General features: G+C 61.9%; 38 protein-coding genes, 1 tRNA gene and 1 pseudogene. 20 read left to right on the top strand and 20 right to left on the bottom strand.

Features of this window, described 5'->3' with window-relative positions; all coding sequences use genetic code 11:
- Window positions 1-140 precede the first annotated feature (140 nt).
- The 6 genes from ACFE8X_RS17245 (at window position 141) to ureG (ending at window position 3,244) form a co-directional block, all read left to right on the top strand.
- On the top strand, window positions 141-596 hold the full coding sequence (locus ACFE8X_RS17245; RefSeq protein WP_375452732.1) for a DUF4126 family protein: 456 nt from the start codon (window positions 141-143) through the stop codon (window positions 594-596).
- A gap of 72 nt (window positions 597-668) precedes the next feature.
- Window positions 669-1,052, top strand: a complete 384-nt coding sequence (locus ACFE8X_RS17240) for an MliC family protein (RefSeq protein ID WP_375452731.1) — start codon at window positions 669-671, stop codon at window positions 1,050-1,052.
- A gap of 11 nt (window positions 1,053-1,063) precedes the next feature.
- Window positions 1,064-1,528 (top strand): urease accessory protein UreE, encoded by a 465-nt coding sequence (locus ACFE8X_RS17235; protein WP_375452730.1) that lies wholly within the window; start codon window positions 1,064-1,066, stop codon window positions 1,526-1,528.
- Entirely contained in the window at window positions 1,525-2,187 is a 663-nt protein-coding gene (locus ACFE8X_RS17230) for an urease accessory protein UreF (protein ID WP_375452729.1), read from the top strand. The genes ACFE8X_RS17235 and ACFE8X_RS17230 overlap by 4 nt, the downstream gene beginning before the upstream one ends.
- Window positions 2,184-2,615 carry a DUF3995 domain-containing protein gene (locus ACFE8X_RS17225; RefSeq protein ID WP_375452728.1) on the top strand — a complete coding sequence of 144 codons (432 nt, stop codon included), beginning with the start codon at window positions 2,184-2,186 and terminating at the stop codon, window positions 2,613-2,615. Before ACFE8X_RS17230 ends, ACFE8X_RS17225 begins: the two co-directional genes overlap by 4 nt.
- A complete protein-coding gene (ureG, locus tag ACFE8X_RS17220; RefSeq protein ID WP_375452727.1) occupies window positions 2,612-3,244 on the top strand; it encodes an urease accessory protein UreG in 633 nt (210 codons plus the stop codon). Before ACFE8X_RS17225 ends, ureG begins: the two co-directional genes overlap by 4 nt.
- 12 nt (window positions 3,245-3,256) lie before the next feature.
- On the opposite strand, the gene glgX is transcribed toward ureG, so the two are convergent.
- The 7 genes from glgX to ACFE8X_RS17185 all read right to left on the bottom strand — a co-directional run bounded on the left by glgX (window position 3,257) and on the right by ACFE8X_RS17185 (window position 16,358).
- Window positions 3,257-5,266 (bottom strand): glycogen debranching protein GlgX, encoded by a 2,010-nt coding sequence (gene glgX / locus ACFE8X_RS17215; RefSeq protein WP_375452726.1) that lies wholly within the window; start codon window positions 5,264-5,266, stop codon window positions 3,257-3,259.
- Window positions 5,267-5,269: 3 nt separating this feature from the next.
- A complete protein-coding gene (locus tag ACFE8X_RS17210) occupies window positions 5,270-6,901 on the bottom strand; it encodes an alpha-D-glucose phosphate-specific phosphoglucomutase (protein ID WP_375452725.1) in 1,632 nt (543 codons plus the stop codon).
- Window positions 6,882-8,342, bottom strand: a complete 1,461-nt coding sequence (gene glgA / locus ACFE8X_RS17205) for a glycogen synthase GlgA (protein WP_375452734.1) — start codon at window positions 8,340-8,342, stop codon at window positions 6,882-6,884. Before glgA ends, ACFE8X_RS17210 begins: the two co-directional genes overlap by 20 nt.
- On the bottom strand, window positions 8,342-9,613 hold the full coding sequence (gene glgC / locus ACFE8X_RS17200) for a glucose-1-phosphate adenylyltransferase (protein WP_375452724.1): 1,272 nt from the start codon (window positions 9,611-9,613) through the stop codon (window positions 8,342-8,344). The genes glgA and glgC overlap by 1 nt, the downstream gene beginning before the upstream one ends.
- Window positions 9,614-9,667: 54 nt before the next feature.
- A complete protein-coding gene (gene glgB, locus ACFE8X_RS17195) occupies window positions 9,668-11,863 on the bottom strand; it encodes a 1,4-alpha-glucan branching protein GlgB (protein ID WP_375452723.1) in 2,196 nt (731 codons plus the stop codon).
- A gap of 52 nt (window positions 11,864-11,915) precedes the next feature.
- A complete protein-coding gene (locus ACFE8X_RS17190; RefSeq protein ID WP_375452722.1) occupies window positions 11,916-14,393 on the bottom strand; it encodes a glycogen/starch/alpha-glucan phosphorylase in 2,478 nt (825 codons plus the stop codon).
- A gap of 99 nt (window positions 14,394-14,492) precedes the next feature.
- Complete coding sequence (locus tag ACFE8X_RS17185; protein WP_375452721.1) at window positions 14,493-16,358, bottom strand: monovalent cation:proton antiporter-2 (CPA2) family protein; 1,866 nt, start codon at window positions 16,356-16,358, stop codon at window positions 14,493-14,495.
- 190 nt (window positions 16,359-16,548) lie between these two features.
- Here ACFE8X_RS17185 and ACFE8X_RS17180 point away from each other — a divergent pair, with 190 nt between their 5' ends.
- Together ACFE8X_RS17180 and ACFE8X_RS17175 are read left to right on the top strand one after the other, a co-directional pair.
- Entirely contained in the window at window positions 16,549-17,496 is a 948-nt protein-coding gene (locus ACFE8X_RS17180; RefSeq protein WP_375452733.1) for a nucleoside hydrolase, read from the top strand.
- A 56-nt stretch (window positions 17,497-17,552) separates the two neighbouring features.
- The gene (locus ACFE8X_RS17175) at window positions 17,553-18,164 is read left to right on the top strand and encodes a LysE family translocator (RefSeq protein ID WP_375452720.1); all 612 of its coding nucleotides are present in this window, start codon (window positions 17,553-17,555) and stop codon (window positions 18,162-18,164) included.
- Here ACFE8X_RS17175 and ACFE8X_RS17170 read toward each other — a convergent pair.
- The 6 genes from ACFE8X_RS17170 to ACFE8X_RS17145 form a co-directional block, all read right to left on the bottom strand.
- A complete protein-coding gene (locus tag ACFE8X_RS17170) occupies window positions 18,161-19,231 on the bottom strand; it encodes an ABC transporter ATP-binding protein (RefSeq protein ID WP_375452719.1) in 1,071 nt (356 codons plus the stop codon). The genes ACFE8X_RS17175 and ACFE8X_RS17170 overlap by 4 nt on opposite strands.
- A 43-nt stretch (window positions 19,232-19,274) precedes the next feature.
- Window positions 19,275-20,162: a carbohydrate ABC transporter permease gene (locus ACFE8X_RS17165; RefSeq protein ID WP_375452718.1), complete on the bottom strand. Its 888-nt coding sequence runs from the start codon at window positions 20,160-20,162 to the stop codon at window positions 19,275-19,277.
- 3 nt (window positions 20,163-20,165) lie between these two features.
- The gene (locus tag ACFE8X_RS17160; protein WP_375452717.1) at window positions 20,166-21,074 is read right to left on the bottom strand and encodes a carbohydrate ABC transporter permease; all 909 of its coding nucleotides are present in this window, start codon (window positions 21,072-21,074) and stop codon (window positions 20,166-20,168) included.
- A gap of 65 nt (window positions 21,075-21,139) precedes the next feature.
- Window positions 21,140-22,399, bottom strand: a complete 1,260-nt coding sequence (locus tag ACFE8X_RS17155; RefSeq protein ID WP_375452716.1) for an ABC transporter substrate-binding protein — start codon at window positions 22,397-22,399, stop codon at window positions 21,140-21,142.
- Window positions 22,400-22,489: 90 nt separating this feature from the next.
- Entirely contained in the window at window positions 22,490-23,383 is an 894-nt protein-coding gene (locus ACFE8X_RS17150; RefSeq protein WP_375452715.1) for a sugar phosphate isomerase/epimerase family protein, read from the bottom strand.
- 10 nt (window positions 23,384-23,393) lie between these two features.
- Entirely contained in the window at window positions 23,394-24,428 is a 1,035-nt protein-coding gene (locus ACFE8X_RS17145) for a Gfo/Idh/MocA family protein (RefSeq protein ID WP_375452714.1), read from the bottom strand.
- Window positions 24,429-24,585: 157 nt separating this feature from the next.
- Here ACFE8X_RS17145 and ACFE8X_RS17140 point away from each other — a divergent pair, with 157 nt between their 5' ends.
- From ACFE8X_RS17140 to ACFE8X_RS17120, 5 genes are all read left to right on the top strand, one after another.
- Window positions 24,586-25,617: a LacI family DNA-binding transcriptional regulator gene (locus ACFE8X_RS17140; RefSeq protein ID WP_375452713.1), complete on the top strand. Its 1,032-nt coding sequence runs from the start codon at window positions 24,586-24,588 to the stop codon at window positions 25,615-25,617.
- Window positions 25,618-25,695: 78 nt separating this feature from the next.
- Window positions 25,696-25,771 (top strand) — tRNA-Ile (locus tag ACFE8X_RS17135).
- 344 nt (window positions 25,772-26,115) lie between these two features.
- A complete protein-coding gene (locus ACFE8X_RS17130; protein WP_375452712.1) occupies window positions 26,116-27,174 on the top strand; it encodes an amino acid ABC transporter substrate-binding protein in 1,059 nt (352 codons plus the stop codon).
- A 66-nt stretch (window positions 27,175-27,240) separates the two neighbouring features.
- Complete coding sequence (locus ACFE8X_RS17125) at window positions 27,241-28,383, top strand: amino acid ABC transporter permease (protein ID WP_375452711.1); 1,143 nt, start codon at window positions 27,241-27,243, stop codon at window positions 28,381-28,383.
- Window positions 28,380-29,462, top strand: coding sequence for an amino acid ABC transporter permease (locus ACFE8X_RS17120; RefSeq protein ID WP_375452710.1), 1,083 nt, complete (start codon window positions 28,380-28,382; stop codon window positions 29,460-29,462). The genes ACFE8X_RS17125 and ACFE8X_RS17120 overlap by 4 nt, the downstream gene beginning before the upstream one ends.
- 7 nt (window positions 29,463-29,469) lie before the next feature.
- On the opposite strand, the pseudogene ACFE8X_RS17115 reads toward ACFE8X_RS17120, so the two are convergent.
- Both ACFE8X_RS17115 and ACFE8X_RS17110 read right to left on the bottom strand, forming a co-directional pair.
- Window positions 29,470-30,010 (bottom strand): annotated as a pseudogene (locus ACFE8X_RS17115) (SDR family oxidoreductase); the annotation flags it as partial.
- A gap of 13 nt (window positions 30,011-30,023) precedes the next feature.
- Window positions 30,024-30,692: an arylesterase gene (locus ACFE8X_RS17110; protein WP_375452709.1), complete on the bottom strand. Its 669-nt coding sequence runs from the start codon at window positions 30,690-30,692 to the stop codon at window positions 30,024-30,026.
- Window positions 30,693-30,739: 47 nt separating this feature from the next.
- On the opposite strand from ACFE8X_RS17110, the gene ACFE8X_RS17105 reads away from it, so the two are divergent.
- The 5 genes from ACFE8X_RS17105 (at window position 30,740) to ACFE8X_RS17085 (ending at window position 37,826) form a co-directional block, all read left to right on the top strand.
- Window positions 30,740-31,441: an ABC transporter ATP-binding protein gene (locus tag ACFE8X_RS17105; protein WP_375452708.1), complete on the top strand. Its 702-nt coding sequence runs from the start codon at window positions 30,740-30,742 to the stop codon at window positions 31,439-31,441.
- Complete coding sequence (locus ACFE8X_RS17100) at window positions 31,438-33,987, top strand: ABC transporter permease (protein WP_375452707.1); 2,550 nt, start codon at window positions 31,438-31,440, stop codon at window positions 33,985-33,987. Before ACFE8X_RS17105 ends, ACFE8X_RS17100 begins: the two co-directional genes overlap by 4 nt.
- Window positions 33,988-34,074: 87 nt before the next feature.
- On the top strand, window positions 34,075-35,100 hold the full coding sequence (locus ACFE8X_RS17095) for an aldo/keto reductase (protein WP_375452706.1): 1,026 nt from the start codon (window positions 34,075-34,077) through the stop codon (window positions 35,098-35,100).
- A gap of 184 nt (window positions 35,101-35,284) precedes the next feature.
- Window positions 35,285-36,214 (top strand): ArsR/SmtB family transcription factor, encoded by a 930-nt coding sequence (locus tag ACFE8X_RS17090; protein WP_375452705.1) that lies wholly within the window; start codon window positions 35,285-35,287, stop codon window positions 36,212-36,214.
- 100 nt (window positions 36,215-36,314) lie between these two features.
- Entirely contained in the window at window positions 36,315-37,826 is a 1,512-nt protein-coding gene (locus ACFE8X_RS17085) for an alpha-N-arabinofuranosidase (protein ID WP_375452704.1), read from the top strand.
- Between the two features lie 128 nt (window positions 37,827-37,954).
- On the opposite strand, the gene ACFE8X_RS17080 is transcribed toward ACFE8X_RS17085, so the two are convergent.
- The 5 genes from ACFE8X_RS17080 to ACFE8X_RS17060 form a co-directional block, all read right to left on the bottom strand.
- Window positions 37,955-38,803 (bottom strand): ABC transporter ATP-binding protein, encoded by an 849-nt coding sequence (locus tag ACFE8X_RS17080; RefSeq protein ID WP_375452703.1) that lies wholly within the window; start codon window positions 38,801-38,803, stop codon window positions 37,955-37,957.
- Window positions 38,800-39,813: an ABC transporter ATP-binding protein gene (locus tag ACFE8X_RS17075; protein WP_375452702.1), complete on the bottom strand. Its 1,014-nt coding sequence runs from the start codon at window positions 39,811-39,813 to the stop codon at window positions 38,800-38,802. The genes ACFE8X_RS17080 and ACFE8X_RS17075 overlap by 4 nt, the downstream gene beginning before the upstream one ends.
- A gap of 14 nt (window positions 39,814-39,827) precedes the next feature.
- Window positions 39,828-40,685: an ABC transporter permease gene (locus ACFE8X_RS17070; protein ID WP_375452701.1), complete on the bottom strand. Its 858-nt coding sequence runs from the start codon at window positions 40,683-40,685 to the stop codon at window positions 39,828-39,830.
- 4 nt (window positions 40,686-40,689) lie between these two features.
- Window positions 40,690-41,694 carry an ABC transporter permease gene (locus ACFE8X_RS17065; protein WP_375452700.1) on the bottom strand — a complete coding sequence of 335 codons (1,005 nt, stop codon included), beginning with the start codon at window positions 41,692-41,694 and terminating at the stop codon, window positions 40,690-40,692.
- 232 nt (window positions 41,695-41,926) lie between these two features.
- Window positions 41,927-43,831 carry an ABC transporter substrate-binding protein gene (locus tag ACFE8X_RS17060; RefSeq protein ID WP_375452699.1) on the bottom strand — a complete coding sequence of 635 codons (1,905 nt, stop codon included), beginning with the start codon at window positions 43,829-43,831 and terminating at the stop codon, window positions 41,927-41,929.
- A gap of 297 nt (window positions 43,832-44,128) precedes the next feature.
- Here ACFE8X_RS17060 and ACFE8X_RS17055 point away from each other — a divergent pair, with 297 nt between their 5' ends.
- Together ACFE8X_RS17055 and ACFE8X_RS17050 are read left to right on the top strand one after the other, a co-directional pair.
- The gene (locus ACFE8X_RS17055; protein WP_375452698.1) at window positions 44,129-45,733 is read left to right on the top strand and encodes a beta-xylosidase; all 1,605 of its coding nucleotides are present in this window, start codon (window positions 44,129-44,131) and stop codon (window positions 45,731-45,733) included.
- 97 nt (window positions 45,734-45,830) lie between these two features.
- On the top strand, window positions 45,831-46,085 hold the full coding sequence (locus tag ACFE8X_RS17050) for a CopG family ribbon-helix-helix protein (protein WP_375452697.1): 255 nt from the start codon (window positions 45,831-45,833) through the stop codon (window positions 46,083-46,085).
- Window positions 46,086-46,228 lie beyond the last annotated feature (143 nt).

Below are 46,228 nucleotides of genomic sequence, written 5' to 3'. Positions count from 1 at the left end.
CTCGCCGCATGCCGTTTGACTGTCATCCAACCGCCCGGTGACCCCGCGCGGCGCGTCGGCATGCGCCCCCAATATCGCCCGATACAGCCGGCCGATTCCACGCTAGGCTGGGGTGCGTCACACTGCCTTGGGGGCTCGTCATGATCTACCTGCTCGTTCTGTTGCTCGGCGTCGTTGCCGGCCTGCGCGCCGCCACGCCCATTGCGGCCATCAGCCTCGCCGCCTATCTGGGCTGGCTCGATTTCACCGTAACCTGGTACAGCTTCCTGGGCTCACTTCCCACCGTCATCATCCTCGTCATCCTGGCCATCGTCGAACTGGTCGGCGACCAACTACCGGCAACGCCCAGCCGCAAAGTGCCGACGCAATTTGGCACCCGCGTCATCATGGGCGCCATCGCCGGCGCCCTGCTGTTGCAGGGCAACTGGATCGTTGGCGCCATCATCGGGGCCATCGGCGCGGTTCTGGGCACGCTCGGTGGCGCCGAAGTCCGCACCCGCCTCGCCCGGGCCTTCGGCCGCGACCTGCCCGCCGGTCTGCTCGAAGATGCCATTGCCGTGGTCGCGGCCCTGTTGATCGTCTATTACGCCGTCTGATCGACGAGAGCCAAACTTCCGCCCTGCGCATCGCCTATCGAGGACTGCGCCGGGGGCGCCATGGAGTTCAAAATGACCGTTCGCATTGACCGCCTTGCGCTATCCGTCCTCTTGCTCGCCATCCCGGCGGCGCCGAGCCTGGCCCAGTCCGTCCAATCCACCGTGACGCTCAGCCTGGACGGCGATGCCGAACAGAAAACCGTTCAGTACGACTGCGGCGAGTTTGGCCCGCTCGGCGTCGTCTACATCAATGCCGGCTCCAATTTCCTGGCCCTCGTCCCCGTTGAGGGCGAAACGCTGATCTTCACCACCGTGCTGAGCGCCTCTGGTGCCCGCTACCTCTCGGGCACGCATGAATGGGCGACCAAGGGACCTGAGGCCACCCTTCTCGATGCCACCGCTGCCCAGGATGCGCCGCCGCTGGCCTCCTGCTCCGAAATCATCAACACGCCTTGAGATCGAACGACATGCTGCGTGCCGTATCCCATCTTCCCGCCGATCATGGCCAGGGCGTTCCATTCGAGCGGATCGTTCTCGAACACGACGAGCGCCGCCTCCGCCGCAAGTTGCTGCGCTTGCAGGGTGGCGCTGAAATCATGCTCGACTTTCCCCAGACCATAACCCTCGACCACAGAGGCGCCCTCCAGCTCGACGATGGCCGCCTGGTCGAGATCGTCGCCGCGCCCGAACTGCTGTACGAAATCCGCGCTCGCGACACCGACCATCTGGTCCGGCTCGCCTGGCATATCGGCAACCGTCACACCGCCGCCCAGCTCGAAGCCAACCGCATCCTGATCAAGCGCGACCACGTACTCAAGGCCATGCTCGAAGGCCTTGGCGCCGTGATCACTGACGTCGCGGAACCCTTCTTTGCCGAGCACGGCGCCTATCACAGCCATGCCGAGACCGGCCACGCTCTGCTCAATCGATGACCGCGACCACCGACTTGCAAAAACTGCTGACCTGGCTGTCCCCGGCATTCCCCGTGGGTGCCTTTGCCTGGTCGGCCGGCCTTGAAACCGCCATCCTCGACCGCCGCGTCCACGACCGCGCCACCACCAGCGCCTGGATCGAGGCCAACCTGGCCCATGGCGGCCTGCGCACCGATGCCATCCTGCTCGCCCATGCCCATCGCTGCGCCACCGATGCCGCCGCTTTGGCCGAGCTGGCCGATCTCTGCCTCGCCCTGACGCCGGCCCGCGAACGCCATGACGAAACCACCATCACCGGCGATGCCTTTGCCATGGCCGCCCAAGCCTGGCCCTCCCCGGTTCAGGCCCACCTGCCCCAGCCCTGCCCCTATCCTATTGCCGTCGGTGCCATTGCCGCCGCCCACGGCATCGATCTCGGTTCGACCCTGACCGCCTTCCTGACTGCGACAGTGCATGCCCAGGTCTCGGTCGCCGTCCGTCTCGTTCCGATCGGCCAGTCCGATGGACTGGTGATCATGGCATCGCTGGAACCGCTTATCCTCGCCCATTCGCAACTGTGCCAAGGTGCCGCACTGGACGATATCGGCGCTATCGCCTACGCCGCTGACATCGCCCAGATGCGCCACGAAACCCTTGCGACGAGAATATTTCGCTCATGAGCATGCTGATCGCTTCTTTCATGTTCGTCGCCTTGCTGGCGGTCAGCTTCGCCCATTTCCTGTGGTCGATCGGCCGCACCTGGCCGATCCGCGAAGAGAAACTGCTGGCCCAGACCGTGGTCGGAACGGCCGGCATCGAGCACATGCCGCCACGCCTTGGCTCCTTTGCCGTGGCCCTTGTGACCCTGGCCGCCGCGCTTGTCGCCGCAGCCCTTGCCGATCACGACAGCGGCGGCGCCCCGCTCACCCTCCTCGCCATCCCCTTCGCCGCCATGTTCCTGGCGCGTGGCGGCGTGGGCTATACTCAACGCTTTGTCGAAAAAACCCCGCACCCCATTTTCCGGCTCAACGATCGGCGCGTATATTCCCCGCTCTGCCTGGTTCTCGGTGCCGGCTTCCTGGTTCTCATGCTGATGAGGCTCATATGAAATCGCTGAACGGTCCTCTGCGCATTGGCATCGGCGGCCCGGTCGGCTCGGGCAAGACCACGCTCTGCGAAATGCTGCTCAAGGCCATGCGCGATCGCTATTCCATGGCTGTGGTCACCAACGACATCTATACCCAGGAAGACGCGCTGATCCTGGCGCGCGCCCAGGCCATTGCCGAGGACCGCATCGTCGGCGTCGAAACCGGCGGCTGCCCGCATACGGCAATCCGCGAGGATGCCTCGCTCAATCTGGCCGCCATCGCTGCACTCAACCGCAAATTCCCCGATCTCGACATCATCCTGATCGAAAGCGGCGGCGACAACCTGGCCGCGACCTTCTCCCCCGACCTGGCCGATCTGACGATCTACGTCATCTCCGTAGCGCAGGGCGAAAAAATCCCCCGCAAGGGTGGCCCCGCCATCTCACGTTCGGATTTGCTGGTCATCACCCACACCGATCTCGCCCCCTACGTCGGCGCCAGTCTCGATGTGATGGACGCCGATACGCAAAAGGTGCGCGAAGGCCGCCCCTATATCTTCACCGACCTGCTGCGCCGCGAGGCGCTTGACGACATCATCGCCTATATCGAGCGCGCCGGTGGCCTTCTGGAGTCCGTCGCCGCGCAGTGAACCAGCCCTCGTTCAGGCCGGATCGGGACGCACCAGCACCGCTACAGATCGCGGCAGCAGCGTCGCGGTGCCTTCCGAAATCGCGACGTCGCCGCTGATATCCGACTGCAGCCCCACGGCCCAATGCCCTTCAGGCAATCGGGCCACCACCGGTTCCACCCGCCGGTTGAACCACACCAGCACCTCGTCGTCCTTGCTCCGAAGCTGCATGCCCAGCACCGAAGCGCCCGACCATTGCCAATCGCCTTCGTTCATTTCACGCCCGTCTGGATGCAGCCAGGCCACATCGCGAATGCCCGCCTTGTCAATCGCGCCGGTCAGGAAATGCTCATGCGTCAGCGCCGGATGCGCCTTGCGGAATTTCTGCAATGCCGCAACGAAATCAACGAGATCGCCGTCGTTATTCTCCCAGTCGACCCAGGTGATATCATTGTCCTGCGCATAGGCGTTATTGTTGCCGCCTTGCGTGCGATACATTTCATCACCCTGCTGGATCAGCGGGGTACCACGCGACAGGAACAGGGTGGCCAGCAGGGCACGCACATCGCGCCTGCGCGCTCCATTGATGGCGTCGTCGTCGGTTTCCCCTTCGGCCCCGCAATTCCAGGACGAATTGTGGCTGTGCCCGTCACGATTGCCCTCGCCATTGGCCGCGTTGCGCTTGTCGTTATAGCTGACCAGGTCGCGCAGGGTGAATCCGTCATGCACCGCCAGAAGGTTAACCCCATGGGTCGGCTTGCGCCCGGCAAAATTGAAGATCTCCGCCGATCCGGCAACCTTTCCGGCCAGCGCGCCGATCTTGCCGTCATCACCCCGCCAGAAGCTGCGCACCCCATCGCGATAGGTATCGTTCCACTCACGAAACTCGCGACCGAACTGGCCCAGCTGATATCCGCCGGGACCCGGATCCCACGGCTCCGCCACGAGAATCGCCTTGCTCAATACCGGATCGGCCTTGATCTTTTGCAACATGACCGCGTTGGGATTGAACCCCGGCTCGCGCCCCAGCACCGGCGCCAGGTCGAACCGGAAACCCGAAACCCCCATCTCCTCGATCCAGTAACGCAGGCTCTCGGTCACCAGCCGCTGCACTGCCGGATGATCGCAGCGCAGCGTATTGCCGGTCCCTGTATCGTTGACCAGTTGCTGTTCGCCGTTGACCTCAACGAAGCGATAATAGGTCTTGGCGTCCAGCCCCATCAGGCTGAGCATCGGCCCGTTTTCGTCTCCTTCCCCCGTGTGGTTGTAAACCACGTCGAGGATCACCGAGATGCCGTTCTTGCGATAAAGGTCGGTCATGTTCCGCAATTCCTGCGGACCGCGCGGCATCAGCCGCGGATCAGGCGCAAAATAGCTGACCGGATTGTAACCCCAGGCATTGGTCAGCCCCAGGCTGGGCAGGTGCCCGTCATCGATCCAGGCCGCGATCGGCATCAACTCGATCGTATCGACACCCAGATACTTGAAATGATCGATCACCCGCTTGGTCGTCAGCCCCGCCACAGTGCCGCGCAGCGGGCCCTGCACGCTGGGATGCCGCATGGTAAAACCGCGCACGTTCAGCTCATACATCAATTGCGGCGCGCGCTTGCGCGGCATCACCGCTTCGTTGCCGTCGCCAACCACGATGGCTTTGGGGATCAGCGGCGCCGTGTCCTCCGCTTCGTCCCGGTGCAGCCGCAAGCGCGGCGAGCGCACGAACACCCGGTCCAGCCGTCGCGCATAAGGATCGACCAACAGCTTGGCCGGATCAAAAAAATAGCCCTGCGACGGATTGTACTCGCCATCCGCGCGCAAGCCATAGCGCGTCCCCGCCCCCAGCCCTGCCACCAGTCCGGCCCGGATATTGTCCTCGTGAACGTCCAGTTCGAACCGGTCGGTCTCCTCATCCTGCTCGTCATAGACGGAAACCCAGATCGCGCTGGCCGTCTCAGAATAAACTGCAAAATTGACGCCACCGTCGACAATAGTCGCCCCAAGCGCCCCGATCCGCCCCGCTCCGGGGACAATGCTGGGCTTCATCGCTTAGGTGATGACGCTGGGCTGCTGGCGCCCCGTCCGCTGCTTCAGCCCGCACAGCACATCGGCGAGCCTGATCAGCGGCTCGAGGGCAGCTTGAGTTTCAAGATCATGCCGCCCGTCGGCAGCCTCGTAGCGCTCCAGATAGAGCCGCAAGGTCGCCCCGACTGTGCCGGTGCCGCTCAGCCGCACCACGATCCGCGATCCATCGGTAAACCCGATACGGATGCCCTGCTTGGTGCTGATCGATCCGTCGACCGGGTCGTGATAAGTGAAATCGTCGGCATAAGCCACTTGCAGATCATCGAAATTCTGCCCCGGCAATCCTGCCAGCCTGGCCCGCAGATCATCCACCACCCCATTGGCTATGCCCGCATCGACCTCTTCATAATCGTGCCGCGTGTAATAATTTCGGCCATAGGTCGCCCAGTGCTCGCGCACGATCTGATCCACGCTCTGCTTGCGCACGGCAACGATGTTGAGCCACAACAGCACCGCCCACAGCCCGTCCTTTTCCCGGACGTGGTTGGAGCCGGTGCCCGCGCTCTCCTCGCCGCAGATCGTCACCCTTCCGGCATCCAGCAGATTGCCGAAGAACTTCCAGCCGGTCGGGGTCTCGTGCATCTCGATACCGAGCTTGTCCGCCACCCGATCCGCCGCCGCACTGGTCGGCATCGAGCGGGCAATCCCCGCGATTCCCTTGGCATAGCCGGGCGCCAGAGCGGCATTGGCCGCCAGGATCGCCAGCGAATCCGATGGCGTCACGAACCGGTTCTTGCCGATGATCAGGTTGCGATCGCCATCACCATCCGAAGCCGCCCCGAAATCCGGCCCGGCTGGCGTCATCAGCAGGTCGTGCATGTCCTTGCAATACACCAGATTGGGATCGGGATGTCCCCCGCCGAAATCCGGCAGCGGCTTGCCGTTGATCACCGTGCCTGCCGATGCCCCCAATTGTTCCTCAAGGATCGCATGCGCGTAAGGCCCGGTGATGGCATGCATCGCGTCGAACACCATGCTGAACCCGGAAGCGAACAAGGCCCTGATGGCATTGAAATCGAACAGCGTCTGCATCAACGCCGCGTAATCGGCAACCGGATCGATCACCTCGACGATCATGCCGCCGCAATTCTGGATTCCCAGAATGGCCAGTTGCACATCGCGATCATTGGCGATTTTGTAGCTGTCGATGACCTTGGTCCGCGCGTAGACCGCATCGGTGATCTTCTCGGGTGCGGGCCCGCCATTGCCGATATTGTACTTGATACCGAAATCGCCGTCCGGCCCGCCCGGATTATGGCTGGCCGACAGGACCAGTCCACCAAACGCCTGGTGATGACGGATGATATGGCTGGCGGCCGGCGTCGACAGCAATCCATCCTGCCCGACCAGAACCCGGCCAAAGCCGTTGGCCGCCGCGATGCGGATCGCCGTCTGGATCGCAACATCATTGAAAAAACGCCCGTCCCCGCCGATCACCAGCGTCTGGCCTTCGAAGCCCTCGAGGCTGTCGAAGATCGCCTGGATATAGTTCTCGACATAGTTGGGCTGTCGATAAACGCTGACCCGCTTGCGCAGGCCCGACGTGCCCGGCTTCTGGTCGGGGTAAGGCGTGGTGTTAATCGTTTGGTTCGTCATTTATCGTCAGCCCCGTCAGTGTGGCGTAAAGCTCGGCATACCGGCCCGCGCTCGTCTCCCACGAGACATCGGACTTCATCCCCCGCCGTTGAATTTTCTTCCAGGTCTTGTCCTCGCCATAAAGCCTTACCGTCCGGCGGATTGCTTCATAGAGGGCATGCGCACTATTGGCGTCGAACATTATCCCGGTCGCCACCCCCGCATCCAGCGCCGCCGGATTGGCATCGATCACCGTATCCGCCAACCCGCCGATACGGCTTACCACCGGCACGCAGCCATAGCGCAGTCCGTAAAGCTGGGTCAGTCCGCACGGCTCGAAGCGCGACGGGATGATGATCGCATCCGCTCCGCCCTGCATCAGGTGCGACAGTTCCTCATTGTAGCCGGTGATGATGCTCACCTTGCCCGGATGGATCATGCTTGCATGCCGGAACCCGTCTTCCAGATAGCCCTCGCCCGACCCCAGGACGATCAGCCGTCCGCCAAGGCCGACCAGGCCCTCCAGCGCCTGCAGCAACAGGTCCATGCCCTTCTGGTCGGTCAATCGGCTGATGACGCAGAACAGCGGCCCGTCCTCGCCGTCCAGTCCGAATTTTTCCACCAGTGCCGCCTTGTTGACGCGCCGCAGATGCACCGTATTGCCCGAATATTTCTGCGGCAGCGCCGGATCTACCGCCGCGTTCCACGATCCCGTGTCGATGCCGTTGAGAATGCCGATCACCGTCTCGGCCCGCCCGTTCAGCAGCCCTTCCAGGCCCATGCCGAACTGCGGCGTGCGGATTTCGTCCGCATAGTTCGGGCTAACGGTCGTGACGTAGTCGGCACATTCCATGCCCGATTTCAGATACGAAATCCCGCCGTAATATTCGACGCCACCCACTTCGAAAGCCTGCGGCGGCAACCGCAGCTGCCCGAAAATTTCCCGCCCGAAAAAGCCTTTGAAGGCCATGTTGTGAACGGTCATCACGGTCTTGATGCCGTCTGCCGTTCCGTACTTCACATAGGCCGGAACCAGCCCGGCCTGCCAGTCATGGCAATGAATGACGCTGGGCCGGTATCCCTCGACCAATCCCCACGCCAGTTCCGCCCCCACCCAGCTCAAGGCTGCGAACCGCTTCCAATTGTCCGGCCAGTCCCAGCCATCCGGCGCGACATACGGATTGCCCGGCCGATCATAAAGGTGCGGCGCGTCGATGATTATCAGGTCGAGCCCGGAAAACCGGCCGGCGATCAACCTGCCCGGCGCACCAAACAGATCGCCGATTTCGGCCACGACACGCCCGCCTTGGCTTTTGGCCATGACGGACGGATATCCCGGCAAAAGCGTGCGCATGCTCACGCCCTTGTCGCTTAGAGCCAGCGGCAGGGCGCCGGCCACATCGGCCAGCCCCCCGGTCTTGATCAGTGGATGCACTTCCGCCGCAACGGACAGGACTTCGATCATCGGCTCGCCAGATACTTGTCTATCATCGCTTGGGTGACCAGCGTCACCCCTTCCTCGCTACGCCGAAACCATTTGGCATCGAACTCGGGATCTTCCCCAACCACAAGGCCTTCTGGAATATTCACCCCGCGGTCGATCACCACTTTCTTCAGCCGCGCATTGCGCCCGATATCGCAATACGGCAGCACCACCGCCTCGTTGAGCTCGGAATAGGAATGCACCCGCGAACCCGTCGACAGCAGCGTCTTTTGCAGATAGCCGCCCGAAATGATGCAGTCGCCCGAGACCAGCGAATTGACCGCCGTACCCCGCCGTCCGTCGAAATCATGCACGAACTTGGCCGGCGGCGTGATTTCCGCATAGGTCCAGATTGGCCAATCCCGATCATAAAGATCAAGCTGCGGCTGGATATCGGTCAGATCGATCGAGGCCTTCCAATAGGCATCGATGGTGCCAACGTCCCGCCAGTACGACACGTCCTCCTTGGAGGAACGGACGCAGGAGCGGTTGAACCGGTGTGCCCAGGCTGTGCCGTTCTTGACGATATAGGGGATGATGTCCTTGCCGAAATCCCGATTGGAGCCTTCCGTCGCCGCGTCGCGCCGCAATTGCTCCATCAGGAACCGCGTCTCGAACACATAGATGCCCATCGAAGCAAGGGCCATGTTTGGATTGTCGGGAATGCCCGGCGGGTCCTTCGGCTTTTCGACGAAATCCACGACCCGGTCGCGCCCGTCGACAGCCATCACGCCAAAGCCCGTCGCCTCCATGCGTGGCACCTCGAGGCACCCGATAGTCACGTCGGCGCCCGTGTCTACATGCTGGCGCAGCATGATTTCGTAGTCCATCTTGTAGATGTGGTCGCCCGCCAGGATGACGATATAGCGCGCGCCGTAGTCCTCGATGATGTCCATGTTCTGGAACACGGCGTCGGCGGTGCCAGCATACCACATGTCCTCGGCCACGCGCTGGCTGGCCGGCAACACGTCGAAGCTCTCGTTCCGCTCCGGCCGCAGGAAGTTCCAGCCACGCCCCAGATGCCGGATCAGGCTATGCGCCTGATATTGCGTCGCCACCGAAATGCGGCGAATGCCCGAATTGATCGCGTTCGACAGCGCGAAATCGATGATGCGCGATTTGCCGCCGAAATAGACGGCCGGCTTGGCGCGGCGGTCCGTCAGTTCCATCAACCTGGTTCCGCGACCACCGGCGAGCACATAGGCCATTGCTTCACGCGCAAGCGGCGACGGAACTCGATAATCTGCCATTTCTGCCCTCCTTCATGCCCGGGTTTTTCCGAGACGTATCCTAATGCCCCCGGCTCAATCCGGTTCGAACTTCAAAAAAAGTGTAGACAACGGAGGCAGATAGATCACGGCCTCGGCCGGCCAGTATTGCCCCTCGACGGCCGTGGCGTTAACCGCGCCATGGTTGCCTGTATTGCTTCCCGAGTACCAGCCAGCATCAGTGTTGATCCGCTCCACCCACTTGCCGGCGATCGGCATTGGAATGCGGTAATTCTCGCGCGGCACGGGGGTGAAGTTGGATATCACCAATACTGGATCAGCGCCCGGTGCCTTGCGCAACCAGGCAAACACCGAATTGGCATGGTCATTGCCGATAATCCATTCAAACCCATCCGGCTCACAATCGCGTTCATACAGCGCCGGCAATTGCCGATAGGCGGTGTTAAGGTCTGTCACCAGCCGCCGCATGCCCTCATGCATGCCGGCATCCAGCAGCCACCAGTCCAGCGACTTGGCTTCCGCCCATTCCTCGCGCTGCGCGAATTCCTGGCCCATGAACAACAACTTCTTGCCCGGATGACCCCACATGAAAGCGTAGTACGCCCGCAGATTGGCAAATTGCTGCCAATCGTCGCCCGGCATCTTCTCGATCAGCGAGCCCTTGCCATGCACCACTTCATCATGGCTCAGCGGCAGCACGAAGTTCTCTGAAAAGGCATAGACCATGCCGAAAGTCATATCGTTATGGTGGTACTTGCGATGCACGGCCTCTCGACTCATGAACCGCAGCGTGTCGTTCATGAAGCCCATGTTCCACTTGAATCCGAAGCCCAAACCGCCAGTATAGGCAGGATGGCTGACGCCGGGCCACGACGTGGACTCCTCGGCGATCATGAACGTGCCGGGATGCAGCCGATACGCCTCGCTGTTGACCTTGCGGATGAACTCAACGGCTTCGAGGTTTTCGTTGCCGCCCAGCTTGTTGGGCACCCACTGCCCGGCCTGGCGCGAGTAGTCCAGGTATAGCATCGAGGCCACCGCATCGACACGCAGCCCATCAATATGGAATTTCTCCAGCCAGTACAGCGCGTTGTTGACGAGGAACGACACCACTTCCCGGCGCCCGAAATTGAAGATCGCCGTATTCCAGTCCGGATGAAAACCCTGCCGCGGATCGGCATGCTCATAGAGCGCCGTACCATCGAAATGGGCCAGTCCGAACTCGTCGGTCGGAAAGTGCGCCGGGACCCAGTCGAGGATGATCCCCAACCCGGCTTCATGCGCTGCATCGACAAATCGGGCAAAGGCCGCAGGATCGCCAAATCGCGCCGTCGGCGCATAAAGCCCCGTCGGCTGATACCCCCAGCTCGGATCGAACGGGTGCTCGGTGATCGGCATCAGCTCGATATGGGTGTAGCCCATATCCGCCGCGTACGGCACCAGCTGCTCGGCCAGCTGATCATAACTCAAAAACCCCCCATCGGGCCGTCGGCGCCACGAACCCAGATGCACCTCGTAGATCGACATCGGGGTCCGACGCCAATCGCGTGTCGCCCGTTCTTCGATATATTTCTGGTCGGTCCACACGAACGGCGTCGGATCGGGCACCACCGAAGCCGTCTTGGGTCGCAATTCCGACTGCCGGGCAAAGGGATCCGCCTTGAGCGGCAACACCACCCCGTCCGGCCCGACGATTTCGAACTTATACAGTGTCCCCGTCCCCAGCACCGGGATGAACACTTCCCAAATCCCGGTTTCGAACCGATTGCGCATCGGATGACGCCGCCCATCCCACTCGTTGAATGGCCCGACGACGCTCACACGTCGGGCATTGGGCGCCCACACGGCAAAGTGCGTCCCGTGAATGCCCTCGAATGCCATTTCATGGGCGCCCAGCTTGTCGAACAACCGCAAATGGCTGCCCTCGCCGATGTAGTAATCATCCATCGGCCCCAGCACCGGCCCGAAGCTATAAGGATCATGGACATCCCACTCGCCTCCGGCATTGCTGGCGCGGTAGCGGATCGGCTGGCGCTGGCTGACCTTGACCAGTCCCTCGAAAAACCCTGCCGGATGCCGCGGCACCAGATGACCCAGTTCGACCCCATCGAGCGTGAATGCCGTCACCATTTCCGCATGAGGAATAAACGCACGCAAGACCCAGCCATCGCCAACCTGCTGCAGTCCAAGAAAGCCGAACGGGTTGGCATGCCGCCCACCAACGACCGCTTCGACCTCCGTCGAATCTGCCTGCCAGGTTTCCTTGCTCAAGCCCTCGTCTCCCGATGGTCGGTTTCGGCGCTGAACTGCGTCGCGCAATGCATCATTGTTCCATTGCCTTCACGCCCCAGATTTCGGCGGCATATTGCCGGATCGTCCGGTCTGACGAAAAGAACCCGACACTGGCAGTATTGCGGATCGCCATGGCGTTCCACCTGCGCTTGTCGGCCCAGATCGCATCAACCTCGGCCTGAGCCGCCACATACGCGTCGAAGTCACGGGCCACCATGAACCAGTCATGATCGTAAAGCGCACCGATCAGGTCGCGATACCGATGCGGATCGTCGGGCGAGAACACGCCCGACGCAATCGATTCCAGCGCCTCCTTGAGCCGCTGCGATCCGTCGATCGCCGTGCGCGGCACGTCGCTCTTGGCGCGCTTTTCGTTGACCTCCTCGGTGCTGAGCCCGAAGATCACGATATTGTCCGCTCCGACTTCCTTGTGCATTTCCACATTGGCGCCATCCATCGTGCCGATGGTGATCGCGCCATTCGCCATGAACTTCATGTTGCCGGTACCCGAGGCTTCCATGCCGGCCGTCGAGATTTGCTCGCTGAGATCGGCAGCCGGAACGATGATTTCTGCCAGGCTGACATTGTAATTTGGCAGGAAGACCACCTTGAGCAGGCCACGCACCGCCGGATCGTTATTGATCACTCGGGCGACATCGTTGATGAGTTTGATGATGAGCTTGGCGTTCCAGTAGCCCGGCGCCGCCTTGCCAGCAAATATCTTAACGCGCGGAACCCATTCGCGTTCCGGATGCGCTCTTATTTCGTCATAAGCGGCAATGGCTTGAATGATGTTCAGCAATTGCCGCTTGTATTCGTGAATGCGCTTGATCTGCACATCGAACATAGCATCAGGCGATACCGTGATGTTCAGCCGGTCCTTGATCAGTTGCGCCAGCCGCTGCTTGTTGGCCATCTTGACTGCAGCGAACTGGCCCTGGAAACTTGGATCATCGGCATGGACATCGAGCCCCTTGAGCAGGTCGATGTCATCGAGAAACTCGGGCCCGATGCGCTCGGTAATCAGCTTGGTCAGGCCAGGGTTGCACTGCATGAGCCAGCGGCGCGGCGTGATGCCGTTGGTCTTGTTGTTGATGCGATCCGGATAAAGCTTGTGCAGGTCCGAAAACACCGTCTTCTTCATGAGTTCGGTATGCAGCGCCGAAACCCCGTTGATCGAATGCGAGCCGACGAAAGCCAGCTGCCCCATGCGCACACGCCGGCCTCCCGCCTCATCGATCAGCGACACATTGGCGATCTGCGCTTCGGTGAATTTGGCGCGTACGCGCGCCTCGGTCAGCACCTCGGCATTGATCTGATAGATGATCTGCATGTGGCGCGGCAGCAACCGCTCAAGCAGCGCCACCGGCCAGGTCTCCAGCGCTTCGGGCAACAGCGTGTGATTGGTGTAGCCGAAGACGCCTTTGCTCAGCTTCCAGGCATCCACCCACTTCATCCCGTTGTCGTCCACCAGGATGCGCATCAGTTCGCAGATGGAAATCGCCGGATGGGTGTCGTTGAGATGAATGGCCACCTTGTCGGGCAGCGAGCCCAGATCGCCATATTGCTGCAAATGCCGCCGCACGATGTCCTGCAGCGATGCCGACGAGAAGAAGAACTCTTGGCGCAGCCGCAATTCCTGCCCCGCCGCCGTTGAATCGGCCGGGTAGAGAACCCGCGTAATGGCTTCTGCGCGCGAGCTTTCTTCAAGGGCGCCGATATGGTCGCCCGAATTGAACTTGTCGAGCAGGATGGGATCGATCGGCTGCGCGCTCCACAGCCGCAGCGTATTGACCCGTGCGCCGCGCCAACCCACGATCGGCGTGTCATAGGCGACCGCCAGAACATGATCGTTCGGCCGCCATTCCTGCCGCACCGCCCCGTCGGGATCGGTCACCGGCTCGACATGGCCGCCGAAACCCACCTCATAGGCACTCTCGCGCCGCTCGAATTCCCAAGGATTGCCGTGAGCCAACCAGTCTTCGGGCAGTTCGACCTGCCAGCCCTCGCTCATCTCCTGCCGGAACAGGCCATGCACATAGCGAATACCGTAGCCGTAAGCCGGAATCTGCACCGTCGACATTGATTCAAGGAAACACGCCGCCAACCGACCCAAACCGCCATTGCCCAGCGCCGCATCGGGCTCCAGATTGATCAGGTCGCCCAGATCGACATTGAGGTTCTTGAGCGCATCGCGCACCGGCTCAATCAGCCCCACATTGCTCATGGCGTCGCGCATCAGTCGGCCGATGAGAAATTCCAGGCTGAGATAATAGACGCGCTTCTGCGAGGTCCGCCAGGTTTCCCGGGAGGACTCCATCCAGCGGTCCATGACCTGATCGCGCACCGCCAAAATCGTAGCCGCCAGCCAATCGTGCGGGCGGGCGACAATGGGGTCCTTGCCGACCGAATAGATCAGCCGTTCAAGAATTTCGGCCTGAATGGCCTCAACTGTGGTGGCACGCGGCTCTGGCGTAGGGGCGTCGAAAACGATCGGCTGTTGCGGCATGTCGCAATCCAGGTTTCATGACGATGTATTCCCCTCTAGAGACATCAGTCTTGCACTTAATTTGTGCATGCGGAAGCCCCCATTCCGACCATCAAATTGTCATACTGGCTCGCGCTGCGCCTTGACTGCTTCGGCGAGGCTTTTTTCGATTTGCTCCTGCGCCAGCGCAATGCCGCCTTCTCGTGCCTGCTCGGCAGCATTGCTGAGCAGCAATTGCCGCGCCAGGGTCAAGGGGTCGCCATTGTCGAGCAATTGGGAATCGAAGCGTAGCTTGTCGCGCTGGCGCACGCCCTCCATGACGCGCTCGATTTCGTCTTCGGTGCCGCCAAGCTCCCGGATCGCCTGAGCGCCGAAGACCATCGCGGACTCAAACATCTCACGCAGTTGATATTCGACGCCGGCCCTGGCCAGTTCGATCGCGTGGACCCGGTCATAAGCCCGCGCCATCACCTTGGTGAGCGGGAATTCATCGCGGAACAGTCCGGCGATCCTGACGGCTGCCGCCTTGTCGTCCACGCAGATCAGCACCAGGTCGGTATTGGCGGCGCCCGCGGCGCGCAGGATATCGAGCCGTGTGCCATCGCCATAATAGACCTTCATTCCAAATTGGGCGGCCACCCGGATCATCTCGGTATTGTTGTCTATGAGAGAAAGCCGATGTCCCTGGCCCAGCAGGGCCTGGGTCGTGATCTGTCCAAAACGACCGAAGCCGATCACCAGGATTCGCTCGTGCAAAGCTTCCACGGCCTCGATCCCATCCATGGATTGGACCGGCTTGGGCAACACATACTTCAGCCCGATGATCGCAAAAGGCGTGATGACCATCGAAATGATTACCGTCGCGGTAAAGATCGCATTGGTCGGCCCGTCGATCAGGCCCGCCGTGGCCGCCGTCGTGTACAGCACGAACGCGAATTCGCCCCCCTGCGACATCAGCACGGCACGTTCCAGCGCCTCCGCATGTCCCGATTTCAGTACCCGCGCAATGGCATAGATAGCTCCCGCCTTGAGCACCATATAGGCGAGCACGCTCAGCGCGATGAGCGTCCAGTGTTCACCCACCACTGCCAGATCCAGCGACATGCCGACCGCCAGGAAAAACAGTCCGAGCAGAATGCCGCGGAACGGCTCCACATCGGCTTCGAGCTGGTTGCGGAATGTGGACGTCGACAGCAAGACCCCGGCCAGAAACGCCCCCATGGCCATCGACAGTCCGCTCACTTGCATCAGCAGCGCCGCGCCCAGCACCACCAGCAGCGCCGCCGCCGTCATCACCTCGCGCGATTTGACCGATGCCAGAAAGGCGAACAGCGGATTCATGATCCGGCGTCCCAAGAAGATCAGCAGTGCCACGGCGCCCAGCGCAATCGCGATGCTCAATAGCCGCGACCACAAGCCGCCGTCCTCCCCGGCAGGCGCCAGGATCGCGATGACGGCCAGGAGCGGTACGATGGCAAGATCTTCCAGCAGCAGGATCGATACGATCCGCTGCCCGCCATCGCTGGCCAACTCGCCGCGTTCGCCCAGGATTTGCATGACAATGGCGGTCGAGGTCAGCACGAAGCCCATGCCGAAAACGAAGGCCACCACCGGCGCAAAACCAAGCAGGACCCCGACCCCGGTCAACAGCGCGCCGCAGACCAGGACCTGCGCGACACCCAGACCAAAAATCTGCTTGCGCAGCGCCCATAGCCGGCTTGGCTCCATTTCCAGGCCGATGATGAACAAAAACATGACGACGCCCAGTTCGGCCGCCGCGAGCACTGCCTCCGGATCGTTGATCAGCCCGATGCCCGAGGGTCCGAGCAACAGGCCGGCGGCCAGATAGCCCAGCACCGACCCCAATCCCAGCCGCTTGAACAGCGGCACTGCCACGACCCCAGCCGCCAGCAGCACCACCACCGGCACCAGATCGATGCCATGGGCGGCCGCCTCGGCCGCATGCTCCAATGCTTCAACCGCCACAACTCTTCTCCCGCCGACGCCTGACTGTTTCGTCTTGCCACCATGGCGTCAAGCGCCGAGCCTGCAATGCAGTCCGTTGCGCTACGCTGGTGATCCGGGCGAAGCCGTCTGTAAAACCCGGTAATTGTTCCAGTCGACCGCCCCGACGCCGCCCGCTATCATCCAGCCGATTCATCACCCCTGTTCAAGGCTGCCCATGTCCCGGAAAATCATTATCGACACCGATCCAGGCCAGGACGATGCCGTGGCCATCCTTCTGGCGCTGGCTTCGCCCGAGGAGATCGATGTCCTCGGCATCGTTGCCGTGGCCGGCAATGTCGGGCTTCACCATAACGCCAACAATGCTCTCAAGATCGTCGAACTCGCCGGACGCCCCGATATCCCGGTCTATGCCGGCTGCGCCCGGCCGATGCGGCGTCATCTGGTGACTGCCGAGCACGTGCACGGGGACACCGGCCTCAACGGCCCCGATCTGCCGGCCCCGAAAACTGCGCTTCAGACCCGGCACGGCGTCGACTACATCATCGATACGCTGATGACTGCCGAGCCCAAGACCGTGACCCTCTGCACACTCGGGCCGCTGACCAATATCGGAATGGCGCTCGTCAAGCAGCCCGAGATTGCCGATCGCATCGCCGAGATCATCATGATGGGCGGTGCTTATTTCGAGGTCGGCAACATCACGCCTGCCGCCGAATTCAACATCTATGTCGACCCCGAGGCCGCCGATGTCGTGCTGCGCTGCGGGGCTCCGATCACCATGATGCCGCTCGACGTAACCCATCAAATCCAATCCACCCCCGACCGCCTTGCCGCCATAAGGGCCATTGGCAACCGCACCGGCACCGCGGTCTATGAAATGCTGACCTTTTCGGAAGGCTTCGATTTGCGCAAATATGGCTGGGCCGGCGCGCCCCTGCATGACCCCACGGTCATCGCCTATCTGTTGCGCCCCGACCTGTTCGACGGCCGCCTCTGCAACGTTACCATCGAAACCGCGAGCGAACTGACTGTTGGCATGACCGTCGCCGATTATTGGCACGTGACCGGCAAGGCCAAGACCGTGCAGTACATGCGCAGCGGCAACGCCGAGGGCTTTTATGCCCTATTGACCGAAAGGCTCGCGCGCCTGCCATAGCGATTGCGAAGGCGAGGCGGAGACGATAGGGTCCGCCTCCAACCGGCGGCCCCATCATGGATGTTGTAACGCTCTTTACCTTCACCGCTGCCTACGCCATCGCCGTGCTGGTGCCCGGCCCCGGCGTCGCAGCAGTCGTCGCGCGTGCCCTCGGTGGCGGCTTTCGCGGCGCCTTTCCGATGGTATTGGGAATCTTGGCCGGCGATCTGGTCTATTTCGTCTTCGCGGTCTTCGGCTTGGCCGCCATTGCCCATTACTTTGGGCCGATCTTTGTCGTCATCCGTTGGGCCGGCGCGGCCTATCTGCTTTACGTGGCCTACAAATTCTGGACCGCCCGCCCCGGCACTGAGCAGATGAAGCCGAAAACCGAAAGCGCGCTCAAAACCTTTCTTGCAGGTTTCTCGCTCACCTTGGGCAATCCCAAGACGATCGTGTTTTACCTGGCAATCCTGCCCACCGTGATCCCGCTCGACCAGATGAACCCGCTTGCCTTCGCCGAACTGACGCTGATCGTGGTGGTGGTCCTTCTGCTCATCGGCTGCGGCTATGCCTTGTTGGCCTCCGCCGCCCGCGAGTTCTTCAAAAGCCCCAAGGCGCTTGGCCGCCTCAACAAAACCGCCGGCGCCATGATGGCAACTGCCGCCGGCCTGGTTGTCTGGCAGCATTAAAGCGCCAATTCCGTCTCTTCATCGAACAGGTAGATGTGCGCCGGCTCGATCCGAACGCCAACCATATCGCCTGCCCCGACCACCGTTCGGCCAGTCTCGACGATGGTCAATTCGGGCGTGGTTGCCGTGGTGACATATGTCATCGACCCTGTCGACTCGACTACCGCGACCGGCAATCTGATTCTAGCCTGGTCCAATGGCACCACGCTCAGATGCTCGGGCCGCAGCCCCACCAAGACGGCGCGATTCATCCCCAATTGCCGCCCCAAGGCCAATTCCGGCGAGTCCGGCAAGTCCAGCACCACATCGCTGCCGCTGGCTGCGATCGTTCCCGACACGAAATTCATCGCCGGCGAGCCGATGAACCCGGCGACGAACTTGCTGGTTGGCGTATCGTAAAGCTCAAGCGGCCGTCCCTGCTGCTCGATGACCCCGTCACGCATCACCACCACGTAGTCGGCCATGGTCATGGCCTCGATCTGGTCGTGGGTCACGTAAACCGAAGTGGCACCAAGGCGGTCGTGTAAGCTCCTGATTTCCTTGCGCATTTGAACACGCAGCGCGGCATCGAGATTGGATAGCGGCTCGTCGAACAGGAACGCCTTGGGGTGGCGGATGATGGCGCGGCCCATGGCGACGCGCTGGCGCTGGCCACCCGAAAGCTCGCGTGGATAGCGGTCGAGCAGGCCGGTCAGGCCCGTGGTTGCGGCAATTTCCTCGGCAGCCTTGCGCGCGACGTCCTTCTTTACTCGTTTGATGCGCAAGGAATAAGTCAGGTTTTCCGCCACCGTCATGTGCGGATAAAGCGCATAGGACTGGAACACCATGGCCACGTCACGCTTGCGCGGCGGCACGTTATTGATGACTTCGCCGGCGATTTTGATGGTGCCGCCCGAAATGCCCTCCAGCCCTGCGAGCGAGCGCAGCAGCGTGGACTTGCCGCAGCCTGACGGGCCGACCAGGGCGACGAAGCTGCCTTTCTCGATGCGCAGGCTCACATTTTTGAGCGCGTGGAAGGTGCCGTAGTGCTTGTCTATGCTGGTTAACTCGATCTGGATTTCGCTCATTTGAGGTCCCCAACACGGTAGCATTTGGTTAGCATTCGGTGACTCATTTGACCGCTCCCACGACGACACCACGCGTCAAAGTGCGCTGGAAGATCAGAAAGAAGATGAAGGTGGGCGCCATGCCCAGAAGCGAAGCGGCCGCGCGCAGCGTGGGGTCCGACATGTTCTGCCCGCGCGTCAGGCCCATCGCGACGGAGACGGTCTGGTTGTTGTTGGACACCAGCATGACCAGCGGGATTAGGAACTCGTTCCAGGTCCAGATGAAGAAGAACGTCCCCACCACCATAAGCGATGGACGCAGCACGGGGACAACCACCTGCCACAGGATTTGCCAGCGGTTGGCGCCATCCATCTCGGCGGCTTCGACGATCTCCTTGGGAAAGCTGCCGAGCACCGACGACAGCAGATACGTGCCAAACGCGCTCTGGATGACCGCAAAGACAATGATCACCGAGAGCTGGGTGTCATAAAGGCCGGTGGCCTTGGCCATGTAATAGAGCGGATAAACGATGGACTCCTGAGGCACCATGATGCCGATCAGCAATATAACCAGGATGGCCCGCGATCCGCGCACCTTGCCGATGCCGATGGCATAGGCGTTGAGCAGGCTGATCGTCACCCCGATGACCGCAACCACGAGGCTGATGATCGCGCTGTTCAACAGCTTGCGGCCGAAATCCGCCACGTTCCAGAAATTCTTGAGGGCAGTCAGATCGATCGATGTCGGCAGCGAGAGCGGCCCGTTGGCGGCGTAATCGACGCCCGATTTTACCGCATTGCTCAACGCCAGGAAGAACGGAAACAGCACCAGCAGCAGGACAAGTGTGAGGATGGCGAGGACCACCCATCGCCCTGGGCTGCGCCGGCGAACGCCAGGAGGGGCATCGACCGACTTGGTCGTATTGCCGATATTGAGGGTGGCATCGGCCATGGTCTATTCCTTCCCCGCCTGACTGGCCTGGAAGCGCAGGAAAATGACGGCCAGACCAATTGTCAGGATGGTCTGCACCACCGCGATCGCAGCCGCGTAGCCGACACGCTGCGTGGTAAAGAAGTGGTAGTAGGTGAGATAGGACGGAACCAGCGTCGCATTATCCGGCCCGCCCGCCGTCAAAACGAAAATCGGGGCGAACACCTTGAGTGCGGCAATAAGGGTTGTCAGCACCACGACGAAAATCTCGGGCGCGAGCAAGGGAATGGTGATAGTCACCAGACGCTGCCACCAGCCGGCGCCATCCAGTTCGGCCGCTTCATAGAGCGCCGGATCGATGCGCGACAGGCCCGCCATGAAGACGACGAGGCAGTAGCCGACCTGAATCCACACGATCACCAGCGACACGGCGGGCAGCGCATAGGTCGCGTCCCCAAGCCAGTTCTGCGCCAGCCCGTCCAGGCCGACGGCCCGAAGGATGATATTGACCACGCCGACCGGATTGAAAATCCAGCCCCACAACACGCCAGCCGCGGTGATCGGGAGAATCTGCGGCAGGTAGAATGCTGCCCGGAACAGGCTGGAGACGGTTTCGCCAAACTCGTCGCGAATGTAGTCGAACAGCAGCGCCGCCAGCACCAGGCCGATCACCACCGGAATAATGGTCATGGAAATCACGAACATCAGCGTATGGCTCATCGAGCCCCAGAATTGCCCGTCCGTCAGCAGCCGTTCGTAATTTTGCAACCCGACGAAGCGCGGCGTGCCGACGCCCTTCCAAGCGGTGAAGCTGAGGGCGAAATTGGCGATCTGCGGCACCAGGACGATGGCGATGAAGCCGATCGCACCCGGTATCAGGTAAAGATAGTAACTGCGCTTGTCTTCCGTGGAAGCCCTGCTCGGCGTGACCATTTTCCCCTCCACGATCCACCGGGCCGCACTCCCGGATGGAGGCGCGGCCCGACAATCATCAGCTTTTACTGGTTGGCCTGCGCATCGTCATAGGCCTGCTTCAGCTCGTCGGCAAACTGCTCGGGTGTCGAAGTGCCCTGCAGCAAGCCGGCAACCTTCTGGATCAGCACGTCATAGAAGCCCGGAACCGGCCAATCGGGATAAAAGCCCAGGCCCTGCTTGTCGGCGATTTCCTTGAAGACGGCGGCCGCGTTCTGGCCCACCGGATTGGTCACCGTTGCAGGATCGGCTGCAATCGACACGCCGCCATTATTGGCCTGTTCGGTCTGGTACTTTGGCGACAGCAACAGGCTGATCCATTCCTGGGCGAGTTCGGGGTTGCTGGAGCCCTTTGGAATGACCCAGAGATTGCCCGTCGAGCCAACTGAATATTTCGGCGTCGGCACGAGGAACTGGCCCCATTTGAAGTCCTTGATGGTCGTGTTGAAATTGCCCAGGTTCCAGGTGCCCGAAATGTAGATCGGCGCCTCGCCGGAGGTGAATTGCAGCGCGGCGTCGGGATCCTTGATGCCCGTTGAGTCCTTGCTCACATAACCCTTGGCAACCCAATCAACCATGGTCTGGGCCGCAAACAGATAGGGTGCGGTATCAAGTGGAGCCTTGAGGCCCTGATAGTTGGAAATCCAGGTGTCGTCGGCCTTGGTATAGGCCAGCGACGCCAGCACGTGCTGGCCGCTGGTATCGGCGCCACCGAGCGCCAGCGGGGTAATTCCAGCCGCCTTGAAGGCTTCGAAATCGGCAGTCAGCTCTTCGAGCGTGGTAGGAACCTTGAGGCCCGCCTTTTCGAACATGTCTATATTGTAGAAGGCCGAAACATACTCGCCATAGGTCGAGATGCCCCAGATCGAGCCCGAGCCGTAAACACCCAGATCGTCGTAGCGGCTGAGCGTGAGCTGGCCTTCGTTGAGGATCTTGTCCCAGCCATTGGCGGTAAAAGCATCATCCAGGTTGGTCAGCAGGCCCTGGCTGGCAACGAGACCGGCCGTGGCATTGCCCTTGTTGTATTCAAGCACATCGGGAGCCTGATCGGAATTGAGGATCATGCTGCCCGACGCCTGCAACTGGGCAAAGGTCTTCTGCTCGAAATTGACGGTGACGTCGGGATGGTTGGCCTTGAGCTCCTCGAGCGCCTTGGCCCAGGTAACGCCCTGGGCGGACGCGGCATCTTCGTACCACCAGATATTGAACGTATTGTCTTGAGCCTGCGCCAGCCCGGGTGCCAGCACCACGGCGCCGATCGCCATGGCCAATGTCGATAGTTTCATCCTAAAATCCTCCCATTGTGCGGCACGCGCCGCGGTTCAGGTAAATCGCCAAGGCCCTCTGCGGAGCCAATGGCTGTCGATCAGACGAGGTCAGGCGACATAGTCGCCACCCCGGCAGTCCTTGAGATAGTTGAGCCCCCGCACCTGCCCGGTCATTTCGAGTTCTCCGCGATAGACCGGATCGTGCCACCCCTCGATGTCGATTGAGCCCTGGTAACCGGCCAGCCTCAGCTCCGAAATCACGTCGGTCCAATTGCTGTCGCCGAAACCCGGCGTGCGCATGAACACGAACTTCTCCTTGCCGAAGATGCCGTGTTCCTTGATCACTTCCCAGCGAACCGTCGCGTCCTTGCCATGCACATGGAAGAATTTGGGCGCCCATTTGCGAATTTGCGGCAGCGGATCGATCAGATAGACCAATTGGTGGCACGGCTCCCATTCGAGCCCGATATTGTCGTCCGGCGTCTCGTTGAAGATCAGCTCCCACGCGTCGGGATTGTGCGCGATATTCCAGTCTCCGGTCGCCCAATTGCCATCCATGGCGCAGTTCTCGAACGCTATCTTGACGCCCTTGTCGGCGGCGCGCCTGGCCAATTCGCTCCACACCTGCTGGTAGCGCGGCAGGCTGTCGGTCAGCGGCTTGTTGCGGATGCGCCCGGTAAATCCGGCCACGCAGGTCGCGCCGAAATGGTGGGCATTGTCGATGCAGTCCTTCCAGCCCTGCAAGGTCTGGCGATCCATCTCCTGGTCTTCCAGCGGATTGCCGAACATGCCCAGTGTGGAAATGGAGATGTCACGATCCCCGATTGCCGCAAGGCTGCGCTTGCCCAGTTCCGCCAGATCCTGCCCATTGGTGGTCTGCCAGAAAAATGGCTCGAAACTTTCAAAGCCTAGATCGGCGATCTGGGCGATATTCTCCGCAGCCTTGCCGGCCGTCGCCTGGATCATGGTGCCGATACGAATGGATTGAGCGGGGTTGGTCACGAATAAATCCTCAAACTGCAATAGTAACGCGCTGGCCGGTCTTGGCGCTTTCAATCGCCGCGAACACCATTGCCAGGCTCTTGATGTTGTCGGTGCTCACCGTTTCGGGTGCGCGACCGCTCTCGATGGCGTTGAGGAACTCGGCAATGACGCTGGCATGACCATGCGTCTGCCCGGCATCGACCGGCTCCGGAACAGGCACCGCCGTGACCTCGCGCAAAAACCCGTCCGTACCGGTTACCACCTTGGCCTCGAACGCATCCGCGCCGTCCCAGATGAGCGTGCCCTTGGTCCCCACGAAGCGCCAGGCGCTTTCCCAGCTGGTATTGGCCCCCTCGGCAACCCAGGACCCGCGATAGGTGAACACCACATCGTCGGAAAACTCGAAAATGGCATTGGCGGCCGATCCTGTCCGATACCACGAGCCCCGCGGATTGCTCTCATGGCAGTAAACCGCCAGCGGCGTCTTGTCGGCCATGAAGCGCGCCGCATCCAGCGTATGGATCGCCATGTCGAGCAGCAGGACATTGTCCATGTCCTCGCGAAACCCGCCAAAATGCGCGCCGATGAAAAAATCGCAATGCAGCGCCGTCAACTCGCCGATCAGCCCCTGGGCAAGGGCCCGCCGGATGCGACGGACGCCGGCGATGAACCTGCGGTTCTGCACCACGGCATGCACCCGGTCCGCCGTCTCGGCTAGCCGGACAAGATTGCGCCCAGCGTCCAGTGACGTTGCCATCGGCTTTTCGCTCAGCACATGCGCGCCGTGCCGCAGCCCCGTCGCCACCACCTCATGTCGTGCCACCGGAATGACCACGTCGAGCACCAGGTCCGGCTTGATCTGCTCCAGCACGGCGTCGAGGTCCCGACCGACAACGGCATCGCCCAAGCCGAATTCGTCGGCCCGCGCCTGCGCAATCGCTGGGTCGAGATCGACCAGTCCCACGACGGCGATGCGACCGGCCAGGGCGGGCGCCTCGGCAATGGCTTTCAGCCATCCCCTGGACATGGCTCCGCATCCGACCAAGACGGCGGTTTTCGACACGTTGATCCTCCCGACGGACTCTTTGTCCCGCTGGCATCCTCACCCGGCAAGACGTTCCGTAAACGTTTACGACGCTATATAATGGGACCGAGACGTGTCAATAGGCTTTCCAAGACTGTGCAAAATCCCGGCCCCGGCGCCAAGGAAAAGGCAGATCATGATTGGCATCAAGCGCTTGGCAGAGCACCTCAATGTGTCCATCGGCACGGTCTCGCGGGCGCTCAACGGCCGCCCCGACGTGAACGAGGAAACCCGCAAGCGTGTCCTCGAGGCCGCCGAAGCGCTGGGCTATGTCCCCAATCAATCCGGCCGCAGCTTGCGCCAAGGCACCACCAACGCCATCGGCCTGATGATCGAATCCGGCCCTGAAACCGCGGCCAACAGCGATAATTTCTTCCTCGGGGTCATTGATGGCCTGCAGGGCTGCCTGTCGCGCCACGGGCTCGATCTCGTCGTGCTGCCCTGCGCCGACGAGGAGCCCCACGCCTATCTCGAGCGCATCGCCGCGCGTCGGCTGGTCGATGGCATGATCATTTCCGCAACGCTGCGCCATGATCGCCGCATCGACTTTTTGACCAAGGCCAATATTCCCTTTGTCGCCCTTGGCCGGTCCGGCTCCAGCCATGCCCATCCCTGGATCGATCTCGACTTTGAAGGCGTCGCCACGCGCGCCGTCGACCGGCTGGTTGCCAACGGGCATCGCCGCATTGCCGTGGCCATCCCGTCCAACGATGTCAACCTCGGCTTTGTCTTCTACGACGGGTATACGGCCGCGTTGGCCAGGCATGGCATTGGCCTGGACCCATCCCTGATCATCCGCGCCCGGTCCACCGAACAGGGCGGTTATCTCGTTGCCGACGAAATGTTGCGCATGCCTGTCCGGCCGACGGCCATCCTGCTGATCTATGAATTGATGGCCGCGGGGCTGTATCGCCGCTTCCGGGAAGCCGGCATGCTGGCCGGCCGTGACGTTGCCGTCATCGGTTTTCGCGAGTCGCCGCTTTCGCGTTATCTATCGCCCACCTTGACCAGTTTTCACGTCTCCCTGCGCGATTTGGGCATTGCCCTGGCCGAATCTCTGCTGGCCACCATGCCGGCATTTGCCGGCACCTACCCCATGGGCATCACCCACAAAATCTGGCCGATGGAACTCGTCGAAGGCGAAAGCGACGCCTACCGCATCCGCTAGCTTCCCCTCTAAAGCCAAGCGCCTTTACCCCCTATCGCCTCTTTGCCATCGCCTCGTCCCCTGCTATGAGGCTCGCGCGGGCCCATAGCTCAATGGTTAGAGCCGACCGCTCATAACGGTCTGGTTCCAGGTTCGAGTCCTGGTGGGCCCACCATTTTTAAGGAATTGGCGTCAGAGCGTCATGCCGAGCAGCGACCATCTGGTAGTGCACCCGGGTCGAACCACTAACGCAGATCGCCAGTCCATAGTGCGTACCGGCTCAACAGCGTTCGGCCATCGCGAACGGCAAATGCTGCCCTTGTCTAAGCCGCCGACAAGCCTGGGCAAAGAAATTGCCGCGATGCGCCAATTGCGCAATTTATGTCTAGCCGTTCGGTAGACTCGAAATTGCAGGCTCATATGATTGCATCGTGAGTGGGGTTTAGGTGGCGATCTGCGAGGTCGTCATTCCTCACGATGGCCCTGTTCCCCGGGTCGTCGGGCAATTTGGAGACAATCATGACCATTTCTTTCCGGCCTCGTGCCGGCAATCCCCTGGCCCTGTGGCGGGCCGCGGCAGTTGCTGTACTTGCGGTAACGACCGCAGTTCTGCCGATTGCGGCACAGGCCGGCGAAGACCTTGATGCCATCGTGGCGCGGGGTGTTATCAAGGTTGGCGTCGGCAGCCAGCCGGGCTTCTTTGCGCCGGATTCGAGCGGGGAATGGAAGGGCTTTTTCGTCGATTTCGGTCGTGCCCTCGCCGTTACCGTGTTCAACGACCCCACCAAAGTCGAATTTACCTCGTCTTCCCCCCAGCAGCGCCTTCCCGCTCTTCAGGCCGGCGAGTTCGACATTCTGCTGTCCGGCGTCACCCAGACGATCTCCCGCTCGTTCCAGCTCGGCTTCCATTTCGGCCCCACCATTTTCTATGACGGCCAGGGCCTGCTGGTCCGCAAGGACCTCGGCGTCACCAGCGGCGCCGATCTGGATGGCGCCACCATCGGCGTGCAGTCGGGCACTACGGGCGAACTCAACATCGCCGATTTCTTCCGCAAGAACGGCAAGACTTTCACCCCAGTGACGATCGAGGACACCAACGAATTCCTCGCCGCACTGGAATCGGGCCGCGTCGACGCAATCACCCAGGATGCCTCCGACCTAGGCATCAAGCAGACCCAGTTGGCCAACCCGGAAGAGTACATCCTGCTGCCCGAGCGCCTGTCCAAGGAGCCGCTCGCGCCGGCGATCCGTCATGGTGACGACCGCTGGCTTGAAATCGTCAACTGGACGGTCTGGGCGACGATCGAGGCTGAGGAGCTCGGCATCACCCAGGCCAATGTCGACGAGTTCCTGACCTCCCAGGATCCGCTGGTCCAGCGTTTCCTGGGCACCGATACCGCTCTGGGCGAGGCCATCGGCCTTGATCCCAAATTCGCCTACAACATCATCAAGGCCGTGGGCAATTACGGGGAAATCTTTGAGCGCAACGTCGGCAAGGACAGCGTCTTCAAGTGGGAGCGCGGCTACAATAGCCTTTGGACGGACGGTGGCCTGCTCTATGCTCCGGCCTGGCGCTGATCGCATCCGGGCTTTTATTCGATGACGGCAATCTCCAAGCCGGGTCCTCCCAGACCCGGCTTCTTCGTGAGGCTCGGCAAGTGGTGGGGTCCGCGACCCCTGACCCAGCTCGGCCTGCTGTTTGCCGCCATCGGTCTGCTTTGGTGGTTCAGCAGCAACACCGTGGACACCATGGCCAAGGCCGGCATCAATCCCGGCTTCGATTTCCTGAGCCGCTCGGCCAATTTCGAAATCGGCGAGGCGATGGTGTCCTATTCCTCCGCCGACCCCTATGCCCGGGCCATCCTGGTCGGCCTGCTCAACACCATCAAGGTGGCCGTGCTCGGCTGTGTCCTGGCGACCACTCTGGGCGTGGCACTGGGCGTCGCGCGCCTTTCGGGCAATCTGCTGCTGGCGGGCCTCGTGCGCTGGTATGTCGAAATCGTCCGCAACACGCCGCTGCTGCTGCAGTTGTTCTTCTGGAGCGCCCTCACCAAGGCGCTGCCGCCGCCGCGCAATGCCATTGCCGTCGCCAATAGTGCGTTTTTAAGCAATCGCGGCATCTTCGTGCCGGGCCTGCTGGTCGAGAACATCAATACCATCGGCTGGCTGGCCCTGCTGGCCGTCGCCACCGCCGCTATCGGCGCCATCCTGCTGCTGCGCCGCGCGGGCCTCCTGCGAGCGGGCACTGTCGGGCTGATGCTAGTCGGCGCCATTTTTGCTGCGGCAGTCGCCTTGTATATCACCAGTGCCAGCGCTCGTTTCGACGTTCCGGCCCTGGGCGGCTTCAACATTCGCGGCGGCTACAATCTCAGCCCGGAATTCGCCGCCCTGCTGGTCGGCCTTGTCGTCAAGTTCTCCGCCGCCATTACCGAGATCGTCCGCGCCGGCATCGAGTCGGTCGATCGTGGCCAGTGGGAAGCCGCCCGCTCGCTCGGACTGCACAATGGTCAGATCATGCGCCTCATCGTGCTGCCCCAGGCCCTGCGGGTTATCACCCCGCTGATCACCTCAAGCTATCTCGACCTGACCAAGGATTCGAGCCTCGCCGTTGCCATCGGCTATCCCGATCTGGTCAACGTCATCAACACCACCGCCAACACCACCGGCCAGGCGCTCGAAGCTCTGGCGATCCTGATCGGCGTGTACCTCACGCTCAACCTTTCGGTGTCGGCCCTGATGAACCAGTACAATCGCCGCGTCGCCATGCGCGGCACGGTGCAACGATGACCGTCCCGGTGGTGCAACTGCCGCCTGCGCGCGGCCAGGATTGGCGGCGTTGGCGCCAGGGACTGTTCGGCACGCCGCTGAACGGCGCCGTCACTCTGGCCACCATCGCCTTCCTCGTCTGGGTCGTTCCGCCTTTCGTGCGGTGGGCTGTCCTCGACGCAACCTGGACCGGCTCCGCCGACAGCTGCAAGGCAAATACCGGCGCCTGCTGGGCCTTCGTCACCGCCAAGCTCAATTTCATCCTCTACGCCTTCTATCCCCCCGCCCTGCATTGGCGCCCGATGCTGGTCACGATCCTGCTGCTGGGCCTGCTGGTGCTCACCGCCCTGCCCCGGTTCTGGCGGCCTGCCACGCTGCTGCTTTGGGTGGCCGTTCCTGTAGTCTGCTGGTTGCTGCTGGCCGGTACGGTGATCGGCCAGACCGTTCCCTCCAACCAATGGGGCGGACTGCCGGTCACCCTGCTCGTGGCTCTCGTCTGTTTCGGCCTCGCCATCCCCCTGGCCATCGTGCTCGCGCTGGCCCGGCAATCCTCGATGGGCGGCCTGCGCACCATGGCCGTCGTCTTCATTGAGGTCATGCGCGGCACGCCCATGGTGGCCATCCTTTATATCGCCATGCTGATCCTGCCCATGATGGTGCCAGGCGGCCAGCTCATCGACAAACTTGCCCGCGCCATGATCCTGATCACCCTGTTCTGGTCGGCCTATGTCGCAGAAGTCGTCCGGGCGGGCCTGCAGGCCATTCCCGCTGGCCAATACGAGGCAGCCCGTGCTCTGGGCTTGGGCTATTGGCGCATCATGCGGCTGGTGGTGCTGCCCCAGGCCCTGCGGCTGGTCATCCCAGCCCTGGTGAACCTCGCCATCGGTTTCTTCCTGGCGACATCGCTGCTGGCGGTTATCGGCATCTTCGACCTGCTCAACGCGGCCAAGAATGCTGCTGTCGATCCGAACTGGCTGGGCTTTTACGACGAATCCTATCTGGTGGCTGCCAGCATCTATTTCGTCATCTGCTTAATCGGATCGCGCTACAGCCTGTGGCTGGAAAGCCGGCTGCGCCGCGATCATGGAGTGCAACGTTGATCTTGCGCTAGATGATCGGCTTGCCGCCCGTCACGGCAATCGTTGCCCCGGAAATATAGCTGGCCTCATCAGATGCCGGAGAGCATAGACCGGTGCCAATTCCTTGGGTTGTGCTGGTCGGCCCATCGGCACTTGCGTGCCGAATTGGGAAACCTTTCAGCTGGCATGGTCGAGGGAATGAGCGGCGTCCAGACTGGGCCGGGAGCGACGGTGTTGGTGCAAGTGCCTTTAGTTGCCAAGAGTTGCGCCAGTCCTGCGGTAAAATTCTGGATAGCGCCCTTGGTCGTGGCATAGGCTAGCAATTGCAGGCTCGCACTATCCGCATTCACCGACGAGGTGTTGATGAGCGCCGAGCCTTTGCCCCTACGCGGAACGGCGGCCTTGGTGATGTAGAACATTGCCGAAATATTGGTCGCCATCGTCAGCTCCCACTCCTCGTCTGGAATGCCGGTGATGTCCTCGAACGTGTTCTGGTGCGCTGCATTGTTGACGAGCACATCAATCCGCCCCATCGCCGCGACCGCGTGCTGCACCAGATCGCGGCAGTGCGGGCTGACCGACCTAGCGCGCGCCAACCGCTTCCATCAGTTTTTCGACATAGGGCAGGACATTGGCGACGACGATGCGCACGCCTGCGGCATTGGGATGAATTCCATCGGCCTGGTTCAACGCCGCCTCGAGCGCGACGCCATTGAGGAAAAACGGCAGCAAGATGGTCCGGTATTGCTGGGACAGCTCTGGAAAAATGGCATCGAAGCTCGCGACATAGCCGGCGCCAAGGCTCGGATTGGCCTTCATGCCGGCCAGCAGCACCGGAACGTCGTCAGCCGCAAATCGATCGAGTATGGCGGTGAGGTTCTGCCGCGTCTGTGCAACCGGCAGGCCCTGCAGCATGTCATTGGCGCCCAGTTCCACGATCACCGCATCGGGCCGCTCGGCCAGCGTCCAGTCCAGCCGCTCCAGGCCGTTGCCGCTGGTATCGCCCGAAACACTGGCATTGACGATGTGCACGTCCAAGCCCATGGCATCAAGCGCCGCTTGCAATTGCGCAGCGAAACCGTCCTTGGGATCAAGCCCCAGCCCCGCCATTAATGAATCACCATAAAGCAGCAGCGTTTTGCCGGTCTCCTGCGCAAAAGCCGGTGCCGTCGGCAGCATTGCCGCACCGACGACGATCAGCCGCAGGCTATCACGCAGAATTTGCGCCCACGGCGCTTTTCTTTTGGTCATTCCTGCCTACCTTCAGCGCGGTCACCAGCCAAGCAAGAGATCCGTTCATGGGCAGCCCTGTAGTCGAGACTGCCGCCATGAACCTGCATCTGACCTCTGGAAAGACACCCTTGCATATTCTCAAGGATGTCAGTTTCCACATTGATCCGGGCGAGGTTGTGGCGGTAGTCGGTCCGTCCGGCAGCGGCAAGACGTCGCTGCTGATGGTGCTGGGGGGCCTCGAGCGGGCCAGTAGCGGCAGCGTAAGCGTCGGCAACGCCACTCTTGCGGGACTTGGCGAAGACGCCCTGGCAATTTTCAGGCGGCAAAACCTGGGCATTCTGTTCCAGAATTTTCACCTTATTCCGTCTATGACGGCGCTGGAGAATGTCGCCCTGGCATTGGAAATCGCGGAGGAAGGCTCGTCCTACAAGACAATCCAGGCCGCTGCGGCGAAGGCGCTGGCGGCCGTGGGCCTCAGCGATCGGCTCGATCACCTGCCCAGTGCCTTATCGGGCGGCGAGCAGCAGCGGGTCGGGCTTGCCCGCGCCATTGTCACCCGGCCGAAACTGCTCCTGGCCGACGAGCCGACCGGCAATCTGGACCAGGAAACCGGGGCCTTGGTGATCGACATGATGTTCGCGCTGGCTCGGGACAACGGCACCGCCGTGTTCCTCATTACGCATGACCGCACTCTTGCCGCCAAGGCCGACCGCATCCTGACCATGAACCATGGCCGCTTGTCGGCCCCAGCCACCGTGCCCGCATGAGCAAGCTCGCCGGCTGGCTCCGGATCGCCTTGATCGATCTGCGTGGCGACCTGCGCCGCTTCGCTATTCTTTTGGCCTGCCTCGCCCTCGGCGTTGGCGCCATCGCCACGGTGTCCTCGGTGGGCGCGGCACTGCAGGCCGCCATCGCCCGCGACGCCCGGGTCATTCTGGGCGGTGACATCGAACTGCGCAACAGCGGCGCCGATATCGCGCCCGAGCAGGTCGGCTATTTCAACCGCCTCGGCCAGGTCGCCGAGGTCGTGGATCTCAACGCCCGGGCGAGCGCCGGCGAAAACAGCGTGCTCCTGAGCCTGCGTGCCGTCACCAACAATTATCCCTTGCTCGGCAATGTCGAGCTTGGCCCCGACGCTGGCCAGACGCCCCTTCCCGCCCTTCTCGCGCCTCGGGACGGCATGCCTGGCGTCGTGGTCGACGCCAGGGTGCTCAACCGCCTCGGCCTTGCCGTGGGTGATCAGGTGAGTATCGGCAATGCCGATTTCGTCATCCGCGCGACGCTCAAGTCCCTGCCCGACCAGGCGGCGCAGGGCTTTCAACTCGGACTTCCGGCGCTGATCTCCGTTTCGGGACTGCACGATGCGGACTTGGACGTTGCAGGCGCATTGACACGCTTTCGCTACAAGATCCTGCTGGCTGATAGCGATTTCGCCGGCGCCGCTGCTGATCTCCGCAAGGCTTTCCCCGATGCGCCCTGGGATATCCGCTCGCCCAACGATGCGACAGCCGATCTCGCGCGGTTTTTCGACCTGTTCAGCCGGTTCCTGGTTTTGGTAGGGCTGTCATCCCTGCTGGTCGGCGGCGTCGGCGTGTCAAACGCCGTCTCGGCCTATATCAACGAGCGCCAGACCTCGATCGCAACCTTGCGCAGCCTGGGCGCGACCAGCGCCCGCATTCTGGTGCACTTTCTCGGCCAGGTCATGCTGCTATCCCTGGCAGGCGTCGCCATCGGTCTAGCTCTTGGCGCGGCCGCAACGCTGATCGCGCTGCCGATCCTGTCTGGTATGCTGTCCATCGATCTGCCGCCCACGCTGGACCCGGCTGCACTGGCTGCCGCAGCTGCCTTCGGCGTCCTGATCGCCTTCGCCTTCGCTCTCCTGCCGCTGCGGCGCGCGCAAAAGCTGCAGCCGGCCAGCTTGTTTCGTGCCGCCGGCGGCACTATCGCCAATGGCGTTGGCTGGCGCGACATCATCCATCCGCGAACCGCCTTGCCGCTGATCGTGGCCTTTGCCGGCATCGGCGGGCTGGCCGTATGGGTCACGGGCGAGCCGATGCTGGTGCTGTGGTACGGCGTTGGCGCCATGGTGGCATTTGCCCTGCTGCGCGCAGCCGCCTGGGTGCTGCAGGTTTTGCTGAGGGCGCTGCCACCCCTGCCCAACAGTGTCATGCGCCAAGCCATCAAGGCCGTTCACCGGCCCGGCGCTCCGGCGCCGGTGGTTATTCTGTCGCTGGGTCTTGGCCTGGCCCTGCTGCTGATGATCACCCTGCTGGACAGCAATCTGCGCGCGCAGATCGACGGTGCCGTCGCGGACAAGGCGCCGTCTTTCATCCTCATCGACGTCAAGAACGATGAACTGCCGGCACTGAAAAGCTTTGCCGACAACGATCCCCAGATTACCGCCTTCGACAGCGTCTCGATGCTGCGCGGCACCATCGAAACCATCAAAGGTCAACCTGTCAGCGCCTTGGGCCCGCTGCCCGACGATATCGCCGATATGTTCAAGGGCGATACGGCAATCAGCTGGGCGCGAGACTTGCCCGCCGGATCGCGGGTGACAACCGGCCAATGGTGGCCTTCCGATTATGCCGGCGAACCATTGATTTCACTCAGCACCGAACTCGAGAAGCCGTTGGGCCTTGCGCTCGGGGACCAGCTGAACATCAGCATCGCGGGACGGCGGCTGACCGCCACCATAGCCAGCTTCCGCGAAATCGACTGGCGCGATGGTGGCCTCAGTTTCCGGCTGCTGTTTTCACCCGGCGTGATCGAGAAGGCGCCGCAAAACGTCATGGCCAGCATCAAGGCCGCCAAGGGCACCGACGACGCCGTGGAAAGCCGCCTGAGCCTGGCTTTTCCCGCACTGACCTTCCTGCCGGTCGGAGACGCGCTCGAACGGATCGCCGCGATCCTGTCCAGTTTGGCCAATGCCGTGGCGCTGGTGGGCAGCATAGCCGTGCTGTCGGGCATGCTGGTGCTGGCCGGCGCCATGGCCGTGGGCCGCAAGCAACGCGAGGCCGACGCGGTCGTCATGAAGGTGCTGGGTGCCACGAGACGCGACGTCATCGTCGCATTTGCAGTGGAATACGGCATCCTCGGCCTGCTGGCCGCGCTGCTCGCCTTGATCCTGGGCACTGCCGGAGCCTGGGCAATCCTGACCTATGTGCTGGAAATTCCTTTCACCCTCGATATCGGTACCGCCCTGGCGCTCACGCTGGGCGCCATCGTCGTGACGATCGCCACCGGCATGCTCACCACCTGGTCGGCCATGTCCTCGCGCCCCGCCCGCCGGCTGCGGGCTGACAGCCTGTGACATGGCGCAACTGCCGATTGGTGCTAGGATAGACACTGCCGGCTGCCATTGCAGCTTTGGCGACAATCTTTCGGATCGGAACTTATCATGCGCTATAAACCGTTAGGCGGAACGGGCTTGCTCGTTTCCGAAATCTGCCTTGGCACCATGACTTTTGGCGGCGCCGGCTTCTGGACCGCGATCGGCCAACTGGATCAGACCGTGGCGGACAGCATCGTTGCACGGGCGCTCGATGCCGGCGTCAATTTCATCGACACCGCCGACGTCTATTCCGAAGGCCTGTCCGAGCAGATCACCGGCAAGGCCATGGTTAATTCGGGCCGCCAGCGCACCGATATCGTGCTGGCCACCAAGGCGACCGGCGCCATGGGCAAAGGCCCGAACGACCGCGGCTCGTCGCGCGGCCACATCATGGATGGGGTCAAGGCCAGCCTCAAGCGACTCGATACCGATTACATCGACCTCTATCAAATCCACTCCCAGGACCTGCTGACACCTGTCGAGGAAGTGGTGCGCGCCCTGGACGATCTGGTGCGCCAAGGCCATGTCCGCTATGTCGGCGTGTCCAACTGGGCCGCATGGCGGATCATGCAGGCGCTGGGCCTGTCGGACAAGCATGGCTGGGCGCGCTTTGAGACCTTGCAGGCCTATTACACCATTGCCGGCCGCGACCTGGAACGCGAACTGGTGCCCCTGATCGACGATCAGAAGCTCGGTCTCATGGTCTGGAGCCCACTCGCCGGCGGCCTGCTGAGCGGCAAATACGATCGCGACGGCAAGGGGCCCGACGGCTCGCGCCGCGTCAGTTTCGACTTTCCGCCCGTCAACAAGGATCGCGCCTTCGACGCTGTCGACGTGATGCGCGAGATCGGGGATGCCAAGGGCGTTTCGGTCGCCCGTATTGCCCTGGCCTGGTTGCTTCACCAGAAGCATGTCATGTCGGTCATCATCGGCGCCAAAAGCGTCGAACAGCTTGACGACAATCTGGCCGCAACCGAGGTCGAGCTGACCGCAGAGGAGCTCAAGCGCCTCGATACGGTCAGCGCCCTGCCTCCTGAATATCCCGGCTGGATGGTCGAGCGGCAGATGGTTGGCCGCGTTCCCGGTCAATAGCGGCTGTTTTCACTGCCCGGCTCGACGCTTGACGCAGGACGATCATGCGTCAGTGCCGGCCGGGATTTGGCCTGCTCGATCAGTGCCGCTTCAGGGCACTGGCCCTGCTGGCCCGATGCGTTTGATTCAATCACGAATTCTGATACGGTGTCATTCTAGCTTTAAATATGAAGTTATTTCCGCAATGAGTCGCAATTTTCTGGTTGTCGACCCCGAAGAGGACTTCGAGGTCCTTCGTGGCTTGGCCTCCACCATTCGCGTCCGCATCCTGAAGCTTTTGCACGTGCATGGCCCCATGAACGGCAATGACATCGCTGAAAAGCTGGACCTGCCGCAATCCACGGTCTCCACCAATATCCAGATCTTGGAGGAAGCCGGCCTGATCCGGACCGAGACGCAAAAGGCGCGCAAGGGCAACCAGAAGATTTGTCACTCCACTTTCGATGAAGTGCTGGTGATGTTCAAGGAAGACATTCCCAAGCAGCGCTCCAATGGCATCGAAGTGTCCATGCCGCTGGGGCTTTATACCAGTTGCGAGGTTTCAGCGCCTTGCGGGCTCTGCTCCAGCGAAGGCATTATCGGCCTGCTCGACGTGCCCGACACGTTCCTGGACCCGGATCGCATGAAGACCGGACTGATCTGGTTCACCCGCGGTTTCGTCGAGTACCAATTCCCCAACAATGCCAAGCTGGCGCAGAACAGGATCGAGTCCATGGAGTTCTCCATGGAGCTGTCCTCCGAGGTTCCGGGGACCTCGGCCGACTGGCCGTCCGATATCACGCTTTCGGTCAACGGCACCGAAATCGGCACCTGGATGTCGCCCGGCGATTTTGGCGACAAGCGCGGCGTCTATACCCCGGACTGGTGGAAACTGAAGGGCAGCCAATATGGCAAGCTCAAATCCTGGCGCGTCACCCACGATGGCAGCTTCGTTGACGGCGTGAAGATTTCCCCCATCTCCCTGGTCGATCTGGAGCTGGAAAATCATCACTCCATCCGCTTGCGCATCGCCGTCAAGGCGGACGCTAAACACCCGGGTGGCATCAATATTTTTGGCAAGGGCTTCGGCAATTACGATCAGGATATCGTGTTGCGGCTGGAGACCGAACGCTGACGCCGCGATGAGGATTTGTATCGTCCGGGTGCTTGCGCGCTCCGGTCTGCTGACGTACAAACGGCGCAACTGATATAGATCAGATATTTGGGAGGATACGATGAAGGCGACGGTTACGGCGCACAAGGATTATACCATCTCCAGGATCGACGATCGCGTCTATGGCGCGTTTCTCGAACATCTGGGCCGCGCCATTTATTCGGGAATCTACGAGCCTGACCACCCCAGTGCCGATGCCAATGGCATGCGCGGCGACGTCGTCAAGCTGGTCAAGGACCTCAATGTACCCGTGGTTCGCTACCCCGGTGGTAACTTCGTTTCCGCCTATAACTGGGAAGACGGCATCGGGCCGCGCGAGCAGCGGCCGACCCGGCTGGACCTGGCCTGGCACACTTCCGACAGCAACGCAGTGGGCATCCATGAATTCGCCGACTGGTGCGAAACCGTCGGCACCGAAATGCTGCTGGCCGTGAACCTGGGCTCGCGTGGCGTCGATGATGCCCGCAACTTCCTCGAATATGTCAACCATCCGGGGGGCAGCTACTGGAGCGACCTGCGCATCAAGAACGGCCGCAAGGAGCCCTGGAACGTGACCATGTGGTGCCTGGGCAATGAAATGGACGGGCCCTGGCAGGTCGGGCACAAGGATGCGACCGAGTACGGCAAGCTGGCCGCAAACACGGCGCGGGCCATGCGCATGTTCGACAGCAAGCTTGAACTGATCGCCTGTGGCTCCTCCAATGCCGACATGGCGAGCTATCCCGATTGGGAGCGCATCGTGCTCGAACATACCTACGAGCATGTCGACCACATCTCGCTGCACATGTATTTCAACAATCGCGAGAAAAATACCGCCAATTACCTGGCGCTGAACCACAAGCTCGATCGCTATATCGAGACCGTGGCTTCGACGATTACCCAGGTAAAGTCCAAGAAGCGGAGCAAGCGCGACGTCTATATCTGCTTTGACGAGTGGAACGTGTGGTACCATTCCAACAAGCAGGATCGCGTGATCCTGGACGGCAATAGCGGCTGGCCGCATGCCCCGGGCCTGTTGGAAGACATCTACAACTTCGAAGACGTGCTGATGGTCGGGCTGATCCTCAACACCTTCATCCGCCGCTCCGACGTGGTCAAGATCGCCTGTATTGCCCAATTGGTGAACGTCATTGCCCCGATCATGACCGAAAAGGGCGGCCCGGCCTGGGCGCAGACGATCTACTATCCCTATTACTTCGCGTCGGTTTTTGGCCGTGGCACTGCATTGCAGTTGGTGGTCAATTCCCCCGGCTATGACAGCACTCATGCCGATAACACACCCTATGTGGACGTGTCCGGCGTGCACAACGAAGAGGACGGCACGCTGAGCTTCTTTCTCGTCAACCGCCATGCCAGCGAGACCATCCCGGTCGATGTCAGCCTGCAGGGCTTCACCGCCGGCCAGGTCGTGGATCACCAGGTGATGACGCACAACAATCTCGAAGCGGTCAACGTCGCCCGCGACCAGAATGCCGTGGCCCCGCGCAAAGGCGAAGGCGCCAAGATTGAAAACGGCACGCTGACGGTGAGCCTGCCGCCCTACTCCTACCAGATGGTTCGCATCAAGGTTTAATCGCGACGCATTCGTTAGCAATCGGTGAGCATCGAAGTAGCCTTTTGGGCCACTTCGATGCTGCTCGCACGGGACTATGTCCCGCGTCGATATAATCATGATTTCAGATATGTATCGCCGAAGCGAATTTACCCGGTCGCCAGGTCCAGTTGCCGTTGCCGGATCGCCGCGGCAGCGGCTTTCGGGTCGGGCGGCAGCACCGCATTCTTAAGCGCGATCGAATAGGGGTGCTGTGGATTGTCCAATACGGCACGCGCATTCCCGCTTTCGATGACCACGCCCTTCTGCATGATGATGACGCGATCCGAAATGTAGTAAGCGGTCGCCAGGTCATGGGTGATGTAGATGATCGAGACCTTGAGCTCGTCGCGCAATTGCCGGAACAGATTGACGATCGACATGCGCAGGCTCGCATCGACCATGGAGACCGGCTCGTCGGCGACGATCAGCTTGGGCGACGGGATCAGCGCCCGGGCAACCGCGACGCGCTGCAACTGCCCGCCTGACAATTCGTGGCTGAACCGGCCCTTGATCTCGGCCATGGACAGCCCGACCCGCTGCAGCGCCTCGTCGCTGATCCGCTCTTTTTCGCCCTGCGTGTCGGCGCCGGCAAAGCGATGGGCGGTAGCGAACAGATAGGCATCGACATGGGTTAGCGGGTTGAACGCCTCGAAGGGGTTCTGAAACACCGGCTGCACCTTGGTCATGAAGGCTTCGCGCCGGGCGCGCGTGCGGATGGCGCCGATATCGGTACCATCGAACACCAGGCGGCCGGCATTGGGCACCTCATTGCCCAGGATCATCTTGGCGATGGTCGATTTGCCCGAGCCGGACTCCCCCACCACGGCAAAGATCTCCGGCTTGTCCGCATCAAGCGAAAAGCTCACATCGTTGACCGCCTTGATGGTCGCGCGCGAGAACAGCCCGCCAACGGGATAGAGCTTGGTGACGTGGTCGAGTTCCAACAGATTGCTCATCGCACGCTGATCTCCCCGGCGCGGAAACAGGCGACGCGGCCGCCGATCGCGCTCGGCAACATTTCGGGCACCTCCTTCGAACAGCGCTCGATGGCAATCGGACAGCGCGGATGAAACCGGCAACCGCTGGGCGGATTGGCCAAGCTGGGCGGCCGGCCCGCCAGGCTCTTGCGCGTGGTGACATCGCCGATGCGCGGCAGGCTCGCGATCAGGTGGGCGGTATAGGGATGCTGCGGCGTGTCGAACATGGCCTGGGTCGGCCCCTCCTCCGCCAGCCGCCCCGCATACATGATGGCGAGGCGGTCAGTGATCGCGGCATGGACGGACATGTCGTGGGTGACGAACACCACGGACGAGCCGAGCCGAGCCTGCACGTCCTTGATCAGCCCGAGCACGTCCTGCTGCACCAGCACGTCGAGCGCCGTGGTCGGCTCGTCGGCGATGATGAATTCGGGTTCGCACACGGTCGCCAGCGCGATGGTGACGCGCTGGCGCATGCCGCCCGACAGCTGGTGCGGAAAGGCCTCGAGCACGTTCGGATCCAGCCCCAGGCGCTGCAGATGCGCTTCGACGCGCTGGCGGAACGCGGCGGGATCGAGCCCCATATGGCGGTAGGCAAAATCCTTGAAGGCGTGCTTGATCCGCCGGACCGGGTTGAGCACGCTCATCGAGCCCTGCATGATGTAACTCAGGTTCTGCCAGCGCGCCGCCTTCATCTTGGCTGGCTCGCGATAGACGTCGATCTGCCGGCCGCCGAAATCGAAATTGACGCTCCCCTCGATCACCCGCATCGGCGGGCGGATGGCGCCGGCCAGGGTCTTGATCAGCGAGGTCTTGCCCGACGAGGATTCCCCGGCAATGCCGTAAACCTCGTTGCGCCGCACGGTCAGGCTGATACCATCGACGGCACGGACTTCCCGGCGCACGCCGAAATGCTCGTTGATGTAATAGGCCTTGAGGTCCTTGATGGTGAGGACGTCGGGGGCGACGACTGCTGGTCGTTCAGTCATGATTTGCGCCATCTTCACGCCCCCATCCGTGCGAGCCGGCTGCGCGGGTCGATATATTCATTGACCGACATGGCCAGCAAAAACAGGCCGAGGAACAGGATCACCACGGCAACCATGGGCACCGCGATCCACCACCAGATGCCCGCGACCATGGCCGAATGGGCGTTGGCCCAATAGATCATGCCGCCGATGGTCGGTCGGTTGATGTCGGAAAACCCCAGGATCGACAGCGTGACCTCGAGCCCGATGGCCCAGATCAGGTTGTTCATGGTGGTGAAGAAGACGATGGGCATGACATAGGGCAGGTGTTCGCGAAACAGCACCTGTCCGGTTCGCATGCCCGAAAACGCCGCATGGCGGGTAAACTCGCGGGTGCGCAGCGACAGCGCGACCGAACGGATCAGGCGGCTGTCGTGGGTCCAGCCCAGCATGGCGGCGGTAAAGGCCAGCACCGGCCAGGTCATCTGGTCGCGCAGCACGAACACCAGCAGCAGCAGGATCGGGATATTGGGCAGCGCCCCCAGCGTATCGTTGAACGCCATGATGATCTGGTCGGTTTTGCCCCCGACATAGCCCGACACCAGCCCGACCACGATGGCGATGACGCGGCTGATGGCGGCAACCAGCACGCCGAACAGCAGCGTATTGCGCATCGAGGCGGCCAATTGCCAGAACATGTCCTGCCCGCGCGAATTGGTCCCCAGCCAGAACTCGGCCCCCGGCGGCATGTCGGGAATGACGCTATAGGTCGCCATTTCGTCATAGGGGGCGAAGAACGAGGCCGCGACCAGCGCCAGGATGATGGCGATCATCAACGTTCCGAACAGGAACTCGCGATTGTAGCGCAACAGGTCGACAAGGACTTTGAACATGGCGCTATCCCAGTTTCACGCGTGGATCGATCAGCGGATAGGCGATGTCGATGATGAACACGGCCGCCGCCACGGCGATTACCGAGAACGTGGTGACGCCCAGCACCAGGCTGAAATCGCCCGCGTAAATCCCTGCGATCATCAGCTTGCCGATACCGGGATAGTTGAACACGAACTCGACGATAACGGCGCCGCCAAACACATTGCCCAGGCTGAGCGCAAGGCCCGTGACTTGCGGCAACATGGCGTTGCGCGCCACATATTGCGAAAACACCTTGCGCGCGGGCACCCCGCCGAGTTCGGCATACACCACGTAGTCATCGGTGACGATATTGCTGACCAGTGAGCGCATCGACACGAACCATCCGCCCATGCCCACCAGCACCAGCGTCAGCGCCGGCAAGATGCCGTATTGGATCACCGATGAAATATAGGTCCAGCTGAATTCCTCCTGCAGGTTGAGCTGGGCACCACCGCTGATCGGCAGGATGGGCCAGAGATAACCGAACACGATCAGCAGGGTCAGCCCGATGATGTAGGTGGGGATGGGCTGCAGCGCCATGATCAGCAGGCCCACCACCTTGATCGAACGGCTGTCGCGAAAATAGCCGGCCACGGCACCGAGCAAATTGCCCAGGCACCACGAGATGATGGTGGCCAGCGTCAGCAACCCCACCGTCCAGGGCAGTGCCCGCCCGATGATGGTCATGACCGGGGTGGGAAAAGCCGACAGCGACGGCCCGAAATCGCCCCGGATCACCCGGCCCCAGAACAGGAAATATTGCGAGATCAGCGACCCGTCGGTGCCGTAGAGCTCGCGCAGCGACTGGCGCAGGATTTCGACGGCGCGCGGATCGGTCGCGCCAAAACTGGTCAGCAGCGACATGGTCTGCTCCACCGGATCGACCGGCGAGAAATGCGCGATCAGGAAAGCCAGGGTGACGCCGGTGACAACGACGAACACGAACTGGCCGAAGCGCTTGGCGACATAGACGAGATAGCCGTTCATATGCATTCCGATCGGCGGGTAGCGGAGAAGGAAAGATCGGCCGCTTGGTCGGTCCCTAATTTTTAAAAAGGCCCCCTCATCCGCCTTCCGGGCACCTTCTCCCACAAGGGGAGAAGGGGCGCGGTGATTGCTACGCACTCGGCGCCCACCCTCGCCCCTTGTGGGAGAGGGTGGCTTGGTCCGCGTTCAGCGGGCCGAGCCGGGTGAGGGGTTGGGATCCCGCATCTTGCAACTAAGGCTTCGGCGCTTCCGGGTTGGCCTTGAGCGCCACCACCATGTAGCGCAGGTTGCTCCAGTTTGGGCCCGAGGCGGCATAGGGGTTCGATGCGCTCGGATAACCGGTCCAGTAGGTGGTGTCGAACGGGGCGAACTTGTTGTAGGCCATCAGCGGGATCATCGGCATCTCTTCGACCGCGAGCTTGAGATAATCGATGCCGAGCGCCACCACTTCGGGCGAGTCGAAGGCCAGTTGGCGGTTGCGGTCGATCAGGGCGTCCAGCCGCGGATCCTGCCAGCGCTGCAGGTTGCGCGGCGGCTGGATTTCACCCGTGGGCTTGATGAAGTCGCTTCGATAGCTGTCAAGAAAGAAGCTGAGATCGGGATGGCCGCCCCAGGTCTCGACGGTCCAATAGATCGCGGTTTCGAAATCGCCTGTGCCCAGGCGCTGCCCGTTGGTCGGGCCGGCGACATCGACGGTAGCCTTGATGCCGGCCTGGCTCCACTGTTGGGCAATGGTGGTGCCGGCACGGGCCAGGGTCGGAATGGCGTCGCCCTCGACCTGCACGCGGATTTCGAACGGCGTGCCGTCGGGCTTGAGCCATTGGTTGCCGTTCTTGGTGAACCCGGCCTTTTGCAGCAATTCGGTTGCCGCCTGCACGTCCTGCTTCCACCAGCCGAAGCCGAAGATGCGCTGCAATTGCGCCTCATCGGTCGGAATCTGGTCCGGCCACTGGTTGCGCACCATATTAGCCAGCTGGGTCGCCAGGGTCGGATCATAGGGCTTGATGGTGCGGGTGCCGGTATTGAGCTCGAAAGCATTGAGCCAGTCCTGCATCGGCACGAAGTAATCGTCCGGCGCCGAGCCGGTCGGCGGCACACCGAGCGCGGACAGGTTCGCGGCCCCGCGATAGGAGCCGAGCGCCACGGCGCGAATATCGATCAACAGCGCCAGCGCCCAGCGCACGTCCTTGTTGTCGAACGGCGGTTTTTGCAGATTGAACAGCACCGATGGCAGCGTCGGATCGGGGTGGGCGAACGGGAAGCCCGGCAGCCACGCGGCAGCCGTGGGATTGTCCTTCATGATCGAGAACATGCCCTCGGGAGCGATGTCATTGATCACGTCCAGATTGTGATTGCGCTGGGCGATGACGCGCGCTTCGGGATTGCCCGAGGCGGCATAGGTCACGTACTTGACCTCGGGCGCAGTCTGCTGCGTCATGCCGATCGTGGTGCGCTGCCAATCGTCGCGCAGCTTCCAGATCGCCCAATTGCCGCCCTTGTCATAGCTGTTGAGCACATAGGCGCTCAGCGACACCGGCGGGTTGAAATTATAGGCCAGCGGGTCCTCGACCTTTTCGAAAACATGCTTGGGCATCATCCAGGCGGCATTCCAGCGCACGGTGAAGAGGCTGTGAAACCGGGAGTTCGCCGCCTTGAGATGAAAGATCACCGTATTGCGGTCCGGCTGCTCCATGCTGGCGACATTGAGCGAGAACGGCGCGCTCCAGCCCATGCCGGGGTGATCGATCTGGGTCTGGACGGTATAGACCAGATCGTCGGCGGTGAACTCCACCCCGTCGCTCCAGAACACGCCTTCACGCAGCTTGACCGTCATCTGGGTGAAATCGTCATTATAGATCGGCGGCTCGGTGGCCAGCGCATTGAGCCATGCATCGGGGCCGCCTTCGGGGTTGATCCACCACAGCGTATCGGTGGTCAACTGCTGCAAGCCGTTGACATTGGCGCCGCCGCCACCGCCCGGCGCCCACAGGTTGAACCAGTCGGCGTTCTGCACCGTCGGTCCCTGGATGATCAGCGTCTCGTTGCGCGGAATGCCGGCGATAAAATCCTGGCCCAGAGCCGGCAGCGCCAATAATGACGCGACCGCTGCCAGGGCAATCTTCTTGAACAGCCTCATGCGTTTCCTCCTCGCGGCTCGCAGCGCGAGCGCTTTTGATCCGGGCCGGCAAGGCCCGCCCCTGCACACTCCCCTGCCCGCGCCGCCCTTAAGGGCATTTCAGACTCCCCGCAGGCAGCAGGTTCGTTGATCTTTATCGACAATTTTGCGCTGCACGGCAACCGCTAGATTCGAAATCCCGGCAAATTCTGCCAGTTTTCCCAATGATCGCCGCGAACGGTGTCATGGTCGGCGATCGTATTATTGACAAAGACCTGTTTTTGCTTAGCTTGCCGCGCACCGCTCAGAGGAAGCTTTATGACCGCCCCCATCCAAGTGACGACCACCATCCATGCGGACCGCACCACCGGCGCCTATCACCAGCTGTGGAACTGGTTCGGCTATGACGAGCCGAACTACACCTATTCCCCCCATGGCAAGAAGCTGCTGGGCGAGCTGACCGCGCTCAGCGCGACCGCCCCCTTTATCAGGACGCACAACCTGCTGACCTCGGGCGATGGCGTGGCGGCGCTCAAGTGGGGCTCGACCAATGCCTATACCGAAGATGCAGACGGCAAGCCGGTTTATGACTGGACCATCATGGACAAGATTTTCGACACCTATGTCGAGGCCGGCAATATCCCGCTGGTGCAGATCGGGTTCACGCCCGAGGCGCTCTCCGATTTCGAAGGCGACTACAAGCACCATTGGGAACCGGCCGACAAATACGCCACCATCGTCACCGGCTGGGCCTCCCCGCCCAATGATTTGCAGAAGTGGGGCGACCTGGTGTTTGCCTGGGCCCGGCACCTGGCCGACCGTTATGGCGAAGAGCAGGTTTCAACCTGGCCCTGGGAAGTTTGGAACGAGCCCGACGGCCATTACTGGCTGGGCACCATTCCCCAGTTTTGCGAGATGTACGATGTCAGCGCCAAGGCGGTGAAGCGCGCTTTGCCCAAGGCCCGCGTCGGCGGTCCCCACACCTGCGGTGCCTTCTCCAATCCCAAGGCGCAGAAGTTCCTGCGCGAGTTCCTGCAATACGTGGTCGACCACGACTCGCCCATCGACTTCATCGCCTTCCATGCCAAGGGCAATCCGGTGATCTGGCAGGATCATGTGCGCATGGGGCTGCACAAGCAATTGCGCGATATCGAAACCAATCTCGACATCATCAACGAGTTCCCCAGCCTGACGCACCTGCCCATCGTCATCGGCGAAAGCGATCCGGAAGGCTGCGCCGCCTGTTCGGCGCGCGTGCATCCCCAGAACGGCTATCGCAATGGTCCGCTTTACGGCGTCTATGTGGTGGAAAGTATGCTGCGCACCTATGAGCTGGCCAAGGCCAAGAACCTGCATATCGAAGGCGCGGTGACCTGGGCCTTTTTGTTCGACGACCAGGCCTGGTATGACGGCTTTCGCGACCTGGCCACCAATGGTGTCGACAAGGCCGTGCTCAACGGCTTCCGCATGCTCGGCAAGCTCGGCGGCGACTGGCTGGAAACCCAAAGCAGCCACCGCCGCGACATCGCCGACATCATGGAACATGGCATCCGCGACGAGCCCGACGTCAACGTGGTCGCCACCGGCGACGACACCGGCGTCAGCGTCCTGGTCTATCACTACCACGACGACGATGCCGCCGGCCCCGATGCCGAAATCACGCTCTCCATCGAGGGCTGGGGCAACCGCACCGCCTCCCTCAAGCACTACCGCATGGATGAAACCCACTCCAATTCCTTCGGCGCGTGGAAAGCCATGGGCAAGCCCGAAAACCCGCAAGGCGCCGACTACGCCAGGCTGGAAGCCGCAGGGCAGTTGGCGCAGATCGAGGATGTCGCCAGCGTGGTGGTCAATGGCGGCAAGATCGAGTTGCGCACCACGCTGCCCCGCCAGGGCGTATCGCTGTTGCGGCTAGACTGGTAGGTCGGGATCCGGGTGCGCCGTTCCCAAGGGGCGCGCTCATCTTCATCATCCCCGGTTTGTTGTTCCAATTTCGAACGAGACCTGGCATTCTCGGCGCATGACGATAACGCTCGATATTCCCGACGACCTGAAGGCGCGCATCGATGTGATCGCTGCGCGATCCAGCCTGTCCGCGGCCGAGGTGGTCGCCGACGCACTGGAGAACGGCCATTCGATCGAATGGCAGGAGCGATTTCTCGACAAGATCGCGCAAGGCATTGACGCCGCCGACAAGGGAGAGTTCGCCTCCCCCGCCGACCTTGCCCGCGTCGTGAACAAATACCGCGCAAGCGTTGCGGCCAAGTTGGCATGATTTGAGGCTCCCTGCCTTTGAGGGCGGCGCCATCACCTCTAATCAGCGCCCAGCGCAAAATGCCTCGGTCGACACCTCCCCCTGACAGGGGGAGTGTTTACATTAGACTTGGAAAGGATTCTTCTCGGCTCGCTGGAATAGTG

It is taken from the genome of uncultured Devosia sp. (assembly GCF_964244875.1).
Taxonomy (GTDB): domain Bacteria; phylum Pseudomonadota; class Alphaproteobacteria; order Rhizobiales; family Devosiaceae; genus Devosia.
This window is presented reverse-complemented; position numbering and strand designations above follow the sequence as displayed.

Coding starts and splice junctions, on each gene's coding strand:
- ACFE8X_RS17245 (WP_375452732.1), top strand. CDS start 141: ATGATCTACCTGCTCGTTCTGTTGCTCGGCGTCGTTGCCGGCCTGCGC.
- ACFE8X_RS17240 (WP_375452731.1), top strand. CDS start 669: ATGACCGTTCGCATTGACCGCCTTGCGCTATCCGTCCTCTTGCTCGCC.
- ACFE8X_RS17235 (WP_375452730.1), top strand. CDS start 1,064: ATGCTGCGTGCCGTATCCCATCTTCCCGCCGATCATGGCCAGGGCGTT.
- ACFE8X_RS17230 (WP_375452729.1), top strand. CDS start 1,525: ATGACCGCGACCACCGACTTGCAAAAACTGCTGACCTGGCTGTCCCCG.
- ACFE8X_RS17225 (WP_375452728.1), top strand. CDS start 2,184: ATGAGCATGCTGATCGCTTCTTTCATGTTCGTCGCCTTGCTGGCGGTC.
- ureG (WP_375452727.1), top strand. CDS start 2,612: ATGAAATCGCTGAACGGTCCTCTGCGCATTGGCATCGGCGGCCCGGTC.
- glgX (WP_375452726.1), bottom strand. CDS start 5,266: ATGAAGCCCAGCATTGTCCCCGGAGCGGGGCGGATCGGGGCGCTTGGG.
- ACFE8X_RS17210 (WP_375452725.1), bottom strand. CDS start 6,901: ATGACGAACCAAACGATTAACACCACGCCTTACCCCGACCAGAAGCCG.
- glgC (WP_375452724.1), bottom strand. CDS start 9,613: ATGGCAGATTATCGAGTTCCGTCGCCGCTTGCGCGTGAAGCAATGGCC.
- ACFE8X_RS17190 (WP_375452722.1), bottom strand. CDS start 14,393: ATGCCGCAACAGCCGATCGTTTTCGACGCCCCTACGCCAGAGCCGCGT.
- ACFE8X_RS17175 (WP_375452720.1), top strand. CDS start 17,553: ATGGATGTTGTAACGCTCTTTACCTTCACCGCTGCCTACGCCATCGCC.
- ACFE8X_RS17170 (WP_375452719.1), bottom strand. CDS start 19,231: ATGAGCGAAATCCAGATCGAGTTAACCAGCATAGACAAGCACTACGGC.
- ACFE8X_RS17165 (WP_375452718.1), bottom strand. CDS start 20,162: ATGGCCGATGCCACCCTCAATATCGGCAATACGACCAAGTCGGTCGAT.
- ACFE8X_RS17160 (WP_375452717.1), bottom strand. CDS start 21,074: ATGGTCACGCCGAGCAGGGCTTCCACGGAAGACAAGCGCAGTTACTAT.
- ACFE8X_RS17155 (WP_375452716.1), bottom strand. CDS start 22,399: ATGAAACTATCGACATTGGCCATGGCGATCGGCGCCGTGGTGCTGGCA.
- ACFE8X_RS17140 (WP_375452713.1), top strand. CDS start 24,586: ATGATTGGCATCAAGCGCTTGGCAGAGCACCTCAATGTGTCCATCGGC.
- ACFE8X_RS17130 (WP_375452712.1), top strand. CDS start 26,116: ATGACCATTTCTTTCCGGCCTCGTGCCGGCAATCCCCTGGCCCTGTGG.
- ACFE8X_RS17120 (WP_375452710.1), top strand. CDS start 28,380: ATGACCGTCCCGGTGGTGCAACTGCCGCCTGCGCGCGGCCAGGATTGG.
- ACFE8X_RS17110 (WP_375452709.1), bottom strand. CDS start 30,692: ATGACCAAAAGAAAAGCGCCGTGGGCGCAAATTCTGCGTGATAGCCTG.
- ACFE8X_RS17105 (WP_375452708.1), top strand. CDS start 30,740: ATGGGCAGCCCTGTAGTCGAGACTGCCGCCATGAACCTGCATCTGACC.
- ACFE8X_RS17100 (WP_375452707.1), top strand. CDS start 31,438: ATGAGCAAGCTCGCCGGCTGGCTCCGGATCGCCTTGATCGATCTGCGT.
- ACFE8X_RS17095 (WP_375452706.1), top strand. CDS start 34,075: ATGCGCTATAAACCGTTAGGCGGAACGGGCTTGCTCGTTTCCGAAATC.
- ACFE8X_RS17090 (WP_375452705.1), top strand. CDS start 35,285: ATGAGTCGCAATTTTCTGGTTGTCGACCCCGAAGAGGACTTCGAGGTC.
- ACFE8X_RS17085 (WP_375452704.1), top strand. CDS start 36,315: ATGAAGGCGACGGTTACGGCGCACAAGGATTATACCATCTCCAGGATC.
- ACFE8X_RS17080 (WP_375452703.1), bottom strand. CDS start 38,803: ATGAGCAATCTGTTGGAACTCGACCACGTCACCAAGCTCTATCCCGTT.
- ACFE8X_RS17075 (WP_375452702.1), bottom strand. CDS start 39,813: ATGACTGAACGACCAGCAGTCGTCGCCCCCGACGTCCTCACCATCAAG.
- ACFE8X_RS17070 (WP_375452701.1), bottom strand. CDS start 40,685: ATGTTCAAAGTCCTTGTCGACCTGTTGCGCTACAATCGCGAGTTCCTG.
- ACFE8X_RS17065 (WP_375452700.1), bottom strand. CDS start 41,694: ATGAACGGCTATCTCGTCTATGTCGCCAAGCGCTTCGGCCAGTTCGTG.
- ACFE8X_RS17060 (WP_375452699.1), bottom strand. CDS start 43,831: ATGAGGCTGTTCAAGAAGATTGCCCTGGCAGCGGTCGCGTCATTATTG.
- ACFE8X_RS17055 (WP_375452698.1), top strand. CDS start 44,129: ATGACCGCCCCCATCCAAGTGACGACCACCATCCATGCGGACCGCACC.
- ACFE8X_RS17050 (WP_375452697.1), top strand. CDS start 45,831: ATGACGATAACGCTCGATATTCCCGACGACCTGAAGGCGCGCATCGAT.